Consider the following 52,554-nt stretch of genomic DNA (forward strand, 5'->3'; position numbering starts at 1 on the left):
TGAGCACCCGGAGCAGTTCGGGCGTCAGGTGGTCCATCTGGGCCCAGAAGTGGGCGTTGTCGTCGGTGTGGCCGAAGTCGTTGTAACTCGGGGTGTATTCGTAGTGGTTGCTGAACGGGATTGAGGTCAGAACCATGTCCACGCTGTTGGTGTCCATGGACCTGGTTTCGGGTACGCAGTCGTTGTTCGCGGCCAGCCAGCCCTCGCCGGTGGCCTCGATGCGCTCCACGCCCATGGAGCGGGTCAGCGCTCCGGCTATGGCCTCAGGGTCAAGCCCGTACTCGCGAATGACGGAGGTCATGGTGTCGGATAACTCCTCGTGCTGGTGCCACTTGTCCCGGATCGCCTGCATGACCTCCGATTCGGAGTCCGCATAGATCAGATGGGTGCGAGTGGGCCGGGTTTGGCCGAACCGGTGGATGCGGTGAGTGGCCTGGATGATGTCGTTGAACTTGTAGGTGATGCCCACGAACACGGCGGTGTTGCACTGCTGCAGGTTCATGCCCTGCCCGAGCATCACCGGCTTGCCGATCAGGGCGTAGGTTTCGCGGGCTTTCCACTCGCCTAGCCGCCGCTCTGTCTCATCGGGATGCAGCGACCCATACACCGATGAGTAGGTGATGCCCTCGGCTTTCAGTGCGGCCTCTATGGCGGCCTGTTCGGCGTTCAGGTCGCACCAGAGCACGATCTGGTCCCCGGGGTTGTCCTGGCGATGCTCACGAACGATGCGCATCATCTGCTCAACGCGCACCGGGAGGGAGTCGCGCTTCTCCCGTGCGGCCTCTTTCAGTCCGAGTGCGGCGTTGCGGAACAACCCGCCTTGGCCGTCGCGGTCGAAGGTGTCGTCGGTCAGGTCGATGGACACCTTGTGCTCGTGCAGGTGCCGCTCGGGTAGGTCGTACCCGGTGGCGTCGTGGCCCAGGTCCGCGGGGGATTGCACGAACGCGGCCCAGGTGTTCAGCCACAACCAAAACTCCTGCTCTTTGTGCGGGTACAGTTGCAGGTTGTTCGCCTGGGTTGAGTCGCGCTGGAAGAACCGGGTCAGCGATTGGCCGGTGTCCATGATCCCCAGGTACCCGGCGTAGTGGATCAGTTCCTTGTGCCGGTTCGGTGACGGGGTGGCGGTGGCGACGAACCGGTAGGGCACGTCCTCGAACAGGGCTAGGAACGTCTGGTAGGTCTTGGACCCATATGAGCGCAGCACCGACGCCTCATCGAGGCTCACGGCGTCGAACAGGGTCGGGTCCAGGCGGCCGTCACGCACGCTCTCGTAGTTCGTGATGTAGATGCCGGGCCCGTCCACTTCCTCATCGCGACGGATGAACCGGGTTTCCAGCCCCAGGTGCTGCCGGGCATCGTGGGCAAACTCGATCCGCACGCCCAGCGGGCAGATGATCAGGGCCCGTTCCCGGCCGGACTTCGCCAGCGTCAGCCGCAGCGTCTCTAGTTGCATCACTGACTTGCCCAACCCGAACGCGGCGAAGATTGCCCGGCGCCCGCCCTTGGCGGCCCAGCGCACGATGTCGGACTGGTGCGGCTTCAGGGACGGGTGGACCTCGGCCGGGTCCACGTCGAACCCGATAGCGGTATCGAAGTTGACCTTCTCGCGCAGGAAGTCCTCGTAAGCCAAGGTCGCGCTCATGCCGGCACGCTCGCGATCCACACGAGTGCGTAGATGACGGCGACCCAGGCCAGGACACCGAGCGAGCCGGCGAGTAGGTGGCCGAGTGTGCGGGCGGGGTTGGAGTCGCGGCGGTCGATGGGGCGGTTTGGGCACTGGAGTTTCGCCATGTCACCAGCGCGGATCTCTGATGCTGTGACGATGTGCTGCACAACGCCGTCAATCTCATACAACGGGTGATTCGATGCGCACCTACCCGCGTGCCGGATCGGTACGGCCGGGCGGTCGATGGGCCTCATCGGGTGGCCTCGTGGTTGGCGAAGTAAGGCGACGGGTTGCGCAAGTGCGAACGGCTCATGCGATCCCTCCGAGGTCGAGGACGCCCTGAGAGAGCCGGCCGGCGGCGTGCTCACACCAGCGCTCGTCTATCTCGTAGGCGATCACCTTCCGCCCCTCATCTAGCGCGGCTCGCAGCGTTGTCCCGGTGCCCGCGAACGGGTCAAGGATCACGTCGCCGGGGTTGGTGAACCGGCGCACCCAGTCGCGCACCATCTCAATGGGCTTCTGAGTGGGGTGGCCGCTGCCCTGGGAGGTTGGGAGGACATAGTTGCCTGCCCGCCCGCCACCGTTCCAGGAGGGCTTGGCGTCCTCGCGGTGCATGTAGGCGATTGCTTCCCAGCCCATCGCGGGGCGGTCAGCGCTGATTATGGGCATCGGGTTGGTCTTGACCCAGGCGCCGACGCGCAAGACTTGTAGCCCGGCCGGTGGCGGGCCTACCTCAAAGCGGAATGCTGTGTGCGTGGAGAGGTTGGCGACGACCCAGCGGCGAGCGATGCGCCCTAGTTCAGCGAACAGAGCGAGTTGGTTCTCGTGGGTGAAGGCGTCGAAGCGCACGTCGGAGCCGCCGGATAGTGTGCGGTTGCCGTTGCCGTTGCCGCTGGTGCCGTACCCGTTGCGGTTCGAGCGCGTGTTGTCGTGGGTGCGTGCATCGAACGGTGGGTCCGTTATTACGCAGTCCACGGACCTGTCGGCCATTGCGGCTAGGGCGGGTAGCGCGTCCCCGTGGTAGAGGGTTGCGTGCTCATCCTGGTAGTACGGGGCGCTCATCGGTCGGCCCCGTTCGCCTGGTCAGTGCAGAACAGATCCACGTCGTCGTTCATCGCAGCGCCTCCTCGATCAGCCCCTGCGCGTGTGCCAGCACCACCAGCCCGTCACCGGTCGGCGGGGCGTGGATCTCGGTTTCGCTGGTGGTCATCAGGTCGCGGGCGGCGGGGGTGGGGTGGTGGTCGATGGTGTGGAGGTCAGGCATTGGGGGGCTCCTCGTCGGTTCCGGCCCATCCCGTATTTGCGTCGTCCAGGGCGGGCTCTTGTGGCAGTTCGTCTGGTCGCACCGCATCGGGCGCCGGCTGGTGGGCGTCGGGGTCTTCCTTGCGGGGGATGTAGACCCGCTCGGCGCTGCCGTCGATGTTCAGCTGCCGGAAGAACGTGTCCAGGTTGAACGCCTCGGGATCCTTTGGGCGGATCCCGTCAGCGGGCACGTTGAAGGCCACGGTGCGGATGCCGGCGACGATTGGGCGGCGTGGCTCCTTGAGTTCGATCGTGCCGTCCACCTCGAACGGCAGATCCTTCTCAGCGCGGACCTTCCACTGCTTGTCCGTGGTCGGCTTGCCGTCTTTCATGACGGTGACTTCCTCGAACCGGGCAGTCAGGATCACCGGCCCCTTGTGGGAGCGCAGCGTGTCGATGACTTTGCGCCAGCGCTTCTTAGCCGAGTTCCACTGATCCATCGTGATCGTGTTCTTGCCGCGCTTGTCTGCGATGGCCTGCTGCTCGTCGGTGAGCAGGCCCCACAGTTCGGTCATGGAGTCCACGACGATCGCGTGGGGCTTGCCGTTGGCGGGCACGTCTACGGCAGCCTGGGCGGCTTGCAGGATGCCCTTCCAGCTGCCGTCGTGCTCCACGATTTCGTAGCGGGCGCCGGGCAGTGCGCCGTACTGGTCCGCTGAGCCTTCCCCGATCTCGATATAGAAGGTGCGGTCCACCAGGTCCGATGCGCTGAACGCAGCGGCGGAGTAGGACTTACCTGTCTTCTCCCGGCCGGCGAGCAGGATCATCGGCCAGGGTGCCTTGCCGGTTGGTCGTCTGGTCTTGATGCTCATGCTGTGATGTCCTCTAGGTAGTCGATGCCGGGCAGATAGAAGCCGGGCGGGGCCAGTGCGTGGGTGCCGGGTGGGTAGGCGTGCCAGTCGCCGGTTCGCAGGGCCTCTGCGTGGCGGGAGAGCATCAGGGCCAACTTCCGGTTGCCGCCTTCGATCCAGTCCTCGTGGGCGATCTGGACCACGAGCACGCCGTAGGGCGGCTCGACCTCCACCCAGATCTGAACCATCGGCCCGGTCTTGTCACCACGGGCCTGCTCGATGAGGTGGCGGTACATGGCGGCTTGCAGGTCGTAGTGCAGGTTCGAGATCGTGCGGCGCACCGCTTCGGGGGATGCGTCGGTGGTGCTCTTGATGTCCACGGGGAAGGTCCGGGCGCCTTTGACCTGGTGCGGCAGGTAATCGACCTTCCCGCGGATCTCCACACCACTGCCGGGGTCGGTCGCGAACAGGGGCACCTCGGCCTCGCCGGGCAGGTCCAGGTATCGGCGGGCGTCCGCGTTGGCCAGCACCTCGGCCGCAGCGGCATGGGCCTGCATGATCTGCCCGGCCTTGAGCGGGATGTTCCCGGCCTCGCGTTGCTCTGCGACGAACGCCTTGGCCTCCGCGGTGGACACTGCCCCGTTCTTGGCGAGCATGTCAGCGGGGATCTCCACCACCTGCCCGCCCTTGCCCAGGATCACCTTGTGGATGGCGTGGCCCATGTCGAACGCGGGCCTGTCCACGCGGTGCGACAGTGCGCGCTTGTAGTGGGCGGGGGAGCGCAGGTACTCCTTGCCGGTGGAGTAGGACAGTGCCGGGTGGGCGTGGTACTCGGCATCTGGCATTTCCGCACCGCTCACGCTGCACCTTCCTTCCGTGCCTTGCGCGCCAGGTCCCCGGCGGCGGCGTCGTCGGCTTCGCGTTCGGCGTCGGCCCATGCCTGCGCGTCGATGTCTTCGGCGCCAACCTGGCCGCACTGGATGGCCTCTATCTGCGAGTCGCTGAGTTGTCGGTGCATCACCACGAGTCCGCTCCTTCCTTGCGCTCGGCCCTGCGTCGGTCGCCCTCGTCGCGGAGGTAGTCGGTGCGCATGGCGTCCAGGTCGATATAGCCGTCCTCGTCGGTGTAGTCGTCGGGGTTGGGGGTGCTCATCGGTCGCTCCTTCCCGGGCCCCACGAGTGCGAGGCGCTTGTCCCTGGTGCGGATGAACGCGGCGAGCCGTTCGCGCTGCTGGGCGTATGCGGGCTCGGTGGGGGTCGCGGCGAGTTGGGCTACGGCACGGTCTTTCTCGGCCTGCCACATGGCGCGGGTGGCGTCCCAGTCGGTGCTCACTGGTCCCCACCCCCGGCGGTGTGGGAGAAGTGGCCGCGCCACGCTTCCTGGGTGACAAGGTCGCCAACCTCGCCCTGGTCGCGTTCGTCGTACTCTTGGCAGGCAGTGACCCAGGCTTGGAACACGGCCCGGGCGAGGTAGTGCTCGCTCTCCTCGACCAGGTACCCAACGTTCATGAGGGTGCGTTCCAGGTAAGTCTTGGACCGTGGGTCCTCGGCGGCCGTGATCGCCCAGATTGCGTCCCCGGCGATGGCGTGGGGGTCGTGGGTGCTCACAGGTCACCACCGCCGATCCCTGCCGCACGAGCATGACCGGCCTCATCCAGGGTGTAGTCCAGGTACCGGGCGCGGTAGGCCTCACCGGACAAGCGCGGGGACTTCCGCGGGTACGGGTGCACCCACTCCGGCGCGGGCTCGGGGCGGGGCTTGGGGCCGGAGCCGGGGAACAGGTGCCTGCCGAACCAGTCGCGTAGGCGGCTCACAGGGTCACCTCCAGCGCGGCGGCCTTCTTCGACGCCCTTCGCCTACGGCTGTGATCCGCCACACAAGTCCGGCATTGGCGACCAATGAAACTGCGATTCTTGGGGCGGTAAATGTAGGTGTTCTCGGGGCTGTATTCGTGACCCTGGGGGCAATGTGTCTTGGCCGCGTTGAGTGCGCCGAGCGCTATGGGGGAACGCATGATGTTCTCGCGCTGCTTCACGACGTCAAGGTGGTCTGGGTTGACGCATTCACGCACTCGGCAGAGGTGGTCAATCACGAGGCCGTCAGGTATCGGTCCGACGAACGCCTCATAGGAGACTCGGTGTGCGCCCATGGTCCGCTGCCTACCCGCGCCGGTCGAAATGCCAATTTGGCCGTAGCCAGCGTTCATGAGGCGCCCCTGCCAGATCCAGCACCCGTTCGCGTCGGTCTTTGAGAGGCGCCGGATTCTCTGGTCCAAGGGCTCTCCCGCCGGCCCCCTCTTGGCGCCGGAGGGTCCACTCCGGTGGGGCGTCTCGTTGAGGAACTGCTCTGCGCCGACTCGGCTTGGAAACAGATTCCATCGCTTCTTGCCCCGCGGGTCATACCAGGTGACTTCCCACCGCGGGGCACCCTTCCTTGGGACCTGTCTGATGTGCGGCATCTCTTGCTACCCTTTCTGTTGTGTTTCCTTAAGTGAGGGTCAGCCGCTCTGGTTGGGTGGGGCTGGCCCTCGCTTCATTGGTGGGGGCCCGGTGGCGCCTCGGGGGAGGCGACGCCACCGGGGGTCAGGAGGCGCGCTTCCGGTAGCGGCGCACCGGGTTGTCGCTCAGCGCTCGCTCTTTGCGGGTGCGCTCACGGTGAGCGGCGGCAGATGCTCGATCGCAAGTCCGACAGCCGCGCTTGTTTCCTCGACGGCGCAGGTTCGCGCCTGACAGCGGGTGGCCCTGTTTACAGTGCGTAATCACCGCAGCGGCACGGGCGGCGTTGACTTCCTGCGGCACCGCTTCCAGGTGCTGCGGGTTGCAGCAGGACTTGTTGCGGCAGAGGTGGTCAACGTGGAACTCGGCAGGAATGGGGCCGACGAGCGCCTGGTACGTGAGGCGGTGGACGGACTTCGACGTGCCGTCAACGGCCCACTGTCCGTAGCCGGTGGAGTTGTGTGCTGCGGTCCAGTTCCAGCAGCCGGTGCGGGGGCACTCGGAGATCTTGGACCAGAAGCGTTCCGTGAGGGTGCCGAGCGCGATCGTGGCGGTCATGAGGCTTCCTTGGTCGGGTAGGTGTTGGATGCCTCGATTGCTTCCAACTCGGCGCGCACGAACCGGAGGTGCCCGCCGATGGTGCGGGTGTGGGGCAGTTGCCCGGCGTCGGCCCACCGCTTGATGGTGGAGGGGGTGACGTGGAAGATCGCGGCCGCTTCACCGGTAGTCAGCGTCTCGGTGGTGTAGTCCATGACTAAGAGTTAAACACACAATCCGCCCATAGTCCACAACTAAGGCGCCGGGTCGAGAACTTACATCGCTGTAGTTACCGCCCAAGTGTTGCAATCCGCCCATGAAGCGGGGACAATGAGGCACATGAGCACACAAACCATCGACGCATGGGTGCCGACTAACACCTTCGGCACGCGCCTAGTCCTGCTGCGCCGTGAACTTGGCCTCAACGTCAAGGAAGCGGCAGCGCGGACCGGCATCCACTACGCCACCTGGTCCACCTGGGAGAACGGCCGCAAACCCTCCGACATGGCGGGCGTGGTCGAACGCATTGCCGAGGAGTTCGGCGTGGATCGCAACTGGCTCATGTGGGGCGTCCCCACCCCCGGTGCGCCCGAGGGCGCTCCGTTGCAACCTACGGATTAGAAGGCCGTTGCTCTATCCATTGAGCTACGGGGGCGCACCGAGCAGAATACCGCCGCGCTGGATCCCAACCCCCACCAGGGACCGTGTCGTTCGAGTTGCGGGTACCCACGTCTGGTTGTTGGGTGAGCAGACGTCGTCGTACGAGGGAGCGCAAGGAGGCCACGTGTCCCGAGTCCGTGTGGTGGGGCCGCTGCTGGCCGTTACCGTGGTGATGTCGCTGGCAGCCTGCGCCGATGACTCCGGGCCACCGACGCTGACCTGGTACATCAACCCCGACGACGGGGGCCAGGCCGAGATCGCCCGGACCTGCACCGAGGAGTCCGACGGCGCCTACGTGATCCAGACCGCGTTGCTGCCCCGGGAGGCCTCCGACCAGCGCGAGCAACTGGCCCGCCGCCTGGCCGCCCAGGACGCCTCCATCGACATCATGAGCCTGGACCCCCCGTTCATCCCCGAGATGGCCGAACCGGGCTTCCTGGCCGAAGTGCCGGAGGACCTGCAGGACACCGACGGCGTGGTTCAGGGCGCGATCGACTCGGCCACCTGGGAGGACGAACTGGTCACCGTCCCGTTCTGGGCCAACACCCAGTTGCTCTGGTACCGCGAATCCGTCGCCGAGGAGGCCGGGTTGGACATGAGCGAGCCGGTCACCTGGGAGCAGTTGATCGAGGCGGCCGCCGAGAACGACCTGTACCTGGGGGTGCAGGGGGCCCGTGCGGAGTCCCTGACCGTGTGGATCAACGCGCTGGTGGCCTCCGCCGGGGGAGAGATCCTGACCAACCCCGAGGCCACCTCGGACGAGTTGGAACTGGACCTGGACTCCGAGGCCGGGCGGCAGGCCGCCGAGGTGGTCAGCCGGATCGGTTCGGAGGGCCTGGGCGGCCCGGGGCTGCCCACCGCCGATGAGAACGCCTCGATGAACCTGTTCCAGGGAGACCGTGGCTCGTTCATGGTGAACTGGCCGTTCGTATACCCGGCGATGATGGACGCGGAGTCCGAGGTCGTCGACGACCTCGCCTGGACCGCGTACCCGCGCATGGACGCCGATACCGAATCAGCACCGCCGGTCGGGGGCATCAACCTCGGCGTGGGTGCCTTCTCCGACAACATCGAGGAGGCCTGGGAGGCGGTGGCCTGCATCGTGCAGCCCGAGCACCAGGCCGAGTACTTCGTCACCAACGGCAACCCGCCTTCGGCGATCGAGGCCTACGAGGACGAACGGGTGCAGGAGGAGTTCCCGATGGCAGATGTGATCCGGGACTCCCTGGAACAGGCTGCCCCGCGCCCGCAGACCCCCTTCTACAACGAGATCTCGATCGGGCTGCAGACCACGTGGCACCCGGTCTCCGGGGTGGACCCGCAGATCACCCCGGGCAGTTCCCAGCAGTTCATCACCGAGGTGCTGCGAGGGGAGCGGTTGCTGTGAGCGCATCGACCACGACCCGTTCGAGGGACCAGAGCCAGGACCGGCCCCGCAAGAAACGTGCCTCCGACCGGACCCGCTCCGAGGCGCGGCTGGGCTGGTGGCTGGCCGGCCCTGCGTTCGGCCTGATGCTGCTCGTGACGCTCTATCCGATCGGGCAGGCCACCTTCGACTCGCTGTTCTCGCTGCGGTTGACCGCCCCGGACGAACGGGAGTTCATCGGGCTGAACAACTACGCGGTGATCCTGACCGATTGGGCCTTCTGGCGTTCGATGCTGGTGACCCTGTTCATCACCGTCACCACGGTGGCGATCGAGTTGGTGCTCGGCTTCGCCCTGGCGATGATCATGCACCGGGCGATCAGGCGTCTGCGCGGGATCGTCAGGACCGCGATCCTGGTGCCCTACGGGATCATCACCGTGGTCTCGGCGTTCGCCTTCTTCTATGCCTTCGACATCAACTCCGGGTACATCAACAACTGGTTCAGTTGGGTGCCCGGCATCGACGATGGCTTCAACTGGTTCGCCTCCCAATGGCCTTCACTGTTCGTGATCGTGCTGTCGGAGGTGTGGAAGACCACCCCGTTCATCTCCCTGCTGCTGCTGGCCGGCCTGGCCCAGGTGCCCGGGGAATTGGAGGAGGCCGCCAAGGTCGATGGGGCCCGGTCCAGGCAGGTGCTGCGCAAGGTGACCCTGCCGAACATGAAGGCCGCGATCATGGTCGCGGTGCTGTTCCGGGCGCTGGAGGCGTTCCGGATCTTCGACAACATCTTCATCATGACCGGCGGCGCCAACAACACCGAGGCGCTGTCCTTGCTGGCCTACAACACCTCGATCGGACGCCTGGAGATCGGGATGGGTTCGGCGATCTCGGTGCTGCTGTTTCTCAGCGTGCTCTTGATCAGTTTCATCGCGATCAAGGGGTTCCGCGTGGATCTGTCCGGCGGGAAGGGGGACGACTGATGGGTATGACGACGAAGGCCAAGGTCGGCTGGGCCGTCGCCACCGTGCTGGTGCTGGTCTGGTCGCTGTTCCCGGTCTTCTCCATCCTGATGACCTCGTTCAAGACCCAGGCCGGGCTGTTCTCGGGCACGCTGCTGCCCCGGGAGTGGACCTGGGAGAACTACGCCGAGATCCTGGCCCCCGGAGGCAGCGCCCAGGACCTGTTCCTGCCCGCCCTGCGCAACTCCATCGGCATCTCGCTCATCGCCACCGTGATCGCGGTGGTGCTGGCCACCCTGTGCGCCTACGCCATCGCCCGGCTGGACTTCCGGGGCAAGAAGATCATCCTGACCTCGGCGTTGGCCGTCTCGGTGTTCCCGGTCGTGTCCATCGTCACCCCGCTGTTCAACCTCTGGCGCGTGGTGGGCCTGTACGACACCTGGGCCGGATTGGTCATTCCCTACCTGTCGTTGACGCTGCCGATCTCGATCTGGACGCTGTCGGCGTTCTTCCGGCAGATCCCCTGGGAGTTGGAGCAGGCCGCCCAGGTCGACGGCGCCACCCCTTTCCAGGCGTTCCGTAAAGCGGTGGTGCCGCTGGCCGCACCCGGAGTCTTCACCACCGCGATCATCGCCTTCTTCATCGCCTGGAACGATTTCGTCTACGGCATCTCCCTGACCTCCACCACCGCCGCACGCCCGGTGCCGGCGGCGCTGTCCTTCTTCACCGGGGCCTCCCAGTTCGAGGAGCCCACCGGGGCGATCTCGGCCGCGGCAATCGTGGTGACGGTGCCGGTGGTGGTCGTGGTGCTGATCTTCCAACGCCGGATCGTCTCCGGCCTGACCCAAGGCGCCGTCAAGGGCTGAGACCCGCGGCCACACCAGCCACACATGAGGAGGAGTTCCGATGGCGTCGATCACCCTCGACAATGTCGTCAAGACCTACCCCGATGGGTTCACCGCCGTGCGCGGCGTGGACCTGGACATCGCCGACGGCGAGTTCGTCATCCTGGTCGGGCCCTCCGGCTGCGGCAAGTCCACCCTGCTGCGCATGATCGTGGGCCTGGAGGACATCACCGAGGGGGAGTTGCGCATCGGGGACGAGGTGGTCAACGACAAGGCCCCCCGGGACCGGGACCTGGCGATGGTGTTCCAGAACTACGCCCTCTACCCCCACCTGAGCGTGTACGAGAACATCGCTTTCCCGCTGCGCCTGACCAAGGGCGAGCACACCGACACCGAGATCGATGAGCAGGTCCGGCGTGCCTCATCGCTGCTGGAGCTCGATGAGCACCTGGAGCGTAAGCCCGCGAACCTCTCCGGTGGTCAGCGCCAGCGGGTGGCGATGGGCCGGGCGATCGTGCGGGACGCCCAGGCCTTCCTGTTCGACGAACCGCTGTCGAACCTGGACTCGAAGCTGCGCGGGCAGATGCGCACCGAGATCGCCCGGCTGCAGCGCAACCTGGGCACCACCACCGTCTACGTTACCCATGACCAGACCGAGGCGATGACGCTGGGGGACCGGGTGGCGGTGCTGCGCCGGGGGGAGTTGCAGCAGGTGGCCAGCCCCCGCGGGTTGTATGAGGAGCCGATGAACCTGTTCGTGGCCGGCTTCATCGGTTCCCCGCCGATGAACTTCCTACCCGCCACCGTCGAGGGGGACACCCTGCGGCTGCCGTTGCTGGAGGTGCCGCTGGACGAGCGGTTGCGCAAGGCGGTGGGGAACCGGGAGGTGCTCATCGTGGGGATCCGGCCCGATGCCTTCGAGGATGTCGACGTCATGCAAGCCACCGAGCGCGAGGGCGTGACGTTCGAGGCCGAGGTGGATGTGACCGAGTGGCTCGGGGAGGTGCTCTACGCCTACATCCCCTTCGAGGCCCATGCCGACCTGGCCGACAAACTGGAGGAACTGGACCGGGACCTCGACGGGGAGAACCTGCGCCCTCAGGTGGTGGTGGCGCTGGACGCGGTGAGCCGGGTACGCGCCGGTGACGTGGCGGAGTTGTGGCTGAATCCGGACTCCCTGTACGTGTTCGATCCCGAGTCCGGGGAGAACCTGACCCGGGAGAGTGAGCGGGCCGAGAAACTGGAGGCCGAGGCGCGTGACCAGCGCGCCCGTGCCCTGGAGCGTGCCAAGAAGCGCCAGCAGAAAGCAAAAGCGGCCGACGACGGCGCGCGCGGCTCCGCAGCGTGAGTCACCGGCCGGAGCGCCCACCCCGTCCGGGCGGGTGACCGGGCGCCTCAGCCCAGGGCGTCCCGGAGCGCCGGCACCACGCGTCCGCCTGGGCCGGTGACCGGGTCGGCAGCGACCAAGGCGTTCAGGACCGCTTCCTCGGTGGCGTCCAGTCCGGCCTCGAACACCGGGCTCAGCGCCCGATCCGGTGGTGGGAGACGCCCGGCGGAGGTGGAGACCGCGATCGCGTAGTCCCCGGACCCGTGGGTGTAGGCGCCACCCAGGCGGCCCAGGGCGAAGACCGCCCGCGCGGCCAGGCGGGAGAGCTGGCGCCCGTCCAGTGGGGCGCTGGTGGCCAGCACCACCATGCATGAGCCCAGATCGGGTTGGGGTGCAGAAGGTGTCGGTGGGCGTACCTGCCGGCCGTGCACCCGCAGTACCCCGGCGAAGTTCGCCTGCACCAGCACACCCAGGGTGTGCTCGTCGTCGTCGACCTCGATCATCCGGGAGGCGGTACCGATGCCGGCTTTGAAACCCAAGGCCACCAGGCCGGTGCCCGCGCCCACGCTGCCCTCGGGCACCGCGCCACGGTCGGCCTCGTCCAGGGCGGCAAGCACGTGCTCCGGGCGCACCGGCCGGGCCCGGATGTCGGAGAGCACCGAGTCGTTGCACTCACCCACCACGGGGTTCAGCGTGCGAACCCGCTCATTACCGGGCTGGTCCAGCACCCAGGACAGCAGGGCATCGGCGGCCCGGAACGCCGAGAGCGTCGACGTCAGCACGATCGGGGTCTCCAGGTGTCCCAGTTCGGCCAGTTGGGTGGCGCCGATGAGTTTGCCGAACCCGTTGCCCACGCTCAGCCCGGCCGGCAGCGCTCGCCCCGGGCTCACCTCGTCGCCGAACCGGATCGCGCTCACCCCGGTGCGTATCCTCGGCGCCCGGATGATCGTGGTGTGGCCCACCCGCACGCCGGGGACGTCGGTGATCGCGTTGTGGTCACCGGTGCGCCCGGTGGCGGGGTAGAGGCCCAGGTCACGGGCCCGGGCCGGGTGTGCCTGCGGTGTTGCCATTGCCCCCGATCCTGCCCCGAACGCGACTCCGCCGGGCCTGCGCCACGCCGTTCCGGGCGGTTCGGCGACGACCGGGCACTCCGGTGCAGCGATGCACCACACCAAGATCGAGCACAACGGCGCGACGCATGGAAGTTCAGACCCAAACCAGGCAGGCTAGGAGGGTGAGCACCGATTCCGCACCCCGCCCCGCAGACGACGGCCCGGGCGAGAGCGGTACCGGTGAACGATTGCCCATGGTCGAGGTGATCGAGGACCTGCTCGCCAACCTCGAGGCCGCGCCGCTGCTGCTGGATGCCGACGACGTCGCCCAGGCCCGGGAACTGCGCGCCCGCCTGGTGGCCCAGGTGCGCAACCACCTGATCCCCCGGTTGCGGGAGGTGGCCGCACCGGTGCTGGTGGTGATCGGTGGCTCCACCGGGGCCGGCAAGTCCACGCTGCTGAACTCGGTCCTCGGTGAGGAGGTCAGCCCGGCCGGGGTGCTGCGGCCGACCACCCGCCAACCCGTGCTGGCGACCCATCCCGCCGACTCCCACTACCTGGAGGGCCACCCGGTACTCGACCTGGCCGACGTGGTCACCCACGAGCAGGTGCCGCGCGGGCTCGGGCTGCTGGATGCCCCCGACCTGGACTCGGTGCGCGCGGCCAACCGGAACCTGGCCCTGGAACTGATCGAACTGGCCGACCTCTGGGTGTTCGTGACCACCGGCTCCCGGTACGGGGACGCGGTGCCGTGGTCGAGGCTGCGTGAGGCCGGCGAACGGGGGCTGTCCCTGGCGGTGGTGCTGAACCGGATCGAACCCGATGCCCTGATCGAGGTGCGTCGCGACCTGTTCCAGCGACTGCAGGCGCAGGGCTTCGGTGCGCTGCCCTTGTTCGTGGTGCCGGATGTCGGTCCGCACCAGGGCCTGCTGGAGCCGAAATTGGTGGGGGAGTTGGTGGCGTGGTTGAAGATCCTGGGCGCCCAGAGCCAGTCACGGGCGGTGATCGCCCGGACCGTGCGCGGCGCTTGGCCGTCGCTGCGCCGCGACGTCCAGGAGGTGGCCGCGGCGGTGGAGATCCAGCGGCGCACCTCTCGGTCCCTGCGCGGGCAGGTCGTGGCCTCGGTACGTGCCACCGCTGAACAGATCCACGCCGACCTCGGCTCGGGGGCGGCCGCGATCGGGGCCCCGAGCACCGCGTGGCTGTCCAGTGCGAGTTCCGGCGGTGTCCTCGCACCGCTGGTCAACGAACCTGCCGGCCCGCGGCAACGCTGGCGCGCCAAGCGCTCCACCGCCGCCCGGGTGGAGTCGGTGCGATCCCTGCGTGACACCGCCGTCGGTGCGGCCGGATCGATGGTCCGTGAGGCCGGCACCGCGGCCGAGCTGTCGGTGCGCCAGATGCTCGCCGATTCCGCGGCCGGGCGTCAGATCGCCGAGCAGGTGGACGTCGACGAGGCCGCCCGGGCCCGGGAGCAGCGGGTCGAGACCCTGATCAGCGAGTGGGGCACCGAGGCCGAGCGGCGCGGCGGCGAACTGGGTCTGAGTGCGGAGCGGGTGGGCCTGGACGATCAGGGGGCTGCCTCCCTGGTGGAGGTGGCCGCAGTGGGCGTGGACGGAGCCGAACGGGCTGTGGGGCGGCTGTTCGGCACCAGGGGTGAGACGATGGTCGCCGAGATGCGAACGATGCTGGCCGAGTGGGCCGGGGCGGCGGTGGGCGCCGAGACGACGCCGTACCTGGATGCGCTCGATGAACTGAGTATCGATGACGCACCGGCCCGGAGCCTGCGGCTGCGCGCCAGTGAACTCAGGGGGTATGTGTGAGCACCACGATCGAGGACAGGGTCGCCGACGGTGCGGACCAGGGGTTCGATGCCGATGCGCTGAGCCGTCTGCGGGCCCAGATCACCGAGGCCCTGGCTGTGGCCGGCGAGCGGATCCCCGCCCCGGTCCGCGAGCAGGCGCAGGTGAACCTGGATCGGGTGGACGAGCGCTTGCAGTTGGGCGTGGGGCACACCGTGGTGGCCCTGGTGGGCGGGACCGGCTCGGGTAAGTCCTCGCTCTTCAACGCGCTCTCGGGCCTGGACTTCGCCGATGTGGGCGTCATCCGGCCCACCACCGCTCAGGCGGCGGCCTGTACCTGGGGCAGCCGAGCCGAGGAACTGCTGGATTTCCTCGGGGTGGCACCCGGACGGCGGATCCAGCGCGACTCGGTACTCGATCACGATGCGCACACCGGCCTGCACGGCCTGGTGCTGATGGACCTGCCCGATCACGATTCGGTGGAGCAGGGGCATGCCCGCCAGGTGGATCGGTTGCTGCCGTTGGTGGACCTGCTGATCTGGGTGGTGGACCCACAGAAATACGCCGACAACGTGCTGCACGAGCGCTACCTGCGTACCCTGTCCGAACGGCAGGGGGCGATGCTGGTGGTGCTGAACCAGGTCGACACCATCCCCGCGCACACCGAGGAGCAGATCCGCGACGACGTGGGCCGGCTGCTGAGCGAGGGGGGCCTGGAGCAGGTGCAGATCCTGCTCACCTCGGCGCGCGCGGGCACCGGGCTGGACCAGCTGCGCGAGCGGATCGCCCAGGTGAGCGCCTCCGCCTCGGTCTCGGCCCGCACGGCCCGCAGCCAGTTGGAGGCCACCGCTCGGACGCTGATGGAGTACCTGGGCCCAGCGCAGCCCGAACCCGACGACGCCGAGACGATCGCGGAGAACCTGGCCACCGCGTCGGGGGTGGCCTCGACGTCCGAGGCCATCCGCGAGGCCGTGGCCAGCCCGCGACAGGTCCTGCTCGACCCCCTCCAGCGGCCTGCCCGCTCCCGGATCGACGCCATCCGGGAGCGTTGGCTGGCCAAGGCCACCGTGGGCCTGCCCCGGGCGTGGCAGGAGTCGGTGACGCGGCACGTGGCACCGCCGCAGACGTTCTACGACCACCTGTGGCGGGCGCTGAGCAAGGTGGAACTCTCGGCCACCACCGAGCACCGTTCGCGTCGGATGCGTGCCTTCGCCCAGGTGTTGCTGGGGCTTGGCGTCCTTGCCCTGATCGCCGGGGTGGTGCTCTGGGTACTCGGGATCGCCGATGTGCTCACGGGTCTGTCTTTGCCGGCGTGGGCCGGCGTCGGTGCGGGTGCGGCCGCGATCGTGGCCGGGCTGGCGCTGCGGCTCTGGGCCAGGCGGCGCCGGCGGGCCGTGGCCGCCGAGCGCGCGAGCAGCTACTTGTCCAGGGCCACCCATGAGATCCGTCAGGTGGTCGCCGCCGATCTGATCGAGCCCACCGCCGGGCCCCTGGCCGAGCACGATCAGGTCCGCCGGGCACTGACCGCGCTGTAGCCGGCCACCGCGCGGTGGCGAGGTCCCGCCCCGCACGTCCGCCGCGCGCTCGCACGGCCGTAGCAGTGCTACGCACCGATGCCCGCCATCCACAGGGCGGGCGTGACGTTGCCGCCGTCCACAGGCCGCCCGCTTTTCCCGGCTGCCTTCGGTGGTCACCGGCATCGTCGTCGGTGCCGGAAGTCCCGGCAACTCGACACCGGCGGCGCTGACCGCAGGGAAGGACGAATCATGCGAGAGACGATGATCACCGTGACCGGCAACGTCGGGGGCGCCCCGACCTTCTTCGAGGCCGAGGCAAACGGGGACCCGCGGCTGCGGCTGAGTGTGGCCACCACCCCGCGGTTCCGGGACCGCGGCTCCGGCGAATGGCGGGACGGCCGTACCTCCTGGTACGACGTGTGGATGCACGGGAGGATGGCCCTGAACGCCAAGGACAGCATCAGCAAGGGCGATGCGGTGGTGGTGACCGGGTCGGTGGAGTTCGTGCGCTGGGAGGACGGGGAGAAGTCCGGCCGCAAGGCGGTCATCAACGCCCGTGCGTTCGGCCCGGACCTGAACAAGTTCCCGGTGACCATCTCCCGGGTACGCCTGGTGGAAGCAGCCGGTGACGGTGCGGCCCAGGACGCCGGGCCAGGTACGGAACATGACGGCAACGGTTCGGACCGGATCCCGGATGTGACCGGGTATGCCGAGGTGGACGAGGACGGCAACCCCTTGCCCGTCCCGGACGCTGACGCCGACGCCGACGCTGACGCCAACGGCGACCCGCAGCACCCTGCCGAAACCTCCTCGATCGCGGGCAGGATGGTGGCCGGCCTATGACGCAGGGGCGGCCCCGGTAGGCACTAGTGGTCACGGCGCCTATAGTTGTGGCTGGCCCGGGCCGTGCCGAGAGTGTGCGTTGCCCGGCATCTGACCAGGTATCAGGCCCGCACCTGCCGCGCAGGCCCGGGGGCCGCTTCTGCGAAAGGTTCTTCACCTGTGGCCGAATACATCTACTCGATGGTCCGCGCGCGCAAGGCGCACGGGGACAAGGTCATCCTCGATGACGTGACGATGTCGTTCCTGCCCGGGGCCAAGATCGGCATGCTCGGGCCCAACGGCGCAGGTAAGTCCACCATCCTGAAGATCATGGCCGGTCTGGACACACCATCCAACGGGGAGGCCCGGCTGAGCCCCGGTTACACCGTGGGCATCCTGGAGCAGGAGCCGCCCCTGAACGAGGACAAGACCGTGCTCGGCAACGTCGAGGAGGGCGTGGCCGGGATCAAGGGCAAGGTGGATCGGTTCAACGAGATCGGTGAACTGATGGCCGAACCCGATGCCGACTTCGATGCCCTGATGGCGGAGATGGGCACCCTGCAGGGAGACATCGACGCCGCCGACGCATGGGATCTGGACTCCCAACTCGAGCAGGCCATGGACGCCTTGCGCACCCCACCGGGCGATGCGCCGGTGTCCAACCTCTCCGGTGGTGAACGGCGCCGGGTCGCACTGGCGAAGTTGCTGCTGGAAAAGCCCGATCTGCTCCTGCTCGATGAGCCCACCAACCACCTGGACGCCGAGAGCGTGTTGTGGCTGGAGCAGCACCTGGCCAAATATCCCGGGGCGGTGATCGCCGTCACCCACGACCGGTACTTCCTGGACCACGTGGCCGAGTGGATCGCCGAGGTCGACCGCGGCCGGCTGTACCCGTACGAGGGCAACTACTCCACCTACCTGGAGAAGAAGCAGGAACGGCTGAACATCCAGGGTAAGAAGGACGCCAAACTCGCCAAGCGCCTGGCCAGTGAACTGGAGTGGGTGCGCCAGGGCACCAAGGGACGCCAGGCCAAGTCCAAGGCCCGGCTGGCCCGGTACGAGGAGATGGCCGCTGAGGCCGAGCGCACCCGGAAGCTCGACTTCGAGGAGATCCAGATCCCGCCCGGCCCGCGGTTGGGCTCCCAGGTGATCGAGGCGGAGAACCTGCGTAAGGGCTTCGGGGACCGGGTGCTCATCGACGGTTTGAGTTTCAACCTGCCCCCGAACGGCATCGTGGGTGTGATCGGTCCCAACGGTGTGGGTAAGACGACGCTGTTCAAGACGATCGTGGGAATGGAACCGCTCGATGGTGGCGACCTGAAGATCGGCGACAGCGTGAAGATCTCCTACGTCGACCAGACCCGCGGCGGGATCGACCCGGACAAGACCCTGTGGGAGGTGGTCTCCGACGGCCTGGACTTCATCGAGGTCGGCAAGGTGGAGATCCCCTCCCGGGCCTACGTCTCCCAGTTCGGGTTCAAGGGCGCCGACCAGCAGAAGCCGGCCGGGGTGCTCTCCGGTGGCGAACGCAACCGGCTGAACCTCGCCCTGACGCTCAAGCAGGGCGGCAACCTGCTGCTGCTGGACGAACCGACCAACGACCTGGACGTGGAAACCCTGGGCAGCCTGGAGAACGCGCTGCTGAACTTCCCCGGTTGCGCGGTGGTGGTCTCCCACGATCGGTGGTTCCTGGACCGGGTGGCCACCCACATGCTCGCCTGGGAGGGCACGGAGGAGAACCCGGCGAACTGGTACTGGTTCGAGGGCAACTTCGCCGCTTACGAGGAGAACAAGGTCGAGCGCCTGGGAGCCGATGCCGCGCGCCCGCACCGGGTCACCTACCGCAAGCTCACCCGCGACTGACCCGTGGGACGCATCACGGTGCCCGTCCCGATTCGCTGGAGCGATATCGATGGGTACGGCCATGTGAACAACGCCGCCATCCTGACCTTGCTGGAGGAGGCCCGGGTCGCCACGTTCTGGGACACCGGTACCGGCTCCGGTGGTGCCGGCACCACCGCCGGGTCGGGTGGAGCCGGCCCCTCCGGTGCGGCGGGTCCGGAGCAGTCCGAGGGCGACGTCCGCAAAGCGGCGCAGGTGCTGGCCGGAGGCGTGCACGCGGACAGCCACACCCTGGTGGCCCGCCAGGAGATCGAGTACCTGGCACCGCTTACCTACTCCCAGGAGCCGGTGAACGTGCAGTTGTGGATCGGCAGGATCGGGGGCGCCAGCCTGGAGGTCTGCTATGAGGTGTACGCACCCGGCGGAGGGCTGTGCGCCCGGGCCGCCAGTTCGATGGTGATGGTCGAGGCTGCCACCGGACGCCCGCGCCGGCTTACCGAGCACGAACGCTCCGCGCTGCAGATCCTGGTGGAGGAACCGCTGGTGTTCCGGCGCCGCTGAACCCGGCGCGACTGCCGACCTGACGCCGGGTGCCCGCCACCTCCGAGCAGGCCCAGCCGCTTCGGTGGCAGCGTGGGCGATCCGGTGTATCTTCGGTGGATCAATGTCGATCCTAGGGGGTTCATCTTGACCTGTGTTTTCTGTGCCCATGTGAGCGAGCCCCGGTGAGCCCCGAGGGTGACCAGTTGTGCCGGGACATCCATGGGGTGCTCCTGCCCGGGTTCAACGGCCCTACACCGCCGCCGTGGCTGTGGGCAGCCGCCGAACAAGGGCTGGCCGGCGTGCTGTTGTTCGGACACAACACCGGCTCCCCGGAGCACACCGCGGAGATCACCGCCCAGTTGCACCATCGCGCCCCGGAACTGATCATCAGTTCCGATGAGGAGGGCGGGGATGTCACCCGCGTGCAGATGGGCACCGGGTCCTTCCTGCCCGGAGCATGTGCCCTCGGCGAAGTCGACGACGTCGCCCTAACCCACCGCGCGGCCGTGGCCCAGGGCCGCCTGATGCGAGCGGTGGGCGTGGACCTGCCGCTCACGCCCGTCCTCGATGTGGCCTCGCAGCCGGCCAACCCCGTGATCGGAGTGCGCTCGTTCGGCCCGGACCCGCACCTGGTGGCCCGGCACGGCGTGGCCACGGTGCGCGGCCTGCAGGAGGCCGGGGTGGCGGCGTGCGCCAAGCACTTCCCCGGCCACGGCGACACCGACGTTGACTCCCACCTCGCCCTACCCAGGCTGGAGGTGGGCGAGGAGTTGCTGCGCGGTCGGGACCTGCCCCCGTTCACCGAAGCGATCAGCGCGGGACTGGACACCGTGATGACCGGCCACCTGGTGGTGCCGGCCCTGGGTGAGCTGCCCGCTTCCCTGGAGCCGAAGGTGGCCGCGCTGCTGCGCCGGCTCGGGCACAACGGCCCGATCGTCACCGACGCCTTGGACATGGCCGCCCTGCACGCCGATGCCGGGGCCGGCCCCGGCACCACCGCGGCGGAACTGGTCAGTATCGCCGCTGTTCGCGCGCTGGCGGGGGGCGCGGATCTGCTCTGCCTGGGGTCAACCCCGGATCGGGACGACGCGGCGTTGTTCCAGACGGTGTACGCGGGGCTCCGCCGCGCGGTGCAGGAAGGCCGCCTGGACGCCGCCGCACTGGCGCGCAGCGCGGCCCGTAACCGCGCCCTGGCCGCCGGCCTTCGCAGCCGCCAGGCCCGGACCGAGGCCCCGGACCTGCTCACCGCCCTGACCGACCTGGAACACGTGGGGGCCCGGGTGGCCGCCGCTGCGGTGCGCACCACCGGGCAGGTGCGACTGTCGCGCGATGACGCGCTGGTGGATTTGCGTGCGGGGGTCAATATCGCAGCCGGGCCGCGCGCGGGCGCGGTCGTGGAGCTGCTCACCGCCCGCGCCGGCCTGGTACCGGTGGCTGCGGCGGCACTGCCCTCCTGGCTGGCGGACCACCCGGGAAAGGGGGTCGCGGTGCTGACGCCTGGGCCCACCGACGCAGTGGCGTCGGTCCTGGCGCGGGCGCCGCACGGCGTCGTCATCCATCTGGGGGTACCCGGCGCCGCACCGCAGGCACCCAACCTGGTGCTGGCCCACGGTTCGGCGCTGGCGAACGTTCGCGAGATCCTGGCTCGGACCACCGGCTGAGTCGCGATCCGGCATCGCGGCGGGCTCAGTCGCCGCCGCGAACCATGCCCTCCTGAGCGATGGTGGCCACCAACAGGCCGTCCCGGTTGTACACCCGCGCAGTGCCCAGGCCCCGGCCGCCCTGGGCGGAGGGGGAGTCCTGGACGTAGAGCAGCCAGTCGTTCATGTCCACATCCCGGTGCCACCACATCGCGTGGTCCAGGCTGGCTACCGCGATCCCGCGGGCCCGCCAGTGCAGGCTGTGGGCGCGCAGGACCGGTTCGAGCATGATCTGGTCACAGGCGTAGGCCAGCACCGCCCGGTGGTGCATCTGGTCCCCGGGCACCGGGCCGCGTGTGCGCATCCACAGGTGCTGGGCCGGCTCGGGGCGCGTGGGTTCTCCCAGGAACAGCCCTCCCTCGACGTGGCGGACGTCGAAGGCGAAGTTGCGATAGAAGTACTGGGCGAGTGGATGTTCGATGGCGCGGAACATCTCCACCGAACTGGGCAACTCCTCCGGTTCGGGCACCCGCGGCGGCCGGTCGGCGTGCTCAACGCCCTCCTGGTCCTCCTGGAAGGAGGACATCATGGTCAGGATCGGTTTGCCGAACTGCAGCGCGTGCACCCGGCGGGCGCTGAAGGAACGACCGTCACGCAACCGCTCCACGGTGAAGGTGATCGGCTCCTCCAGGTCCCCGGGGCGGAGGAAGTACCCGTGCACCGAATGCGGTAGCCGACCCGGGGCCATCGTGGCCGCGGCCGCGATCATCGACTGCGCCAGCACCTGCCCGCCATAGACCCTGCCGTGCACCTGCGGCACCGAGCGAGCCGTGTAGGTGTCCGGCTGCGCACCGGGGGAGAGTTCCAGGTAGGTCAGCAGCGCCCCGAGGGGATCCGGTTCGTCGTCCGCGAAGGCTGGCCCCGGGCCCGGTGTGCCCATCAGACCTCGTCCTCGTCAGCGCTGTTGATCATGAAGTGTGCGGCCCGTTCCAGGTAGTCCCACAAGGTGGCCTCATGGATCGGGCTCAGGTCCGCCTCCCGCACGGCCACCCGCATGTGCGCCAACCACCGGTCCCGGGCGGCGGGGGTGACCCGGAAGGCCGCGTGGCGCATCCGCAGGCGAGGATGACCGCGCTGCTGCTGGTACGTCGTCGGACCTCCCCAGTACTGCTCCAGGAAGGTACGCAGCCGGTCCTCGGCCGGACCCAGATCCTCCTCGGGGTACATCGGACGGAGCAGGTCGTCGGTGGCGACCAGTTCGTAGAAACGGCTCACGATCGCCCGGAACGTGGGCTCCCCGCCCACCGCCGCCCAGAAGGAATCGGCGCGCTCGGCACCGCGCACGCGGCGGGTCAGACCGAGTTGCCGATGCTGACCGGGTGTCGGTGGTGTGGACTTATCGGAAGGCTGGGATGAGGCGGACACGGCACCAGCGTAATCGGCTCACAGGCCCAGTTCGTCCAGCACCGGCAGTTGCTCGCGGATGCGCAGGCGCGCGTCCTGGGCGCTCTCGGCGGCCAGTGCCAGGGCAGCCACCTGCGCGCACTGCTTCATCGACAGCGCGCCCAGCACCGCCGCCACATCGCCCAGGGCCCGCGGCGTCATCGACAGGCTGCGCACGCCCAGCCCCACCAACACAGCGGCCAGTGCCGGATCCGCCGCTGCCTCCCCGCACACGGTCACCGGCCGGTCCTGCGCCTGGGCGCCGGTGCAGGTGGCGTGCACCAGCGCCAGCACCGCCGGGTCCCACGTGCTGGCCATCTTCGACAGCGATCCCAACAACCGGTCAGCGGCGAGGGTGTACTGGGTCAGATCGTTGGTACCGATCGAGGCGAAGTGCGCCCGGGCCAGGATCGGGCCGGCCAGCAGCGCGGCGCTGGGCACCTCCACCATCACCCCGGCGGTCTCCAGCCCGTGGCCGAAGGCCCGGTCCACGAACTCCTCGGCCTCGGCCACGGTCGAGATCATCGGGGCCATCACCCACACCCGGGCGCCCTCGGCCCGCGCCGCCTCGGCGATCGCGGCCAACTGGCGGTCGAGCACCTCGGGGTGGGCCGCGGCGGTGCGGTACCCGCGCACGCCCAGTGCGGGGTTGGTCTCCACCTCGGGGTTCAGGAACAACATCGACTTGTCCGCCCCGGCGTCCAAGGTGCGCACCACCACCTTCTTGCCGGCGAAGGAGGCAAGTACCTGCCGGTAGGCGCTCACCTGTTCGTCGTGGTCCGGTTCGTCCTGGCGCTCCAGGAAGCAGAACTCGGTCCGGAACAGGCCCACCCCCTCTGCCCCGGCCTCGGCGGCCTCTGCGGCGGCGGCGGGGTCGCCGATATTGGCCAGCAACTCGATGCGCTGCCCGTCGGTTGTTTCGCAGTGGCCCTCGTATCGACGTTGGGCGACCGGGCGCAACGCCTGGGCGACCGTCTGCTCATCCGGGTCGATGCACACCAGGCCGGAACCGCCGTCGACCAGCACCATGTCACCGTCGGTGAGGCGGTCCAGTTGCTCGTCCAGGCCCACCACGGCCGGGATGCCCAGCGCGCGTGCCAGGATCGCGGTGTGGGAGGTGGGCCCACCCTCGGCGGTGAGCAACGCGTGCACGTTAGCGGGGTCCAGTGCGGCGGTGTCGGCGGGGGACAGGTCGGTGGCAACCAGCACGAACGGCTCCCGGCGGCGCGGCACCCCCGGCATCGGATCGCCGGTGAGTTTGGCGATGATGCGGTCACGCACATCGCACACATCGGGTACCCGCTCGGCGAAGTACCCGCCCAGCGAGGCGAACTGCTCGGTGACCGCGCCGGCGGAGTCCCAGACCGCGCGCTCGGGGGTCAGCCGCCGCTGCCGAGTCAAGCGTTGGGCCTCTTTGACCAGGGTGGGATCCTGGGCGATCTGGGCGGTGGTGCGCAGCAACTCCTGCGCCGGGGCCTGCTCGCAGGAGTCGGCCCGCACGCGCAGGTCCTCGGCCACCTCGGCCGCCGCCACGGTGATCCGCTCGGCGGCCTTGTCCACATCCACCCGCACCGGCAGTGCGGAGGGCTCCTCACGGCCGGTGACCATCCGCGCGACGGGAGCGTGCACCCGCCCGGGACTGACCCCGACACCGCGCAGTTTCGCGGTGGCCGAATCGGTGTTCATCACAGCACCCTTCGCAGCGGACAGCGGCCGGTGGTCCCATTGTCCACGGCGGCACGAGTGGATGAGCACATGTAGAGTGGGATGCATCACACGGGAGACGGCGCGCAAGCGCCCCCGTCACATACCGACTGAGCCTGGGAGCGAACGTGAGCAAGGCCGATGACATCCTCGCGGCACTGGGCGGTACCGAGAACGTCGTGGATCTCGAACCGTGCATCACCCGACTGCGGGTGGAAGTGAAGGACCCCGAACTGGTGCTGGAGGAGGACCTTCGCACGAGCGGGGCCTTCGGTGTGGTGCGCTCGGGGCGGGTGGTGCAGGTGGTGGTCGGGCCCGAGGCGGACGACCTGGCCGGCAGTATCGACGAACTGCGCACCTGAAGACCCCCGGATCCGTCGACCCACGTCTGCAACCGTGACCACCTTCACGGCCGATCAGGTGCGCGCTGCGCTGAGCGCGGGCCCGTTGGACGCGCTGCTGACCCGCTTGCGGTTGCGGGCGCAGGACCATGCCGCCGTGGTCCAGCACGTCGCGGCGCTGGGCGAGGACGATCTGCAGGCCGTGGCCGAGGCCGCGACCGCCCTCGGTGGCACGTTGGGCCAGTGGGGGTACCCCGAGGATCGAGTGTTCGCTCCCTGGCCGGACCTGCAGGGGCGGCCCCGCGGGCTGATCCCGATGCTGGCCCTGTTGGTCGGGGTCCCGGTGGTGCGGCAGTACCACGCAGACCGTGGTATCGCCGAGGAGTACACCTACGCCGCACTGGCCGATCTGGGTCAGCAGATCTGGGTGTTCCGGCGGGTCTTCGGCGAGTTCGGTCTGGACAACCAGGAGTGGCTGACCGCTGCGTGGTCCGGGGCGCTGTTCTGGCTCGGGCGGTTGCAGGTGAATCTGTTGCCCTATGGCGGCGGGCACGTCATCTCCACCCACATCCCGCAGACCGGACCGCTGCGTCCGGAGGAGGTGGATGACTCCTTCGCCCGGGCCCGGAATTTCTTCGCCACCCACTTTCCCGACGCCCCCGCCCACGCCCTGCACTGTGACTCCTGGCTGCTCGACCCCCACCTTGCCGAGGTGCTGGATGCCGGCTCCAACATCGTCGACTTCGGGCGGCGGTGGCGCCTGGTGGAGCAGGCGCGTGAGTCCGATGCGGCCGTGCTGTACTTCGTGTTCGGCTACCGGCCCCGCCCGGGTCAGGAGCCCGACCGGAGCGGGCTGCCCCGGCGTACCAGCCTGGAACGGGCGGTACTGGAGCATCTGGACGACGGCGGGCACTGGTATGCCCGGACCGGCCTGATCGATCTGGACCAGCGGCCGGCCTGATCGATCTGACCGCGCCCCACCGAGTCTGGCAAGATCGCAGGTGGGCGGCCCTGGGCCGCCGATTGTCCGCAGACCGACGAGACGCCGGGAGACCCAAGAGCACCGTGGACGAAGCACAGGTGGATCCCACCGCCCCCGATGAGTCCCTGCGCGCACTGGCGCGGGCGCACGGCGTGGCGGTGCAGTTCTGGGACTTCCACGGCAACCGGCGCGACGTGACGGCTGCGACCATCCGCGCGGTGCTGACCGCCATGGACGTGGCGGCCGACACTCCCGAACAGGTGCACCAGGCCCTCGAGGCCCACCGGCTGGCCCCCTGGCGCCAGGTATTGCCGCCCAGCATCGTGATAGCGGCCGGCCAGGAGCGCGAGTTCGCGGTGCACGTGCGCCACGGCGCCGCCGTGGCCGTGCATGTGGACCTGGAGGGTGACGGCGGAAGCCGGGAGTTGGCACAGATCGACAAGTGGGTGGAGCCCGAGCATGTGGACGGGGCCCTCACCGGTCAGGCAACGTTCGTCCTGCCCGGTGATCTGCCGCTGGGCTGGCACCGGATCGTGGCCGAGGTCGACGACGGCACTCGCGCGGAGTGCGTGCTGGCCGTGAGCCCGGCCCGGCTCCAGGCCCCGCCGCTGCGGCCGGAGTTCGCGGACCGCGCCTGGGGGCTGATGGCCCAGTTGTACTCGGTCCGATCGGAACGCTCCTGGGGTGTGGGGGACTTCGCCGACCTTACCGAACTGGGATCCCTGGGCGCCGAACTGGGCGCGGACTTCGTGCTGGTCAACCCCTTGCACGCAGCCGAGCCATCGACGCCGCTGACCCCCTCGCCTTACCTGCCCACGACCAGGCGGTTCATCAACCCCATCTACATCCGGCCCGAGGACATCCGGGAGGCCGCCTACCTGCCCAACGCCCAGCGCACCCTGCTGGAATGGGGCCTGGAGGCAGTGTCGGAGCAGAACACCGACCCGGGGCCGATCGACCGCGACGCGATGTGGCAAGCGAAGAAGCCGGCGCTGGAGACGATCTACGCTGCCGGGCGCTCGCGGTCGCGCCAGCGGGACCTGGAGGCGTTCCGCCGGGAGCAGGGACAGGGCCTGGAGGACTTCGCCCTGTGGTCCGCGGTCAAGGAGTCCTACACCGGTGCGGATTGGCCCCTCGACGATGCCATCACCCGTGCCGGGATAGCCCGGCTGCGCCGGGAACTGGCCGAGCGGATCGATTTCCACGTCTGGTTGCAGTGGGTGGCCGACGCTCAACTGTCCCGGGCCCAGGCGGTGGCCAAGGCACGCGGGATGAGCATCGGCATCATGCATGACCTCGCGGTAGGCGTGCACCCCGAGGGCGCCGATTCCTGGTCGCTGCGCGGAGCGCTGGCCTCCGGGATCAGCGTGGGCGCACCCCCGGACATGTACAACCAGCAGGGCCAGGACTGGTCCCAGCCCCCGCTGCGCCCGGATCGCCTGGCTCAGCAAGGCTACGCTCCGGTACGGGACATGATCCGTACCGTGCTGCGCCACGCCGGTGCCCTACGGGTGGACCACATCATCGGGATGTTCCGGCTGTGGTGGATTCCGGCCGGCCAGCCCCCCGGGGCCGGCACCTACGTCACCTACGACCACGAAGCGATGGTGGGGGTGCTGGCGCTGGAGGCCCACCGGGCCGGCGCGTTGGTGATCGGGGAGGACCTGGGCACGGTGGAGCCCTGGGTGCGGACCTACCTGACCGAACGGGGGATCCTGGGGACCTCGGTGCTGTGGTTCGAGCGCGAGGCCGACGGCGCCCCGCTGGCCCCGGAGCGGTACCGCCGACTCGTGCTGGGCACGGTGACCACACACGATCTGCCACCCACCGCGGGCTATCTGGCCGAGGAACACGTGGATCTGCGGGAGTCCCTTGACCTGCTCACCGAACCGGTCGAGCAGGTGCGTCTGGCCGCCCGGGCCGAGCGGACACAGATGGACCAGGCTCTCCTCGAACGCGGGCTGCTGCCCGATTACCCCACCGAACGCGAACGCGTGGAAGCCCTGCACCGCTACGTCGCCTCGAGTCCGGCGATGCTGGTCGGGGTGTCCCTGGCCGACGCGGTGGGGGAGCGGCGAACACAGAACCAGCCGGGCACCGACACCGAGTACCCGAACTGGAAGATCCCCCTGGCCGATGGGGCGGGGCGGTGCGTGCTGGTGGAGGACCTGCCCGGCAACGCCCGGTTCGCCTCGCTGGTTGCTGCCCTGGACGAGCAGTTGCGCGAGCCGACCGGGCCGGCGTGATGGGCGTGGGTGCCGGGAACAACCGGGAGGTCGTGGTGGCCCCGATCAGCGGGGTGGTGCGCGACCTTGCCGAGGTACCCGACCCGGTGTTCGCCCAGGAGTTGGTCGGACCCGGGGTGGCAATCGAGCCCGACGGGCAGCACACCATGCAGGTGCTGGCGCCGGTGACCGGAGTGCTGCTGAAGGCGCACCCGCACGCCGTGGCCGTGGCAGTGCCGGCCGCCGGTGAAGGGGCAGGGGTCCTGGTGCACCTGGGCCTGGACACCGTGGGCCTGAACGGCGCCGGATTCACCCTGCACACCGGCGCCGGGGCGCAGGTACACCGTGGCGCCCACCTGATCGACTGGGATCCGGCGCCGGCGCTGGCCGCCGGGCTCGACCTGATCAGCCCCGTGATCGTGCTGGGCGCCTCGAGTGGGCAACTGACGGTCCTGGCCCGCCCGGGCGCCCCGGTACGCGCCGGGCAGGCCCTGTTGTCCTGGACCGCCCCGGCGCAGGCCTGAGCCGGCGTCCAGGGGGCGAGCAGTTCAGCGGGCGGCGCGGTCCACTCGTTGGGCGTGCATGGCCCGGCGGACTCCGTCCGCCGACTCGGTGACCAGGCGGCGCAGCGCCGGGGCGCGATCGCCCAGGGAGTCGAGGAACTCCTGCGCCATCCCCGGCACATCCACCCCGGTGGAGGTATCGATGTCGGCCAGGACGGCCGGGAACAGGCCCACCACGATGTTCTGCGCCATCTCGTGGGTGTGGGTGTTCCACACCTCCTCGATCACGTCGAAGTAGCGGTGCGCGAACGGGGCCAGCAGGCTGCGGTCCCGCACCCGGCTGAACCCGGCGATCACCGCTCGCTGCAACGCGTTCGGCAACCCGTCGACGCGCACTGCATCGGCCCAGACCCGCTCCTTCGCTTCGGGTGTGGGGATGCCGGCTCGGGCCCCGGCCGCGGCGCGCTGACCGGTGGCGGTGGGGTCGAGTTCCAACTCCGCATCGATCCGGGCCTCATCGGCCCCGCCCGCGGCCACGAGTGCGGTGAGCAACTCCCAGCGCAGGTCGGTGTCCACCGCGAGCCCCGGCAGTGACTCCGACCCATCGAGCAGACCGCTGAGGGTCTGGACGTGCGCCGGCGCGACCGCGTGGGTGGCGAAGGCCTTGACCAACTGGAGTTGGGCGTCCGAGCCCGGGTCGGCGGCACCGCTCAACTCCCACAGCCGGTCCGCCACGGCGACCTCGGTCTCCTCGCGGTGGGCCGGGTCCACGTAGGCCGAGACCGCGGTGGCCAGTTGGCGCAACAGCACCAGCACCACCGAGGAGTCGGTCTCGGCGGCGATGTTCGTGGTGACCAGGTCGATGAACTTCGCAGCCGGCCACTCCCCGTCGCGGGTCATGTCCCAGGCCGCGTTCCACACCAGGGTGCGGGGAAGTGAGAGGCGGAAGTCCTTCAGATGCTCCACCGCGTTGGCCAGCGACCGCTCATCCAGGCGCACCTTGGCGTAGGCCAGGTCGTCATCGTTGATCAGGATGAGGGTGGGTGAATCCAGCCCGACCAGGTCCGGCACCGGGGTGGCCGCACCGTCGATGTCCAGTTCCACCCGGTGCACCCGCTCCAGCGTGCCGGCGTCGGTCAGGGTGTAGCAGCCCACCGCGATGCGGTGCGGGCGCAGCACCGGGTGCTCCTCCGGTGCCTCCTGGGTGATCGCGAAGGACGTGATCCGGCCCTGGGAGTCGGTCTCGACCTGTGGACGAAGCAGGGTCACACCCGCTTCTTCCAGCCACACCTTCGACCACGCGGTCAGGTCCCGCCCGGAGGTGGCCTCCAACTCGGCCAGCAGATCGCGCAACTCGGTGCTGCCCCAGGCGTGCTTGCGGAAGTAGGCGCGCACACCGGCGACGAAGGCGTCCCGGCCCACCCAGGCCACGAGTTGCTTCAGTACCGAGGCCCCCTTGGCGTAGGTAATCCCGTCGAAGTTGACCAACACGTCCTGCAGGTCGTTGATCTCGGCCACGATCGGGTGGGTGGAGGGTAACTGGTCCTGGCGGTAGGCCCAGGACTTCTCCAGTGAAGCGAACGTGGTCCAGGCCTGTGTCCACTGGGTAGCCTCGGCGGTGGCCAGCGTGGAGGCGTATTCGGCGAAGGACTCGTTCAGCCACAGATCGTTCCACCACCGCATGGTGACCAGGTCCCCGAACCACATGTGCGCCATCTCATGCAGCACCGTCACAGCGCGCCGCTCCACCATCGCCTCGGGCACCGCGGAGCGGAACACGTAATTCTCCAGGAACGTCACCGCGCCGGCGTTCTCCATCGCCCCGGCGTTGAACTCCGGTACGAACAACTGGTCGTACTTGGCGTAGGGGTAGGGGTAGTCGAAGGCCTCCTCGAAGAATGCGAAGCCCGCCTTGGTGAGTTCCATGAGGTCATCGGCGTCGAGATACTGCGCCAGCGAGGTGCGGCAGAACAGACCCAGGTCGATCGTGCGCCCGTCGGAACTGGTGAACTCATCGGTGACCCGGTGATAGGGGCCGGCGATGATCGCCGTCACGTAGCACGGCAGGACCTCGGTGGGCTCGAACGCCCAGGTGGCCGTACCGTCGTCGTCCGTGGTCGGAGTGGGGGTGGGGGAGTTGGACACCACCTGCCAGTGCTTCGGGGCCCGGACGGTGAAGGTGAAGGTGGCCTTGAGGTCGGGTTGTTCGAATACGGCGAAGACCCGGCGGGTGTCTGCCACCTCGAACTGGGAGTACAAGTAGGTCCCGGAGTCCACCGGGTCGACGAACCGGTGCAGTCCCTCACCGGTGTTCATGTAGGCGCAGTCGGCGTGCACCACCAGTTCGTTCTGCTCGGCCAGGTCCGCCAGGGCGATCCGGGAGTCGGCGAAGACCCGGGCAGGGTCGAGTTCGCGCCCGTTCAGCACCACCTTGTGCACCGCCGGGGCGATCAGGTCGATGAACGTATCCGCCCCTGGCTTCGCGGCGAAGGTGACGGTGGTGTGGGAGGCGAACGTGGCACCCGTTCCGGTCAGGTCCAACTCGACCTGATAACTGGACACCTGCACCCGTTCGGCGCGGGTGATGGCTTCGGCTCGGGTGAGGTTCTCTCCAGGCACGGGGGCGTCTCCTCGACGTCGCATAGGATAGGCGGCGGTCTGCCACCAGCGATCCTGTCACGAACGGCGGGGTAGACCGAGTTGATTCCCGTTCTGCGAAGGAGTGCGTGTTCATGGCCGACGACGTTGCCGACTTCTGGTTCGACCCCGCTTGCCCGTGGGCTTGGATGACATCCCGCTGGATGGACGAGGTGGCCAAGGTCCGTAACATCACGGTGAACTGGCACGTGATGTCCCTGACGGTGCTGAACGAGGACAAGGACGACATCTCCGAGTCCTACCGCGACTCCCTTGCCACCGCGATGGCACCGGTCCGCCTGATCAACGGCGTCCGGGAAGTCCATGGACAGGAGTACGTCAAGCCGCTCTACGACGCGATCGGCACCCGGTACCACCCGCAGGGCCGCCGGGACGACCAGCGTCAGGTGCTGATCGAGTCGGTGGCGGAGGTGGGGCTGCCGGCGGAAGCGATCGACCTGGCCGACTCAGGGGCCCACGATGAGTCCCTACGGGCCTCGCACGACCGGGGGATCGGACTGGTGGGTCAGGACGTGGGGACCCCGGTCGTGGCGTTCAACGGCATCGCCTTCTTCGGCCCGGTGGTCACGCCGGCACCCAAGGGTGAGGAAGCCGGTAAGCTCTGGGACGCGGTCGTGCAGGCCGCCGGCTTCGAGGGCTTCTTCGAACTCAAACGCACTCGTACCCGGGGCCCGATCTTCGACTGAAGTACCGGCGGCGGGTGGCCGGAAGTGCCCGGCCGCCCGCCAACCGGTGAAGGAGGTGCTGACTATGGCGGCGCGTGGTTTGAGCCGCGGCGTGATGGCGTTGATCGTGGTGGATTCGATCCTGGTGGTCGTGCTGATCGCACTGCTGATCAGCCACCCCAGACCGGAGGGTGAGCCGACCCTAACCGCCACCGAGCCGGCTGCTACCGCCGGCGAGGAACCCGGGCGGGAGGAGCCAGAGCCCGAGGAACCCGAGGAACCCGAGGAAGACGAACCCGCCCTGCAACCCCCGGACGACGCAGTCAGCGAGGCCGCGTTCGTCACCCCGTCGGGCAACATCTGGTGCGAACTCGAGGCAGACTCCGCCAGTTGCACGATCGGCTCGCACTCCTACAGCGTGCCGGACCAGCCCTGTGACGGCCCGTACGGCCGGGTGCTGCAGGTGTCCGAGGACGAGGCGACGCTGCCGTGCCTGAGCGAGGAACCGGCCACCTCCGCCCCGGACGGCCTGGCCGAACTCGACTACGGCGAGTCCACCGTCGTGAACGACTTCTGGTGCACCAGCGAGGAGAGCGGGGTGACCTGCTACTCGGTGATGAGCGGTCGAGGCTTCTCCGTGGCTCGGGCCAACTACACCACCTTCTGACGGGTCCGCTCCCGGGAGGGCCCGACGGCGACTGCCGGCAGGGCCCGACGGCGAGTCCCGGGTCGGTGCGGGCAGCGGCCCCGCGCAGCCCGACCCGGGGCCGCGGCGCCATCTCAGTATCCGAGAGGACGGGGCCGGCAGTTCCGATTGCCTTACGAGAGTGATCCACTGCCGGTATGCCTTCGATCGACTGCGCCACGGACCGGGCCGCCGTGCCCGGGGCGTCGTCATGGGCTGCACCGAGGTGTACCGGCGGGATGCGAATGCCCATCCCGCCCCGCGCCCCGCACCCCTGATCGAAGAAGGACACCGCACATGGCCGTCGTCACCGGCACCCCCTGGGATCTGGCCCTGGACCAGAGCGCCTACCCGGCCCGGGCCCGCATCCCCGCCTCCTCCGGCTCGCGCGCACCCACGACGCTCCGCACGCGGGCACCCCGTCTGCTCGCTGCTCGGAGCGGTCCCGCCCGCGGGGCTGAGGCGGCCCCGGAGGCGATCACGCCCAGAGCCGCCTACCAGGACGCGTTGCACGGCAGGGCCGTTCTGGTGGACATCCGGCCGGCGTGGCGCCGGGCGCGTGATGGCCAGTTGACCGGCAGCGCACGGTCCGGCGTCACACCCGAGGTGGTGCAGATCGAGGCGCACCTGCTCATCACCTGGTTGGTGCGCCACCGCGGGGGTGGCGGCGCGATCCTGGTCAGCGCGGACGGCGTGGAGGCCGCCGCACTCGCCCAGGCGCTTGGCGAGGTGGACCTGGCTCGTCCGGCGTTCCTGGCCGGGGGCTTCGAGGAGTGGCGCGCAGCCGGCCTGGCCACCGGTTGAGCAGCCGGCACGTGAGTCGCGGGGCTGGACGCGGGTGCGCCCAGCACGCGGCACAATGGAAGCCATGCGCATCCACATCGCGGCGGATCACGCCGGCTACGAACTGAAGACCGTCCTCCTGCAGCACCTGCGCACCGCCGGCCACGACGTCGTCGACCACGGTGCCCATTCCTATGACGCCGAGGACGACTACCCGGCGTACTGCTTCGCTGCCGCCGAGGCCACGGTCGCGGAGCCGGGCTCGCTGGGATTGGTGATCGGCGGCAGCGGCAATGGCGAACAGATCGCGGCGAACAAGGTCGACGGCACGCGGGCGGCCCTGACCTGGAGCGTGGAAACGGCCACCCTCGCCCGCGCCCACAACGACGCCAACGTCGCCGGCATCGGTGCCCGCCAGCACACCGAGGCCGAGGCGATCGAGATCGTCGAGGCGTTCCTGGCCGAGCCGTTCAGCGGTGCCGAGCGCCACCAGCGCCGCATCGACCTGGTCGGCGACTACGAGTCGTCGCGCTGACCCAGTTCCACCCGGCGATGGTGGGGTTGGCGAACTGCGGTGCGTCGCAGTAGCGCCACGATCGCCACGTGCAGGGGCACCAGCACGAGCACCAGCAGTGGGAGCACCCCGGTCGCCCATACGTAGCCGCCCACCAGCACCGCCATTGCTGCGGTCGCGGCCAGGTCGGCCAGGTCCCGGTCCTGGTGACGGGTGATCGCCGCGGAATCGCGCGCCACCTCACCCTCCCGGGTGTCCTGGGCCAGCAGCGCCCGCAGCCGCCACAGGCGTACGGCCTCGGCGGCGAAGGCACCGGTCAGGTAACCAACCGCGATCGTGGCGGCAAACGTCCAAACCATCGGGTCCATCCGCGCGGCGATCGCGGCCAACGCGGGCGTCAGCGCCGCCGCGAGGAGTGCACCGAACATCAGCGCCCGGGTCCGCCCCAGCCGGCTTGCCAGAAGCGCCGAGGTGAGCACCCCTGCGGCGGTGCTCAGCGCCCACAGGGCGATGCCGGCAGCGAGACCGGCCGCCGCCGCGGGGGTCGGCAGGGCCAACAGGATCGTCAGTATCGCCGCGACCACCATCACCGCGCGTGCGGCGACGGCGTACGCCAGCGCGCGACGCCGGGACCGAGCGTGCTCGGCACTGTCCAGGTGGACGTGATCATCGGTGTCGCCGCAGTGGACGCAGGCGGTGCTGTGGCTCATCCCCTCTAGGGTAGGCCGGGATGGACGCCGCGGAAGACCCGCTCAGCGCGGGGGAGGAGTACACCGACCTGGTGTTGGACCTGGTGGCCCAGATCCCCTCGGGCCGGGCCAGCAGTTACGGCGCGATCGCCGACGCCGCCCGGGTCCTGACCGGACGCGGCTCGGCGCGAACTGTGGGCCGGATCATGTCCACCCATGGCCACCAGGTGCCCTGGTGGCGGGTGGTTCCGGCCACTGGGTTGGTACCGGAGCACTTGCGCGAGCGGGCCGCGGTGCACTACCGCAACGAAGGGACCGCGGTTCGCAGCGCGGATCCCCTCCGGGTGGATCTACGGGGGGCGGGCTGGCAGCCCCGGATCTGACTCAGATGTACAGGGCCGGGTCCTCCAGGTCGCCGAAAGCCGACGTCGCCGGCCGGTTGCGCACCTGCCCGGGGACCCCCACCACCACCGAGTTCGCCGGCACGTCCCGCACCACGACTGCGTTGGCGCCGACCTGGACGTCATTACCGAGGGTGATCGGGCCGAGGACCTTCGCTCCGGCACCGATCATCACCCGGTCGCCGACGGTGGGGTGACGCTTGCCCTGGGACATCGAGCGCCCACCCAGGGTGGAGGTGTGAAACATGAGGACGTCATCACCGACAACCGCGGTCTCCCCGACCACGACACCCATACCGTGGTCGATGAAGAAGCGCCGTCCGATCACCGCACCGGGGTGGATCTCCACCCCGGTGAACATCCGGGCGAAGTGGGAGATGAGGCGCGCGAGCAACTTGGCCGGGCCGCCCAGGTTCCATAGGTGGTGGGCCAGCCGGTAGATCCACAGGGCGTGCACGCCCGGGTAAGTCAGCGCAACTTCCACAGAAGTCCGGGCGGCCGGGTCGCGCTGCTTGGCCGTCTCGAGGTCCTCGCGCACCCGCGCGCGCACCCCGGTCCAGGTAGTGCCGGAGGCTGCGGGGTGCAGCGCTGCGGTGTGGGTGAGGTAGGGGTGACTCATTCGGCGAGATCGGCGTACAGGATGGTGGACAGGTACCGCTCACCGAAGGAGGGGATGACCACCACGATGGTCTTGCCCTCGTTCTCCGGACGCGCAGCCACCTGCAGCGCGGCGTCGATCGCGGCACCGGAGGAGATGCCGACCAGCAAACCTTCCTCGGTCGCCGCGCGCCGGGCCTGCTTGACCGCGGTCTGGGCGTCGATGTCGATCACCTCGTCGTAGACGGAGGTGTCCAGGATATCCGGGACAAAGTTGGCACCCAGGCCCTGGATCTTGTGCGGCCCGGGGTCTCCACCGTTGAGGATCGGGGACTCGGCCGGCTCCACCGCGATGATCTGGACCTGCGGCTTGCGCTCCTTGAGTACCTGGCCGACTCCGGTGATCGTGCCACCGGTGCCGATCCCGGAGACGAAGATGTCGATCTCGCCGTCGGTGTCGTTCCAGACCTCCTCGGCGGTGGTCTTGCGGTGGATGGCGGGATTGGCTTCGTTGGCGAACTGGCGGGCCAGAACGGCGCCCTCACGCTCGGCCGCCACCTGCTCAGCCTTGGCCACAGCCCCCTTCATGCCCTCCGAGCCGGGGGTGAGGATCAGTTCGGCCCCGTAGGCCTTGAGCAGCATCTTGCGCTCGTTGGACATGGTCTCGGGCATGGTCAGCACGACGTTGTAGCCACGGGCAGCACCGACGAAGGCCAGCGCGATACCGGTGTTCCCACTGGTGGCCTCCACGATGGTGCCACCCGGGGGGAGCTCACCGGAGGCTTCGGCCGCGTCGACGATCGACACCCCGATCCGGTCCTTCACGCTGGAGGCGGGGTTATAGAACTCGAGTTTGGCCAGCACGGTGGCACCAAGTCCCTCGGTGAGTTTGTTCAACCGCACCAGCGGCGTGTTACCGACCAGGTCGGTGGCGTTGTCGTAGATGCGAGCCATAGGTTTCCTCCTGTTCGGCGGGCACCGTTCTGCGCCCGGACGAGATTCCGCTGCCAGCCTGCCATGCTCGGCGCCCGATGTCGTCGCCAGCCCGGATCGTCTCGAATCACGAACGCGAGCCGCAGTTCCTGCGGTCCGAGCCGAAACTCACCCCGGGCGACGGCGGCCACCCGCTACAGCCCGGGAGGGCACGGGTTTATTCCTTGGCCGGTGCCGCCGCCATCACCGGGCACCTCCGGGCCCGCACGCCCCGGGACGGGCTCACCGTGACCTCGATAGTGGGGTTGCCTCGGTTGCGCGCCCGCGGGCCGGCAGGGCGGGGGCGCGGGCAGTCCGGGTGTGCGCGGTGCCACATCGGCGACGCATCGCTGTCCGGGCTGGGATGTGGGTATGATGTCCCGGGCGCAGCGTGACTGGCAATCCTTGCTGCGGCGTGCAATCCGGTCCGAACGGACCAGCGCACGCGCCTGACTCGTTGTCTGGGCCTTGTCCGGAGCCACCAGCCCGCTGGCAACCAGAGCCCGCGCCGTCGAACTACGTAGGAAGCAGACATGAAGAAGGACATTCACCCGGAGTACCACCAGGTGGTGTTCCGCGACATCTCCGCCGACTTCTCGATCCTGACGAAGTCCACCATCACCTCGGAGAACACCGTGGAGTGGGAGGACGGCAACACCTACCCGGTGGTCGACGTCGACATCTCCGCCGCTTCGCACCCGTTCTACACGGGTAAGCAGAAGATCATGGACACCGCGGGCCGGGTGGAGAAGTTCCGCCGCCGCTACGCAAAGCCTGAGGGCAAGTAGGGATTCCCGCTCGGTGACCCACGCCGTCGGCCCTTGGTGGCCGGGGGCGACCATCACAAAGACAACTCTCGACGGAAGGGGAGGTAGGGCTCATGGCAGTTCCCAAGCGCAAACTCTCGCGCAGCAACACCCGCTCGCGCCGCTCGCAGTGGAAGACCAAGGCCGCGGACCTCGTACCCGTGCGCGCCGGCGGGCGTGAGGTCAAGGTGCCGCGGCGCCTGGCCCGCGCCGTCGAGCGTGGCCTGGTCGACACCGACGACTGAGTCGGCCGCCGCACGGATTCCAGGGCCGTCACCCAGCGGGTGGCGGCCCTGAGTCGTCCCTGCGTCCCGGTGCTTGCACGTGGGGCTGTGCCATCCCTGTGGCAGCAGCAGCGTGCCCGCGGACGGCGCGCCCCACGCGCGCAGCGTCGGAGACCGTCGGGGGCCGGCCAACGTCGATGTGAGCACGGCCTGCGCCGACCTCATGGAGCGGGTGACGAGAATCGAACTCGCACCATCTGCTTGGAAGGCAGAGGCTCTACCATTGAGCTACACCCGCGTGCGGCAGCAACTCTACATCCTTCGCGGCCGATCGAGCAGCCATCTTCGGTGGTGCCGGGTAGGGGGTTGGCAGGGATAGAATCCCTGACTGGCGCCGTGTGGTTGCCTCGGGATGTGGCGCAGGTTGGTAGCGCGTCCGCTTTGGGAGCGGAAGGTCGCAGGTTCAAATCCTGTCATCCCGACCAGCAGGACAAGTCTCAGCCCTTCGCATCGAGAGGTGAGGCCGAAGCACCGCTGAGCGATGTCGCGACGATGAGCTCGCGCACCGCGCTCTCGTCGCCGGACACGCGCACATCCGGCAGTTCCTCGAGAGGGGCACCCCCGATCACGCACGCCCTCCAGTCCCGGGTGGTGGCTGAGGCCTGCGCATCGGTCCGTTGCGGCTCCGGCGACCGCTCAATGGTCGTGGCTCGCGCGGTCATCCGCGCCACGTAGGTGACCGGTCGGGCGTCCGGCCGCCTGGAGTCGGTGAGCACCAACGCGACACATCGCTCTCCCCGGCCCCCGGAGGCCGGCCGAGCGTGGGCGCGCATCGCGAGGATCACGGTGTCGGGGCTCATGTCCGCCTCGCGGGGCAGGCCTGGGGATGTCACGGCCCACAGGGACAGAGCCGTGTTGACTGCTTCCAGCCGGTAGCCCCATCCGGTCAATTCGTAGACGTCGATGCGCCCCGGTCCGGGCCAGCGGCGTCGTTGCAGGATGCCGCTGGCCTCCAGGTCATGCAGGCGCTGGGTAAGTACGGTGGGCCCGATGCCGATGACGTCTCGCTGGATGTCGGAGAAGCGCTTGGGCCCCAGCAGGAGTTCCCGAACGACGATCATCGTCCATCGTTCGCCGATGAGGTCGAGCGCGTGGGCGGCGGCACAGCCGTCGTTGTACGAGCCGTATGACCGTCGAGGTGCCATTGACACATGTTACTACTGATCCTGTAGCGTGCACTATGCTATCCGTAGTGACACTGGTAGGTGGCATCCAGACCCGAGGAGGAGCCAGCATGGGGGCATTGGCGGCGCAGACTTGGCGGACGGTGCACGCCGAGCGGCGGCGGCTCGTGAGGGATGTCTCCGGGCTGGGCGGCGACCAGTGGCGAGTCTCCTCCCTCTGTCCGGGTTGGGATATCCACGACGTCCTGGCGCACCTCGTGGACACCGCGCGCACCGGGCGCGTGGCCTTCGTCCGTGACCTGCTGATGGCGCGAATGGACTTCGACCTCGCGAACGCGAACGGCATCGTCCGGCACAAGCGGCAGGACCCGCGGGACACGGTGGAGGCGCTCAAGGAGGCCGCTGACCTGACGCGGACGCCACCGGCGCGCCTCGCAACCCGACTGGTCGAGGCCATCGTGCACGGCGAGGACATTCGCCGGCCGCTGGGCATCATTGGGTGGTATCCGGAGGCTGCGATCGCGCGGGCCCTGCAATACCAACTGCGCACCCCTGTCTCCTTCGGTGGTGGGCGCGAGCGCGCTGCGGGCCTGCGACTGATCGACCGGAGAACCGGGGCAGCATGGGGCCATGGCGAGGACGTGGTGGCCGATGCCATCGATCTGCTGCTCGCAGTCTCCGGGCGCCGTGTGGACCGGGAGTGCCTCACGGGAAGCGGAGCATCCCAACTCGCCGGAACCGCCTCGGGAACGCCGGGGGCAGGCGCGGCATCGCACCGGTGACGGGGGGAGCGAACACCATGGGCAGAAAGGACGACGTGCTGTGGACGCTGATGCGGGCCGAGCGGGCGGCGCTGGCGCAGGACCTGTCGACCCTCAGTGCGGACCAGTGGCGACACGACACCTTGTGCGGGCGGTGGGACGTCGAGCAGGTCGTCGCGCATCTCACGGCGGCGGCAAGCCTGAACCAGTGGCAGTGGCTCCGGAGCATGTGTGGCGCACGCTTCCGTCCCGAGGTCCACAACCAGCGGCGGCTCGCCGAGTACCGCGGCGACACTCCCGCCGCAACGCTCGACCGGTTCCGTGCCGTGATCGGTAGCACCAGGGCACCGTCCGGCCACACCGCGGCCTACCTCGGTGAGGTGGTCGTGCACGGCCAGGACGTCCGCTGGCCGTTGGGGCTGCCCAGGAAGCCCAGCATCGAGGCGCTGACGCCCGTGGCCGACTTCTTCGCCCGACGGGACTTCGCCGTCGCCAGCCACACGCAGGCGGCCGGTCTGCACCTGCGGGCGGACGATGGGCCGTTCGCCACTGGCTCCGGGCCGCTGGTCTCCGGTTCTACCCTCGCCTTGGTGATGAGCATGGCCGGTCGCGCACCGTACCTCGACCAACTCCACGGGCCAGGTGTGCCGATCCTGCAGGCACGCCTGGACGGCGCCACAGCCTGAACCACCGTCGCAGGACTCACCACGAAAGGGCGCCATGACCGATTTCCCGCAGAACCTCGACCACACCTTCACCGCTCCGATCGGCGTCGACGTCAAAGGGGAAATCTGGTCATGCGTCGAGATGCCGGGCTCAGCGGAGTTCTTCGGGACCAAGAAGAGCGTGCGGGTAGACGCCACCGTGGACGATATCCCGATGCCCGACGTCGGACTGATGGTCACCGGTCGTGGCGGGCACATGCTCTCACTCAGCGCCGCGACGCGTAAGCGGCTCGGCAAGAGCCTGGGCGACGTCGTCGTCGTTCACCTGCAACGCCGCCTCCGCTGAGTTCAAGCCTGACCGTTCAGGTATCCCGCCAGGCGGGTCGACCACGCCGTACACGCGGGTGTTCTCATCCGGGCGGCCCAGTTCGACCACGTGGGTCAGGTGGCCACCCGATTGACGAACATGACGGCTGCGACCACGACACCGGCGAGCACCCCGTAGGCGAGGTTCCCGGTGACCACCGTGATCCACCACGGTGGTGACCATGACCGCGGTCTCGCTCTTGGGCATCCGGCGCTGCGTGCGCAGTCGCACCGAGTGCCAACAGGGCGCTACGGCCGGGGTCTGCGGGCTATCTGCGCCACCAGCGCCAGCACCGAGGCGGCCGTCACGACGGTGATAGCCAGGGGGAGCGAGCTGGCCGAGCTCATCGCGCCGATCGCCGGGCTCAGGCCGATCGCGGTCACGCGAATGGACAGGGCGATCCAGGTGACCCCGCTATGCGGGCGAAGACCCGGAACCTGATCGGCGCGGGCGAACGCCAACGGGATGGTGATGGCGCTGCTCAACCCGGCCAGTGCCAGCCCGGCGACCGTCAGGGTTGCCGACGGCACCCAGGCCAGCAGCAGCAGGCCGGCGATCATGCCGATCAGGCTGGTCATCAGCGCGGTGTGCTCCCCGACCCGGTCCACGAACCTGTCTCCGAGAATCCGTCCGATGAACTGGGCGATGAGCAGCGCGCTCAGCCCGATCCCGGCGGAACCAAGCGCCACTCCTCGTTCGGTGGCCAGGAGTACGGCAGACCAGTTGTTGCCCACGTCCTCCACCGACACCCCGGCCAGCGCCAGCAGCCCCAGGGGCAACAGCAGCCGGAGCGAGAACCAGTTCGGACGCCGCGACGCCCGCGCCGGTGCGTCACCTGATCCTTCGCCTCTACCCGTACCGGCACCGCCTGCGGTGCTGCGATCCGGGAGGAACGCCCGGCCGGCTAGCGTCATCGCGGCCACGCAGGCCAGCCCCCAGCCACCAAGGTGAACCGGCAACGGCACCGCTGCGGTGGCCGCGAGGGTGCCGACCACGCCGCCGGCTGCCGCACCCACGCTCCACCCGGCGTGCATCGAGTTCAGCACCGAGGAGCCCCGAGCGGCCTGCACGGCCAGGCCCTGGGCGTTCTGGGCCACGTCCACGATGGCATCTGCCCACCCGGCCAGGGCCAGCCCGGCCAGCACCAGCCAGACGTTGCCCGCACTCACCCCGAGGGTGGCCAGGAACAGGCCGGCGGCGACCCAGGCGGTGCCGGCGGTCGTGGTGGCCCGCGTGCCGATCCGGCGCAGCACGATCCCGGGCAGGTTCAATGCCGCCGCGGCGCCGACGGCGTATCCGGCCACGAGCAGCCCGAAGGTGGCATCGGAAAGGGCGAGCAGATCCTTGACCTCGGCGTACCGGGCCAGCAGCGTCGCCGGGAGTGCGCCGTTGGTGGCGAAGGCGATGGTGACCGCGACCCGGGCGCGGCGGACTTCGGCGGACACGCTCGGCAGCCTTGCATCAGCGCCTCGCGCGGCCAAATCGTCACCCGGCCGAGTTGAAGGGGCCCGGTCTGCTGTGAGACGTGCTACCCGGCCACGCGGGCACTGGTAGTGGGCGGGTAGGATGGATCCGCTGCGCGTGTCGGTGAGCCCTGCCATGCCCAGGTTTCTGTGCCGTCCCGCTGTCTTGACACGGGTGGCGTCAGGACCGAGAGCGGGCCCACGGCGGGTGCAGGCCACCGACGCCGGCCCTGAAGACCCCAAGTGAGACATGGAGCCAATCAAAGTGAAGAGCGCAGTCGAGAACCTCGACCAGACCCGCGTGAAGCTGACCGTGGAGGTCCCGCTCACCGACCTGCAACCCAGCCTGGACCGAGCGTACAAGGAGGTCGCCCAGCAGGTCAGCATCCCCGGCTTCCGCAAGGGCAAGGTGCCCCCGCGCATCATCGACCAGCGCGTCGGTAAGGCTGTGGTGATGGAGCAGGCGGTGAACGAGGCGCTGCCGGGGCTCTACCGCGACGCGGTGGTGGAGGCCGGGATCAAGCCGATCGGCCAGCCCTCCGTAGAGGTCACCGGACTGCCCGGGGTCGCTGAGTCCGAGGACCTGGTCTTCACCGCCGAAGTGGATGTGCGCCCGGAGATCACCCTGCCGGACCTGTCCGAGATCACCCTCACCGTCGACGACGTGGAGGTCACCGATGAGGACGTGGAGACCGAACTGACCACCCTGCGCGAGCGGTACGCCACTCTGGTCGGTGTGGAGCGGCCGGCTGCGGACGGGGACTTCGTCACGCTGGATCTGACCGCCACCATCGAGGAGGAGGAGATCGACTCGGTCTCCGGTGTCTCCTACCAGATCGGCGCCGGCAACATGCTCGAGGGACTCGACGAGGCGCTGACCGGGCTCTCCGCCGGGGAGACCACCACGTTCTCCTCCGCCCTGGTGGGCGGGGACCATGCCGGTGAGGACGCCGAGGTCACCGTGACCGCCAGCGTGATCAAGGAGCAGGAGCTGCCCGAGGTCGATGACGACTTCGCTCAGATGGCTTCCGAGCACGACACCGTCGATGAGCTCAAGGAGTCGCTGCGCACCCAGGCCGCCGACGCCAAGCGCAACGAGCAAGCGATCCAGGCCCGCGACAAACTGATCGAGCACCTGCAGGAGGCCGCCGACTTCCCGATCCCCACCGGTGTGGTGGAGGACGAGGTCACCCGACACCTGGCCGCCGAGGGTCGCGAGGACGACGCCGAGCACGGCGAGGAAGTGCGGGGGGAGACCACCGAGGGGCTGCGCCGGCAGTTGCTGCTGGATGTCCTGGCTGAGCAGGTCGACGTCAAGATCGGTCAGAACGAGGTGCTGGAGTTCATGCTGAACACCGCCCGTCAGTACCAGATGGATCCCAACGAACTCATCAAGAACGCCTCCGAGAATGGGCAGATGCCCTCCTTCATCGCCGAGGTCACCCGGAACAAGTCGGTCGCCACCGCGCTGCGGCAGGTCAAGGTGGTGGACTCCACCGGAGCCGAGGTGGACCTGACCGACTACATCGGTTCCGATGAGGAGGACGCCCAGATGGAGGCCGAGGCGCAAGCCGCGGCTGCCCAGGCCGCCGCAGGCCCGGCCACCGAGTTGGTGGACGTGGACCTGGACGAGGGCGACGACGACGCGGCCGCCGAGGCGGTCGAGGGCACCGACGCCGGGGACCAGGCCGAGGAAGCCGAACCGAGCAAGGACTGATCCGCCCGTCGGCTGCTGCGCCGACAGCGAAACCGACCCGCCGCCGGCATGGCTTTGCCGGCGGCGGCGTTAGTGTCAACAGCAGGAGTTTTCCAGCCCGTCGACGATCAGGAGAAGGTACGTGAGCGAGATGCCCAAGGCTGCCTCGGCCGATTCCAAGAACTTCGCCCTTGGTGACCACATCTACAGCCGTCTCATGTCCGAGCGCATCATCTGGCTCGGTTCGGACGTGCGTGATGACAACGCCAACCAGATCTCTGCGCAGATGATGCTGCTCGCCGCAGAGGACCCGGACAAGGACATCTGGCTGTACATCAACTCACCCGGTGGTTCGATCACCGCCGGCATGGCCATCTACGACACCATGCAGTTCATCAAGCCCGACGTGGCCACCGTGGCCATGGGTATGGCGGCCTCGATGGGTCAGTTCCTGCTGTCCTCGGGAACTCCGGGGAAGCGGTTCGCCACCCCGCACGCACGGGTGATGATGCACCAGCCCTCCGGTGGGATCGGTGGCACGGCCACCGACATCAAGATCCACGCCGAATTGATCCTGCACATGAAGAAGGTCATGGCGGAGTTGATCGCCGAGCAGACCGGCAAGAGCGTTGAGCAGATCAACCGCGACTCCGACCGGGACCGCTGGTTCACCGCCGCAGAGGCCCTGGAGTACGGCTTCATCGACGAGGTGGTCTCCTCCGCCAAGTCCGTCGGCAACTGATCAGTCCACCCAAGACCAGGAGATGCACACGTGAACATCCCCCACATCCAGGGCTTCGGTGGCCGGGCCGCCAGCCCCTCTTCCCGCTATGTGCTGCCCCAGTTCGAGGAGCGCACCGCCTACGGCTTCAAGCGCCAGGACCCCTACACCAAACTGTTCGAGGATCGAATCATCTTCCTCGGGGTGCAGGTCGATGACGCCTCGGCCGACGACGTGATGGCCCAGTTGCTGGTCCTGGAGGCCCAGGACCCGGACAGCGACATCATCATCTACATCAACTCACCCGGTGGTTCCTTCACCGCGATGACGGCGATCTACGACACTATGCAGTACATCAAGCCGCAGGTGCAGACGGTGGTGCTGGGCCAGGCCGCCTCCGCCGCCGCGGTGCTGCTGGCTGCCGGGACGCCGGGTAAGCGGCTGGCGTTGCCGAACGCTCGCGTGCTCATCCACCAGCCTGCGATGGAAGGTGGCTACGCCCAGGCTTCCGACATCGAGATCCATGCGAACGAGATGCTGCGTATGCGCGAGTGGCTCGAGGCGACCCTGGCCAAGCACTCCAGCACGCCCCAGGACCAGATCACCCAGGACATCGAGCGGGACAAGATCCTCTCCGCCGCCGAGGCGTTGGATTACGGTCTGGTCGACCAGGTGCTGGAGAGCCGCAAGGCCCCGTTGCCGGAACTGGGCCCCGGCGACGACGCCTGACCGGGTCTGTTCCCACCGTCTCCTTCCGGTCCCGTCCGACCGCCGAGCGCCCCGCCCGCGACTGCCGCCGGCGGGGCGCTGCGCGTCGGCGTCCCGCGCCCTCCTCCGCTGCCGTTCCGGGCGCCGGCCAGCGGAGTCGGCGGGGGCCATGGACGCACCAGACACGCGCTGAGCCTGCGCCCGCCCATCCCGACCGCGCCGTAGAGTGCAAGAGGCGCTTCCCCCTTCGTGCACACAGCGCGATGTGGGAGGGGCGGCTTAGTATTGATCGAGAGCACGATCCGCAGCACCCGCTGGTGCGGACCCAAACTCCACGTCAGGAAGGTGGCACCCATGGCACGAGTCGGAGAGGGCGCTGACCTGCTCAAGTGCTCCTTCTGTGGGAAGAGCCAGAAGCAGGTGGTCAAACTGATCGCCGGCCCCGGTGTCTACATCTGCGATGAGTGCATCGAGTTGTGCAACGAGATCATCGAGGAGGAACTGGCCGAAGCCGGTGAACTCGGTCTGGTGGACCTGCCCAAGCCCAAGGAGATCTACACCTTCCTGGAGGAGTACATCGTGGGCCAGGACAGTGCCAAGAAGGCACTGGCGGTGGCGGTCTACAACCACTACAAGCGCGTCCAATCCGGTGAGGCCCCCGGCGGCGCCGACGACGACGGTGTGGAGTTGAGCAAGTCCAACATCCTCATGGTCGGCCCCACCGGGTGCGGAAAGACCGAACTGGCTCGCACGCTGGCGAAGATGCTGAACGTGCCGTTCGCGATCGCCGACGCCACCGCCCTCACCGAGGCCGGGTACGTAGGCGAGGACGTGGAGAACATCCTTCTCAAACTGATCCAGGCCGCCGACTTCGATGTGAAGAAGGCCGAGACCGGAATCATCTACATCGACGAGATCGACAAGATCGCCCGCAAGTCCGAGAACCCCTCCATCACCCGGGACGTCTCCGGTGAGGGCGTGCAACAGGCGCTGCTGAAGATCCTGGAGGGCACCCAGGCTTCGGTGCCGCCGCAGGGTGGTCGCAAGCACCCGCACCAGGAGTTCCTGACCATCGACACCACCAACGTGCTGTTCATCGTGGCCGGGGCCTTCGCCGGACTGGACGACATCATCTCCTCCCGGGCGGGTAAGCGCGGGATCGGTTTCGGCTCCCCGCTCAAGAGCGCCGACACCATGGGGATGATCGAGGACGTCATGCCCGAGGACCTGCTCAAGTACGGGTTGATCCCGGAGTTCATCGGGCGCCTGCCGGTGGTGGCCACCGTGAGTCCTCTCGACGTGGCGGCACTGAAACAGATCATCACCGAACCGCGCAACGCCCTGGTGAAGCAGTACAAGCGAATCTTCGAACTCGACGGCGTGGAACTGGAGTTCACCGACGATGCCATCGAGGCGGTGGCCGAACAGGCCGAGTTGCGTGGCACCGGTGCTCGGGCGCTGCGCTCGATCATGGAGGAAGTGCTCCAGCCGGTGATGTTCGACATCCCCTCCCGGGAGGACATCGCCCGGGTGGTGATCACCCGTGAGGTGGTGCTGGAGAACGTCAACCCGACCCTTGTCCCGCGGGACCGGGACACCAAGGAAGAACCCCGCGAGAAGAGCGCCTGACCGTAGGCCCTACTCGCGGCTCGGTCCCGCTCGGCAGGGCGGTGCGGCCCAGTGCGGGCCCATCGGTGTTCACCGGAGCAGCCCGCCCCCGGTCCGCGCGGTGCCGTACCGCCGGACTGGCGCGACCACGTACGCTGATCGAAGACCGGCGGCCTCTCGAGTCGCGAGCCGGCGCAGCCGTTGTTTGACTGGCATCGGACCTATCCCGAGACGCAGGAGGTTACCGATGCGACTGCAACTTCCGGAGCTGCCCACCGATACCGCCGTGGTGACCGTGGTGTTCGACGCCACCCGCACCGGACCGAAGGCGCAGGAGGAGATGGACGCCCGCTGGCGCTCGCTGTCCTCGCAGTTGTCCGAGCAGGGTGCGAGTGCGGAGTTGCTGGAGGTCCTGGCCGAGCGAGTCCGGGAGAACACCGGCGCCTCCGGGACCCATGGGCGCATCTTGGTCGCCACCGCCGAGGGCGTGCAGATCGACCGCCTGCTCTCCGAGCCGCCCGCAACGGACTCAGCGGTACTGGGCCGCGGTGTGGATGTGCTCTCGCTGGCGTGGCAGGCCGATGACACTGTGCGGGCGGTCCTGGTGGAGGTGGACCGGTCCGGTGCCGACCTGAGCACGCTGGACACCTCCACGGCTGCGGACCGCTCCGCCGAGCGCACCGTTACCGGGGACCAGGACGAGTTGACCAAGAACCGCGAAGGCGGCCTGGCACATCGCCGCATCCACTCCCGCGCGGAGGACTCCTTCGAGCGCAATGCCACGCAGATCGCGGAGGAGATCGAACGCTACGTGCGCAGCGAACAGCCCGAACTGGTGCTGCTGACCGGTGAACTCCGGATGGTGGCGCTCCTGCGTGAGGCCGCCACCGAACAGGTCGCTGAAATGACGCACGTGCTCGAATCCGGTTCCAGAGCAGACGGGGTGCACCAGGGCGCATTCACCGAGGAGATCGCCGGAGTCTTCCACCAGTACCGGATGCGGCGTCGGGAGCAGGTCCTGGAGCGCTTCAAGGAACAGGCAGGCCGAGACGGTGCCGCCGTGGCCGGTGTGGACGACGTGCTTGATGCGCTGCGCCGAGGCCAGGTCGAGGAGGTCCTGCTGGCCGAGACGGTGCTGCACGCCGATTCGGCGCTGCGCACCACCACGGCGTGGATCGGGCCCGAGGCGGTCCAGGCCGGGATGAGTCAGGAGGAGGTTCGCGGACTCGGCGCGGACCAACCCCAGCAAGTCAGCGCCTCGGTGGCCCTGGGCCGGCTGGTCGCGGCCACCGATGCCGGTATCACCCTGGTGGATGAGGCCGCCCTGGACGTGCCTGATGACGTCGCAGCCCTGCTGCGTTGGGACGATGACTCCACTCCTGGCCAGTCGACCTACACGATGAGCCGGGACGCCGGGACGACCAGCGGCTCGCGGGATGGCGCCGGGGTCCACAGTGGCCTCACACGGTGATGGTTTGCCAGGTGTCGGGCTGAACGTCGCGGGGGCCGCCGCTGTGGATACCCAGGGCTGGGGTGACCAGATCCAGGGCGATCGTCGCCTTGGTCACGCTGTCCTCATGTTCGGGCACCCCCGGGGTGCGGCGCACACAGATGGCCACCTCCGGCGCGCGGTGCAGTGCCGCGATCCGCTGTAACGGATCGGTGATCGAGAGTGCTTGCGACTGCCCGTCCAAGTACTCCAGCCGGCGCCCGGAGGTGCTCGCGGGTGCAGCGGGCTGCGCTCCGGACGCCAACTCGGGGTCGAGGAAGTGGTTGGTGTGGTTCAAGGCCACACCCTCGCGCCCCTCGATCACCCCGACTCCCACCGGTGTCGCCTCCACACAGGCCGTCCGCAGGTGCCCGCTGCGGGACGCGATGGTGAACACGCTGGAGGCGCCGAAGGTCAACGAGCGGGCTACCTCGATGGCCTCGGAGACGGTGGTCGCGACCTCCAGGATGTGCCGTGCCGCCACGTGCACCGGGGTCCCGCTCCGGGACCCGTCGCTGCGGTGGCGCAGGATGTTGAAATGTAATCCCAGGCCGTGACTGTTCACTCCGATCTTGCCGACCTGCCCGAACTCGGCGAAGGTCACCACCTGGGAACTCGCCTCGGCGGTGGGAAAGGCCGACACCAGCGATTCCGTCGCCAGACCCGGCCGCCAGTCCCATGTCTGCATGGTGTGCGGGATACCGCCTGCGGGCCAGAACGCGGTGGCCGAGCACTCCTGCGCAGGTGGGGCCAGGGCCAGGATCTCGGTGCGCGCGTTGAGCATCATGACCTGCCAGGCCGGCAGGTCGGCACCGGCGGCGATCTGCTCGATCTCCTCCGACAGATCCGGCATGCCGGCCCGGATACGCTCACCCGCCGACTCACTGACCCGGCGGACCGTGTCGGCATCGATACCGACGGTCCTGAAGTGCTGCTGGTACTCGGCCACCGCAGCGCGGATCTGCCTCGACCATGTGCTTCCGTACTCCAGGCCGCGCTCGGCCGGGTTGCTGGTCGCGGTGCGGTGGGTGTGGATCGTCATCGCCGTCATGACACCTGACTCTGCCATGTCCGCCGGTGCGACCGAGAGGGGTCGGTGCGCATACGATGAGACGATGAGTTCCTCACCTGACGGCGGAGCCGGCATTCCGTCCGAACTCCTCAGCCTGCGGGGCAGCATCGACAACATCGACGCCGCACTGGTGCACCTGCTCGCCGAACGGTTCAAGTGCACCCAGAGCGTGGGCCGGCTCAAGGCCGAGCTGGGACTGCCGCCCTCGGATCCGGCGCGGGAGGAACGGCAGATCGCCCGCTTGCGCGCGCTCGCCGAGGATGCCGGGCTGGACCCGGTGTTCGCCGAGAAGTTCCTCAATTTCATCGTGGCCGAGGTGATCCGCCACCACGAGGACATCGCCGGTGCGCGGCCCTGACCGACCGGTTACCCGCACCCGCACACTCCCGACCCGAAGGACCCAGTGATGCTGCCCCTGAAACTCGGTTACAAGGCTTCTGCCGAACAATTCGATCCGCGCGAGTTGGTGGAGATCGCCGTCGCCGCCGAGGGACACGGCATGGAGTCGGTGTTCGTCTCCGACCACTTCCAGCCCTGGCGCCATGAGGGTGGGCACGCGCCGGCCTCGCTGGCCTGGATGGCCGCGGTGGGGGAGCGGACCTCCTCGGTGCAGATCGGCACCTCGGTGATGACCCCGACGTTCCGGTACAACCCTGCCGTGATCGCCCAGTCATTCGCCACGATGGGGTGCCTCTACCCGGGCCGGGTGATCCTGGGAGTGGGGACCGGCGAGGCGCTGAACGAGATCGCCACCGGGTGGGACGGTCCGGGGGACCAGCACTGGCCCGAGTTCAAGGAACGATTCGCCCGGCTGCGCGAGGCGGTCCGGTTGATGCGCGAGTTGTGGACCGGGGAGCGAGTGAGTTTCGACGGGGACTACTACTCCACCCACGACGCCAGCATCTACGACGTACCCGAGGGCGGCGTGCCGGTCTATATCGCCGCGGGCGGACCGATGGTGGCCCGCTACGGGGGGCGGGCCGGGGAAGGGTTCATCTGCACCTCCGGCAAGGGTGCCGACCTCTACACGGAGAAGTTGCTGCCCGCTGTCGACGAAGGGGCAGCCAAGGCGGGGCGTGAGGCGGAGGGTATCGACCGGATGATCGAGATCAAGATCTCCTACGACACCGACCACGACGCCGCGCTGGAGAACTGCCGGTTCTGGTCACCGTTGTCGCTGAGTGCGGAGCAGAAGCACTCCATCAACGATCCGATCGAGATGGAGCGGGCAGCCGACGCACTGCCGATCGAGCAGATCGCGGAGCGCTGGATCGTGGCCTCCGACCCCGACGAGGCGGCGAGCAAGGTGCTGGAGTACCACCGGATGGGCTTCAACCACCTGGTCTTCCATGCTCCGGGGCACGACCAACGCCGGTTCCTGGAACTGTTCGAACGGGACCTGGCCCCGCGCCTGCGTGCCGCGACCGACTGACGCCGAACCGGGGAATGGAACCTGGCGGCAGGGGGTTACCTCACGTGTGAGTACTCCGATCGCTGTGAACATCTGGTCCGACATCGCCTGCCCGTGGTGCTACATCGGTAAGCGCACGTTCGAGGAGGGACTGGGCGCCTTCGACGGCGCCGCCGAGGTCGAGATCACCTACCACTCCTTCGAACTCGCCCCCGATACCCCGGTGGACTTCGAGGGCAGCGAGGTCGACTTCCTCGCCTCGCACAAGGGTATGGACGCCACCCAGGTCGAGCAGATGCTCCGGCAGGTCACCGCCATCGCGGCCGACGTCGGCCTGGACTACGACTTCGACTCGGTCAAGCACACCAAGACGCTGCTCGCCCACCAGGCCCTGCACTACGCCAAGGCTCACGGCCGGCAACTGGACCTGGTCGAGCGGTTGTTCGCCGCCTACTTCGAGCAGGGCCGGCACCTGGGCCGTGCCGACGAGTTGGCCGATCTCGGCGCCGACGTCGGCCTGGACCGTAAGGGAATGCTCGCGGCCCTGGAGGCGGGCAGCCATGCCGAAGACGTGGACGCCGACATCGCCCAGGCTCGCGGCTACGGCATCCAGGGAGTGCCGTTCTTCGTCATTGACGGACGCTACGGCATCTCGGGAGCACAGAAGCCCGAGGTCTTCACCCGGGCGCTGGAGCAGGTACGCTCCGAGCGTGCCGGAGCCTCGGCATGACCGGAACCGGGCGCGACCATCAGGCCTCCTCGCCAACCGCCGGCCCCGCTTCCCGCCCCGCCGTCGACGGCCCTTCCCTACTCCCCGGACTGATCGCCGTGGGGGATCCCGGGGCCGGGGTTTGCGTCGACGGAACCTGCACCGTGCCCGAGCCGGTGACCGACACCGTCCACCAGGGCCAGGGACGGGGTGCCCGGTAGCAGATTCTGCAGCCGGGCAGCTCGCTAGATGTACTTCCCCGTTAGGTTGTGAACGCGGTCTGCTGGGGTGAGGCCTTCGATAGCGGTGTGGGCTCGATGATGATTGTAGTCGTGGAGGAATGCCTCGTAGGAGGCTTCACGTTCGGTCTCACTGGAGTAGGGCCTGGCGTAGGCCCACTCGACTATCAGGGTCCGATTGAACCTCTCGGCTTTCCCGTTCGTCTGCGGGCGGCGGGGTTTGGTGCGCTTGTGCTTGACCTGCGGGCCCAGCGCGTGCTTGAAGTCCCCGGACCGGTAGCAGGAACCGTTGTCGGTCATCACTGCCGCCACGGTCACGCCGATCCCGTCGAAGAAGGCGTTGGCGCGGTTCCAGAACGCGGCGGCGGTGTGTTTCTTCTCGTCATCGAGGATTTCGGAGTAGACCAGGCGGGAGTGGTCATCGACGGCGTGGTGCAGGTACCGGTACCCGCGTGAGGGCGACGCGCCAGCTCTGGCTGCCTTGTCGCGTGTTGAACCGGCGCGCCGATCCTGTGATGAACCGCGGCCGTGAGCCCGCCAGCCGCCGCCGTCGGGAATCCGGCCCAGTTTCTTGACGTCGACGTGGACCAACTGGCCGGGCCGATCAACTTCGTACCGGTGAGGCTGGGGCCGGCGCACCGGCAGGCCGGTAGCTTGATCGATGCACTCCAGCCTGGGCATTCGGTACCGGGCCAGCACCCGACCCACAGTCGAGCGGGCAATCCCCAGGTGGTAGCCGATGCGGTGCGGGCCCCACCGCTTGTTGAATCGCAGGGAGATGATGCGCCGCTCGGCGCGCAGCGGCAGCCGGGACGGGCACCGATGCGGGCGGCTGGATCGGTCTTCGAATCCGGCCCCTCTTCGGTGGCGGGCCACCCACCGGGACACGGTAGCCGGTGAGACCTGGAACCGTTCGCCAACCCGGCGCTGGGACCAGCCGGCCTCAACGACCAGGGCAACCATCCGGGCTCTACCTTCAGGTGTCAGGGGTGCATTACGGTGAGTCACGGAGACCTCCGAACGTTCGATGAAATGGTTGGTACACCCATCGATATCGGAGGTCTCCTTCTAACTCACGGACCGATCACAACGTGTCGAGGAAGTACA

At 68.7% G+C, this 52,554-nt stretch carries 57 protein-coding genes, 2 tRNA genes and 2 pseudogenes (1 of these 61 cut by a window edge); 34 read left to right on the plus strand and 27 right to left on the minus strand.

Annotated features, from left to right (window positions below; all coding sequences use genetic code 11):
* From ACO0LU_RS13110 to ACO0LU_RS13170, 13 genes are all read right to left on the minus strand, one after another.
* Positions 1-1,642, minus strand: the 5' portion of a protein-coding gene (locus ACO0LU_RS13110) for a DNA methyltransferase (RefSeq protein ID WP_424791795.1). Its footprint begins 884 nt before the window's first position; only the first 1,642 of its 2,526 coding nucleotides appear in the window; its start codon is at positions 1,640-1,642; the stop codon falls past the left edge of the window.
* Positions 1,639-1,854, minus strand: a complete 216-nt coding sequence (locus tag ACO0LU_RS13115; protein ID WP_424791796.1) for a hypothetical protein — start codon at positions 1,852-1,854, stop codon at positions 1,639-1,641. The genes ACO0LU_RS13110 and ACO0LU_RS13115 overlap by 4 nt, the downstream gene beginning before the upstream one ends.
* Positions 1,855-1,975: 121 nt before the next feature.
* Positions 1,976-2,728, minus strand: a complete 753-nt coding sequence (locus ACO0LU_RS13120; protein WP_424791797.1) for a DNA-methyltransferase — start codon at positions 2,726-2,728, stop codon at positions 1,976-1,978.
* 49 nt (positions 2,729-2,777) lie between these two features.
* The gene (locus ACO0LU_RS13125) at positions 2,778-2,930 is read right to left on the minus strand and encodes a hypothetical protein (protein ID WP_424791798.1); all 153 of its coding nucleotides are present in this window, start codon (positions 2,928-2,930) and stop codon (positions 2,778-2,780) included.
* Positions 2,923-3,780 carry an AAA family ATPase gene (locus ACO0LU_RS13130; RefSeq protein WP_424791799.1) on the minus strand — a complete coding sequence of 286 codons (858 nt, stop codon included), beginning with the start codon at positions 3,778-3,780 and terminating at the stop codon, positions 2,923-2,925. The genes ACO0LU_RS13125 and ACO0LU_RS13130 overlap by 8 nt, the downstream gene beginning before the upstream one ends.
* On the minus strand, positions 3,777-4,619 hold the full coding sequence (locus tag ACO0LU_RS13135) for a PD-(D/E)XK nuclease-like domain-containing protein (protein ID WP_424791800.1): 843 nt from the start codon (positions 4,617-4,619) through the stop codon (positions 3,777-3,779). Before ACO0LU_RS13135 ends, ACO0LU_RS13130 begins: the two co-directional genes overlap by 4 nt.
* The gene (locus ACO0LU_RS13140; protein ID WP_424791801.1) at positions 4,616-4,783 is read right to left on the minus strand and encodes a hypothetical protein; all 168 of its coding nucleotides are present in this window, start codon (positions 4,781-4,783) and stop codon (positions 4,616-4,618) included. Before ACO0LU_RS13140 ends, ACO0LU_RS13135 begins: the two co-directional genes overlap by 4 nt.
* Entirely contained in the window at positions 4,777-5,091 is a 315-nt protein-coding gene (locus ACO0LU_RS13145; RefSeq protein WP_424791802.1) for a hypothetical protein, read from the minus strand. The genes ACO0LU_RS13140 and ACO0LU_RS13145 overlap by 7 nt, the downstream gene beginning before the upstream one ends.
* Positions 5,088-5,366, minus strand: a complete 279-nt coding sequence (locus ACO0LU_RS13150; RefSeq protein ID WP_424791803.1) for a hypothetical protein — start codon at positions 5,364-5,366, stop codon at positions 5,088-5,090. The genes ACO0LU_RS13145 and ACO0LU_RS13150 overlap by 4 nt, the downstream gene beginning before the upstream one ends.
* Complete coding sequence (locus ACO0LU_RS13155; RefSeq protein WP_424791804.1) at positions 5,363-5,572, minus strand: hypothetical protein; 210 nt, start codon at positions 5,570-5,572, stop codon at positions 5,363-5,365. The genes ACO0LU_RS13150 and ACO0LU_RS13155 overlap by 4 nt, the downstream gene beginning before the upstream one ends.
* Positions 5,569-5,964, minus strand: a complete 396-nt coding sequence (locus tag ACO0LU_RS13160) for an HNH endonuclease signature motif containing protein (protein ID WP_424791805.1) — start codon at positions 5,962-5,964, stop codon at positions 5,569-5,571. Before ACO0LU_RS13160 ends, ACO0LU_RS13155 begins: the two co-directional genes overlap by 4 nt.
* Before the next feature lie 376 nt (positions 5,965-6,340).
* Positions 6,341-6,811, minus strand: a complete 471-nt coding sequence (locus ACO0LU_RS13165; protein ID WP_424791806.1) for an HNH endonuclease signature motif containing protein — start codon at positions 6,809-6,811, stop codon at positions 6,341-6,343.
* Positions 6,808-7,005 carry a helix-turn-helix domain-containing protein gene (locus ACO0LU_RS13170; protein WP_424791807.1) on the minus strand — a complete coding sequence of 66 codons (198 nt, stop codon included), beginning with the start codon at positions 7,003-7,005 and terminating at the stop codon, positions 6,808-6,810. Before ACO0LU_RS13170 ends, ACO0LU_RS13165 begins: the two co-directional genes overlap by 4 nt.
* A 124-nt stretch (positions 7,006-7,129) precedes the next feature.
* On the opposite strand from ACO0LU_RS13170, the gene ACO0LU_RS13175 reads away from it, so the two are divergent.
* From ACO0LU_RS13175 to ACO0LU_RS13195, 5 genes are all read left to right on the plus strand, one after another.
* A complete protein-coding gene (locus tag ACO0LU_RS13175; RefSeq protein WP_424791808.1) occupies positions 7,130-7,411 on the plus strand; it encodes a helix-turn-helix domain-containing protein in 282 nt (93 codons plus the stop codon).
* Positions 7,412-7,622: 211 nt separating this feature from the next.
* A complete protein-coding gene (locus ACO0LU_RS13180) occupies positions 7,623-8,837 on the plus strand; it encodes an extracellular solute-binding protein (RefSeq protein WP_424791854.1) in 1,215 nt (404 codons plus the stop codon).
* Complete coding sequence (locus ACO0LU_RS13185) at positions 8,834-9,796, plus strand: carbohydrate ABC transporter permease (protein ID WP_424791809.1); 963 nt, start codon at positions 8,834-8,836, stop codon at positions 9,794-9,796. The genes ACO0LU_RS13180 and ACO0LU_RS13185 overlap by 4 nt, the downstream gene beginning before the upstream one ends.
* Positions 9,797-9,801: 5 nt before the next feature.
* Entirely contained in the window at positions 9,802-10,641 is an 840-nt protein-coding gene (locus ACO0LU_RS13190; RefSeq protein WP_424791855.1) for a carbohydrate ABC transporter permease, read from the plus strand.
* Positions 10,642-10,681: 40 nt separating this feature from the next.
* Positions 10,682-11,968, plus strand: a complete 1,287-nt coding sequence (locus ACO0LU_RS13195) for an ABC transporter ATP-binding protein (protein WP_424791810.1) — start codon at positions 10,682-10,684, stop codon at positions 11,966-11,968.
* Positions 11,969-12,015: 47 nt separating this feature from the next.
* Here ACO0LU_RS13195 and ACO0LU_RS13200 read toward each other — a convergent pair whose 3' ends face one another.
* Positions 12,016-13,017 (minus strand): P1 family peptidase, encoded by a 1,002-nt coding sequence (locus ACO0LU_RS13200; protein ID WP_424791811.1) that lies wholly within the window; start codon positions 13,015-13,017, stop codon positions 12,016-12,018.
* Between the two features lie 164 nt (positions 13,018-13,181).
* Here ACO0LU_RS13200 and ACO0LU_RS13205 point away from each other — a divergent pair, with 164 nt between their 5' ends.
* The 6 genes from ACO0LU_RS13205 (at position 13,182) to ACO0LU_RS13230 (ending at position 21,183) form a co-directional block, all read left to right on the plus strand.
* The gene (locus ACO0LU_RS13205; protein WP_424791812.1) at positions 13,182-14,819 is read left to right on the plus strand and encodes a hypothetical protein; all 1,638 of its coding nucleotides are present in this window, start codon (positions 13,182-13,184) and stop codon (positions 14,817-14,819) included.
* The gene (locus ACO0LU_RS13210) at positions 14,816-16,333 is read left to right on the plus strand and encodes a GTPase (protein WP_424791813.1); all 1,518 of its coding nucleotides are present in this window, start codon (positions 14,816-14,818) and stop codon (positions 16,331-16,333) included. The genes ACO0LU_RS13205 and ACO0LU_RS13210 overlap by 4 nt, the downstream gene beginning before the upstream one ends.
* 231 nt (positions 16,334-16,564) lie before the next feature.
* Complete coding sequence (locus ACO0LU_RS13215) at positions 16,565-17,158, plus strand: single-stranded DNA-binding protein (RefSeq protein ID WP_424791814.1); 594 nt, start codon at positions 16,565-16,567, stop codon at positions 17,156-17,158.
* 159 nt (positions 17,159-17,317) lie between these two features.
* Positions 17,318-19,000: an energy-dependent translational throttle protein EttA gene (gene ettA, locus ACO0LU_RS13220; RefSeq protein WP_424791815.1), complete on the plus strand. Its 1,683-nt coding sequence runs from the start codon at positions 17,318-17,320 to the stop codon at positions 18,998-19,000.
* 18 nt (positions 19,001-19,018) lie between these two features.
* Positions 19,019-19,540, plus strand: a complete 522-nt coding sequence (locus tag ACO0LU_RS13225) for an acyl-CoA thioesterase (RefSeq protein ID WP_424791816.1) — start codon at positions 19,019-19,021, stop codon at positions 19,538-19,540.
* 164 nt (positions 19,541-19,704) lie between these two features.
* The gene (locus ACO0LU_RS13230; protein WP_424791817.1) at positions 19,705-21,183 is read left to right on the plus strand and encodes a glycoside hydrolase family 3 N-terminal domain-containing protein; all 1,479 of its coding nucleotides are present in this window, start codon (positions 19,705-19,707) and stop codon (positions 21,181-21,183) included.
* Between the two features lie 25 nt (positions 21,184-21,208).
* Here ACO0LU_RS13230 and ACO0LU_RS13235 read toward each other — a convergent pair whose 3' ends face one another.
* The 3 genes from ACO0LU_RS13235 to ptsP all read right to left on the minus strand — a co-directional run bounded on the left by ACO0LU_RS13235 (position 21,209) and on the right by ptsP (position 24,291).
* Positions 21,209-22,102, minus strand: coding sequence for an acyl-CoA thioesterase (locus ACO0LU_RS13235; RefSeq protein ID WP_424791818.1), 894 nt, complete (start codon positions 22,100-22,102; stop codon positions 21,209-21,211).
* Positions 22,102-22,518 (minus strand): globin, encoded by a 417-nt coding sequence (locus ACO0LU_RS13240; RefSeq protein WP_424788529.1) that lies wholly within the window; start codon positions 22,516-22,518, stop codon positions 22,102-22,104. The genes ACO0LU_RS13235 and ACO0LU_RS13240 overlap by 1 nt, the downstream gene beginning before the upstream one ends.
* Before the next feature lie 87 nt (positions 22,519-22,605).
* Positions 22,606-24,291 carry a phosphoenolpyruvate--protein phosphotransferase gene (ptsP, locus tag ACO0LU_RS13245; RefSeq protein ID WP_424791819.1) on the minus strand — a complete coding sequence of 562 codons (1,686 nt, stop codon included), beginning with the start codon at positions 24,289-24,291 and terminating at the stop codon, positions 22,606-22,608.
* A 104-nt stretch (positions 24,292-24,395) separates the two neighbouring features.
* Between ptsP and ACO0LU_RS13250 the strand changes: the two are divergent.
* The 4 genes and pseudogenes from ACO0LU_RS13250 to ACO0LU_RS13265 all read left to right on the plus strand — a co-directional run.
* A pseudogene (locus tag ACO0LU_RS13250) lies at positions 24,396-24,671 on the plus strand (glucose PTS transporter subunit EIIB); the annotation flags it as partial.
* A gap of 34 nt (positions 24,672-24,705) precedes the next feature.
* Positions 24,706-25,611, plus strand: coding sequence for an acyltransferase domain-containing protein (locus ACO0LU_RS13255; RefSeq protein ID WP_424791820.1), 906 nt, complete (start codon positions 24,706-24,708; stop codon positions 25,609-25,611).
* 104 nt (positions 25,612-25,715) lie between these two features.
* Complete coding sequence (gene malQ / locus ACO0LU_RS13260) at positions 25,716-27,878, plus strand: 4-alpha-glucanotransferase (protein WP_424791821.1); 2,163 nt, start codon at positions 25,716-25,718, stop codon at positions 27,876-27,878.
* A 5-nt stretch (positions 27,879-27,883) separates the two neighbouring features.
* Positions 27,884-28,381 carry a PTS sugar transporter subunit IIA gene (locus ACO0LU_RS13265; protein ID WP_424791822.1) on the plus strand — a complete coding sequence of 166 codons (498 nt, stop codon included), beginning with the start codon at positions 27,884-27,886 and terminating at the stop codon, positions 28,379-28,381.
* Between the two features lie 24 nt (positions 28,382-28,405).
* Here the strand turns inward: ACO0LU_RS13265 and pepN are convergent, their stop codons facing one another.
* Entirely contained in the window at positions 28,406-30,979 is a 2,574-nt protein-coding gene (gene pepN, locus ACO0LU_RS13270; protein WP_424791823.1) for an aminopeptidase N, read from the minus strand.
* 113 nt (positions 30,980-31,092) lie between these two features.
* On the opposite strand from pepN, the gene ACO0LU_RS13275 reads away from it, so the two are divergent.
* From ACO0LU_RS13275 to ACO0LU_RS13290, 4 genes are all read left to right on the plus strand, one after another.
* A complete protein-coding gene (locus tag ACO0LU_RS13275) occupies positions 31,093-31,704 on the plus strand; it encodes a DsbA family protein (protein WP_424791824.1) in 612 nt (203 codons plus the stop codon).
* Positions 31,705-31,768: 64 nt separating this feature from the next.
* Positions 31,769-32,350 (plus strand): hypothetical protein, encoded by a 582-nt coding sequence (locus ACO0LU_RS13280; protein ID WP_424791825.1) that lies wholly within the window; start codon positions 31,769-31,771, stop codon positions 32,348-32,350.
* 315 nt (positions 32,351-32,665) lie between these two features.
* Positions 32,666-33,172 carry a rhodanese-like domain-containing protein gene (locus tag ACO0LU_RS13285; RefSeq protein WP_424791826.1) on the plus strand — a complete coding sequence of 169 codons (507 nt, stop codon included), beginning with the start codon at positions 32,666-32,668 and terminating at the stop codon, positions 33,170-33,172.
* A gap of 64 nt (positions 33,173-33,236) precedes the next feature.
* Entirely contained in the window at positions 33,237-33,686 is a 450-nt protein-coding gene (locus tag ACO0LU_RS13290) for a ribose-5-phosphate isomerase (protein WP_424791827.1), read from the plus strand.
* On the opposite strand, the gene ACO0LU_RS13295 is transcribed toward ACO0LU_RS13290, so the two are convergent.
* Complete coding sequence (locus ACO0LU_RS13295) at positions 33,668-34,375, minus strand: hypothetical protein (RefSeq protein ID WP_424791828.1); 708 nt, start codon at positions 34,373-34,375, stop codon at positions 33,668-33,670. The genes ACO0LU_RS13290 and ACO0LU_RS13295 overlap by 19 nt on opposite strands.
* Before the next feature lie 20 nt (positions 34,376-34,395).
* Between ACO0LU_RS13295 and ACO0LU_RS13300 the strand changes: the two genes are divergently transcribed.
* Positions 34,396-34,737 carry an MGMT family protein gene (locus ACO0LU_RS13300; RefSeq protein WP_424791829.1) on the plus strand — a complete coding sequence of 114 codons (342 nt, stop codon included), beginning with the start codon at positions 34,396-34,398 and terminating at the stop codon, positions 34,735-34,737.
* Between the two features lies 1 nt (position 34,738).
* On the opposite strand, the gene cysE is transcribed toward ACO0LU_RS13300, so the two are convergent.
* On the minus strand, positions 34,739-35,374 hold the full coding sequence (gene cysE, locus ACO0LU_RS13305; protein ID WP_424791830.1) for a serine O-acetyltransferase: 636 nt from the start codon (positions 35,372-35,374) through the stop codon (positions 34,739-34,741).
* Positions 35,371-36,306, minus strand: a complete 936-nt coding sequence (cysK, locus tag ACO0LU_RS13310) for a cysteine synthase A (protein ID WP_424791831.1) — start codon at positions 36,304-36,306, stop codon at positions 35,371-35,373. The genes cysE and cysK overlap by 4 nt, the downstream gene beginning before the upstream one ends.
* A 551-nt stretch (positions 36,307-36,857) precedes the next feature.
* Here cysK and ACO0LU_RS13315 point away from each other — a divergent pair.
* Positions 36,858-37,112, plus strand: a complete 255-nt coding sequence (locus ACO0LU_RS13315; protein ID WP_424788478.1) for a type B 50S ribosomal protein L31 — start codon at positions 36,858-36,860, stop codon at positions 37,110-37,112.
* A gap of 92 nt (positions 37,113-37,204) precedes the next feature.
* On the plus strand, positions 37,205-37,375 hold the full coding sequence (rpmF, locus tag ACO0LU_RS13320; RefSeq protein ID WP_424788477.1) for a 50S ribosomal protein L32: 171 nt from the start codon (positions 37,205-37,207) through the stop codon (positions 37,373-37,375).
* Positions 37,376-37,578: 203 nt separating this feature from the next.
* On the opposite strand, the gene ACO0LU_RS13325 is transcribed toward rpmF, so the two are convergent.
* A tRNA-Gly gene (locus ACO0LU_RS13325) sits at positions 37,579-37,652 on the minus strand.
* A 110-nt stretch (positions 37,653-37,762) separates the two neighbouring features.
* On the opposite strand from ACO0LU_RS13325, the gene ACO0LU_RS13330 reads away from it, so the two are divergent.
* Positions 37,763-37,839: transfer RNA gene (locus ACO0LU_RS13330), tRNA-Pro, on the plus strand.
* 12 nt (positions 37,840-37,851) lie between these two features.
* Here the strand turns inward: ACO0LU_RS13330 and ACO0LU_RS13335 are convergent.
* Positions 37,852-38,559 (minus strand): winged helix-turn-helix transcriptional regulator, encoded by a 708-nt coding sequence (locus tag ACO0LU_RS13335; protein ID WP_424791832.1) that lies wholly within the window; start codon positions 38,557-38,559, stop codon positions 37,852-37,854.
* A gap of 89 nt (positions 38,560-38,648) precedes the next feature.
* Here ACO0LU_RS13335 and ACO0LU_RS13340 point away from each other — a divergent pair, with 89 nt between their 5' ends.
* The 3 genes from ACO0LU_RS13340 to ACO0LU_RS13350 are packed head-to-tail and all read left to right on the plus strand — an operon-like array spanning position 38,649 to position 40,310.
* The gene (locus tag ACO0LU_RS13340) at positions 38,649-39,320 is read left to right on the plus strand and encodes a maleylpyruvate isomerase family mycothiol-dependent enzyme (RefSeq protein ID WP_424791833.1); all 672 of its coding nucleotides are present in this window, start codon (positions 38,649-38,651) and stop codon (positions 39,318-39,320) included.
* Positions 39,321-39,337: 17 nt separating this feature from the next.
* Positions 39,338-39,985, plus strand: coding sequence for a maleylpyruvate isomerase family mycothiol-dependent enzyme (locus ACO0LU_RS13345; RefSeq protein ID WP_424791834.1), 648 nt, complete (start codon positions 39,338-39,340; stop codon positions 39,983-39,985).
* 34 nt (positions 39,986-40,019) lie between these two features.
* Entirely contained in the window at positions 40,020-40,310 is a 291-nt protein-coding gene (locus ACO0LU_RS13350; RefSeq protein ID WP_424791835.1) for a DUF1905 domain-containing protein, read from the plus strand.
* Between the two features lie 101 nt (positions 40,311-40,411).
* On the opposite strand, the pseudogene ACO0LU_RS13355 reads toward ACO0LU_RS13350, so the two are convergent.
* Positions 40,412-40,571, minus strand: a pseudogene (locus tag ACO0LU_RS13355) (SulP family inorganic anion transporter); the annotation flags it as partial.
* Positions 40,572-40,579: 8 nt separating this feature from the next.
* Positions 40,580-41,776 (minus strand): MFS transporter, encoded by a 1,197-nt coding sequence (locus ACO0LU_RS13360; protein WP_424791836.1) that lies wholly within the window; start codon positions 41,774-41,776, stop codon positions 40,580-40,582.
* 283 nt (positions 41,777-42,059) lie between these two features.
* Between ACO0LU_RS13360 and tig the strand changes: the two genes are divergently transcribed.
* The 5 genes from tig to ACO0LU_RS13385 all read left to right on the plus strand — a co-directional run bounded on the left by tig (position 42,060) and on the right by ACO0LU_RS13385 (position 47,998).
* Positions 42,060-43,511 carry a trigger factor gene (gene tig / locus ACO0LU_RS13365; RefSeq protein ID WP_424791837.1) on the plus strand — a complete coding sequence of 484 codons (1,452 nt, stop codon included), beginning with the start codon at positions 42,060-42,062 and terminating at the stop codon, positions 43,509-43,511.
* A gap of 130 nt (positions 43,512-43,641) precedes the next feature.
* Positions 43,642-44,232, plus strand: a complete 591-nt coding sequence (locus ACO0LU_RS13370) for an ATP-dependent Clp protease proteolytic subunit (protein WP_424788527.1) — start codon at positions 43,642-43,644, stop codon at positions 44,230-44,232.
* 30 nt (positions 44,233-44,262) lie between these two features.
* Positions 44,263-44,940 (plus strand): ATP-dependent Clp protease proteolytic subunit, encoded by a 678-nt coding sequence (locus ACO0LU_RS13375; protein WP_424791838.1) that lies wholly within the window; start codon positions 44,263-44,265, stop codon positions 44,938-44,940.
* Between the two features lie 333 nt (positions 44,941-45,273).
* Complete coding sequence (gene clpX / locus ACO0LU_RS13380; protein WP_424791839.1) at positions 45,274-46,548, plus strand: ATP-dependent Clp protease ATP-binding subunit ClpX; 1,275 nt, start codon at positions 45,274-45,276, stop codon at positions 46,546-46,548.
* A 226-nt stretch (positions 46,549-46,774) separates the two neighbouring features.
* Entirely contained in the window at positions 46,775-47,998 is a 1,224-nt protein-coding gene (locus ACO0LU_RS13385; RefSeq protein ID WP_424791840.1) for a Vms1/Ankzf1 family peptidyl-tRNA hydrolase, read from the plus strand.
* Here the strand turns inward: ACO0LU_RS13385 and ACO0LU_RS13390 are convergent.
* Positions 47,988-49,067 (minus strand): C45 family autoproteolytic acyltransferase/hydolase, encoded by a 1,080-nt coding sequence (locus ACO0LU_RS13390; RefSeq protein ID WP_424791841.1) that lies wholly within the window; start codon positions 49,065-49,067, stop codon positions 47,988-47,990. The genes ACO0LU_RS13385 and ACO0LU_RS13390 overlap by 11 nt on opposite strands.
* A 64-nt stretch (positions 49,068-49,131) precedes the next feature.
* Here ACO0LU_RS13390 and ACO0LU_RS13395 point away from each other — a divergent pair, with 64 nt between their 5' ends.
* From ACO0LU_RS13395 to ACO0LU_RS13405, 3 genes are read left to right on the plus strand one after another with little or no spacing between them, the layout of a single operon-like run.
* Entirely contained in the window at positions 49,132-49,446 is a 315-nt protein-coding gene (locus ACO0LU_RS13395) for a chorismate mutase (RefSeq protein WP_424788465.1), read from the plus strand.
* A gap of 48 nt (positions 49,447-49,494) precedes the next feature.
* Positions 49,495-50,520 carry a glucose-6-phosphate dehydrogenase (coenzyme-F420) gene (gene fgd / locus ACO0LU_RS13400; protein WP_424791842.1) on the plus strand — a complete coding sequence of 342 codons (1,026 nt, stop codon included), beginning with the start codon at positions 49,495-49,497 and terminating at the stop codon, positions 50,518-50,520.
* A 46-nt stretch (positions 50,521-50,566) separates the two neighbouring features.
* The gene (locus ACO0LU_RS13405; protein ID WP_424791843.1) at positions 50,567-51,229 is read left to right on the plus strand and encodes a DsbA family oxidoreductase; all 663 of its coding nucleotides are present in this window, start codon (positions 50,567-50,569) and stop codon (positions 51,227-51,229) included.
* Positions 51,230-51,453: 224 nt separating this feature from the next.
* Here ACO0LU_RS13405 and ACO0LU_RS13410 read toward each other — a convergent pair whose 3' ends face one another.
* The gene (locus ACO0LU_RS13410; protein WP_424791844.1) at positions 51,454-52,455 is read right to left on the minus strand and encodes an IS481 family transposase; all 1,002 of its coding nucleotides are present in this window, start codon (positions 52,453-52,455) and stop codon (positions 51,454-51,456) included.
* Positions 52,456-52,554: the final 99 nt, after the last annotated feature.

Origin of the sequence: Pseudactinotalea sp. Z1748 (assembly GCF_049725185.1) — a bacterium.
Lineage (GTDB): Bacteria > Actinomycetota > Actinomycetes > Actinomycetales > Beutenbergiaceae > CALKWS01.

Bases quoted from the DNA above. Each gene is read 5' to 3' on its own strand.
- ACO0LU_RS13300 (WP_424791829.1), top strand. From the start codon at position 34,396: ATGGACGCCGCGGAAGACCCGCTCAGCGCGGGGGAGGAGTACACCGAC.
- ACO0LU_RS13180 (WP_424791854.1), top strand. From the start codon at position 7,623: ATGTCGCTGGCAGCCTGCGCCGATGACTCCGGGCCACCGACGCTGACC.
- ACO0LU_RS13235 (WP_424791818.1), bottom strand. From the start codon at position 22,102: ATGGGCACACCGGGCCCGGGGCCAGCCTTCGCGGACGACGAACCGGAT.
- ACO0LU_RS13195 (WP_424791810.1), top strand. From the start codon at position 10,682: ATGGCGTCGATCACCCTCGACAATGTCGTCAAGACCTACCCCGATGGG.
- ACO0LU_RS13190 (WP_424791855.1), top strand. From the start codon at position 9,802: ATGACGACGAAGGCCAAGGTCGGCTGGGCCGTCGCCACCGTGCTGGTG.
- ACO0LU_RS13335 (WP_424791832.1), bottom strand. From the start codon at position 38,559: ATGGCACCTCGACGGTCATACGGCTCGTACAACGACGGCTGTGCCGCC.
- ACO0LU_RS13125 (WP_424791798.1), bottom strand. From the start codon at position 2,930: ATGCCTGACCTCCACACCATCGACCACCACCCCACCCCCGCCGCCCGC.
- ACO0LU_RS13280 (WP_424791825.1), top strand. From the start codon at position 31,769: ATGGCGGCGCGTGGTTTGAGCCGCGGCGTGATGGCGTTGATCGTGGTG.
- ACO0LU_RS13165 (WP_424791806.1), bottom strand. From the start codon at position 6,811: ATGACCGCCACGATCGCGCTCGGCACCCTCACGGAACGCTTCTGGTCC.
- ACO0LU_RS13175 (WP_424791808.1), top strand. From the start codon at position 7,130: ATGAGCACACAAACCATCGACGCATGGGTGCCGACTAACACCTTCGGC.
- cysE (WP_424791830.1), bottom strand. From the start codon at position 35,374: ATGAGTCACCCCTACCTCACCCACACCGCAGCGCTGCACCCCGCAGCC.
- ACO0LU_RS13395 (WP_424788465.1), top strand. From the start codon at position 49,132: ATGAGTTCCTCACCTGACGGCGGAGCCGGCATTCCGTCCGAACTCCTC.
- ACO0LU_RS13200 (WP_424791811.1), bottom strand. From the start codon at position 13,017: ATGGCAACACCGCAGGCACACCCGGCCCGGGCCCGTGACCTGGGCCTC.
- ACO0LU_RS13130 (WP_424791799.1), bottom strand. From the start codon at position 3,780: ATGAGCATCAAGACCAGACGACCAACCGGCAAGGCACCCTGGCCGATG.
- ACO0LU_RS13295 (WP_424791828.1), bottom strand. From the start codon at position 34,375: ATGAGCCACAGCACCGCCTGCGTCCACTGCGGCGACACCGATGATCAC.
- cysK (WP_424791831.1), bottom strand. From the start codon at position 36,306: ATGGCTCGCATCTACGACAACGCCACCGACCTGGTCGGTAACACGCCG.
- ACO0LU_RS13385 (WP_424791840.1), top strand. From the start codon at position 46,775: ATGCGACTGCAACTTCCGGAGCTGCCCACCGATACCGCCGTGGTGACC.
- fgd (WP_424791842.1), top strand. From the start codon at position 49,495: ATGCTGCCCCTGAAACTCGGTTACAAGGCTTCTGCCGAACAATTCGAT.
- ACO0LU_RS13345 (WP_424791834.1), top strand. From the start codon at position 39,338: ATGGGCAGAAAGGACGACGTGCTGTGGACGCTGATGCGGGCCGAGCGG.
- ACO0LU_RS13170 (WP_424791807.1), bottom strand. From the start codon at position 7,005: ATGGACTACACCACCGAGACGCTGACTACCGGTGAAGCGGCCGCGATC.
- ACO0LU_RS13215 (WP_424791814.1), top strand. From the start codon at position 16,565: ATGCGAGAGACGATGATCACCGTGACCGGCAACGTCGGGGGCGCCCCG.
- clpX (WP_424791839.1), top strand. From the start codon at position 45,274: ATGGCACGAGTCGGAGAGGGCGCTGACCTGCTCAAGTGCTCCTTCTGT.
- ACO0LU_RS13120 (WP_424791797.1), bottom strand. From the start codon at position 2,728: ATGAGCGCCCCGTACTACCAGGATGAGCACGCAACCCTCTACCACGGG.
- rpmF (WP_424788477.1), top strand. From the start codon at position 37,205: ATGGCAGTTCCCAAGCGCAAACTCTCGCGCAGCAACACCCGCTCGCGC.
- ACO0LU_RS13290 (WP_424791827.1), top strand. From the start codon at position 33,237: ATGCGCATCCACATCGCGGCGGATCACGCCGGCTACGAACTGAAGACC.
- ptsP (WP_424791819.1), bottom strand. From the start codon at position 24,291: ATGAACACCGATTCGGCCACCGCGAAACTGCGCGGTGTCGGGGTCAGT.
- ACO0LU_RS13340 (WP_424791833.1), top strand. From the start codon at position 38,649: ATGGGGGCATTGGCGGCGCAGACTTGGCGGACGGTGCACGCCGAGCGG.
- ACO0LU_RS13370 (WP_424788527.1), top strand. From the start codon at position 43,642: ATGCCCAAGGCTGCCTCGGCCGATTCCAAGAACTTCGCCCTTGGTGAC.
- ACO0LU_RS13350 (WP_424791835.1), top strand. From the start codon at position 40,020: ATGACCGATTTCCCGCAGAACCTCGACCACACCTTCACCGCTCCGATC.
- ACO0LU_RS13160 (WP_424791805.1), bottom strand. From the start codon at position 5,964: ATGAACGCTGGCTACGGCCAAATTGGCATTTCGACCGGCGCGGGTAGG.
- ACO0LU_RS13285 (WP_424791826.1), top strand. From the start codon at position 32,666: ATGGCCGTCGTCACCGGCACCCCCTGGGATCTGGCCCTGGACCAGAGC.
- ACO0LU_RS13390 (WP_424791841.1), bottom strand. From the start codon at position 49,067: ATGACGGCGATGACGATCCACACCCACCGCACCGCGACCAGCAACCCG.
- ACO0LU_RS13275 (WP_424791824.1), top strand. From the start codon at position 31,093: ATGGCCGACGACGTTGCCGACTTCTGGTTCGACCCCGCTTGCCCGTGG.
- ACO0LU_RS13315 (WP_424788478.1), top strand. From the start codon at position 36,858: ATGAAGAAGGACATTCACCCGGAGTACCACCAGGTGGTGTTCCGCGAC.